The following is a 50,771-nucleotide window of genomic DNA, read 5'->3' on the forward strand; positions in this document are numbered from 1 at the left end:
TCACCCGCCGACTGCCCGAGGGGCGGCGCTACGGCGTGGTGGCGGGCGTCGGACGGGTCCTGGACGCCGTCGAGAACTTCCGCTTCGACGCGGACGTGCTCGGCTTCCTGCGCGAGCGGGGCATCGTCGACGAGCCGACCCTGGAATGGCTCGCGCGCTACCGCTTCTCCGGCGACATCTGGGGCTACCCCGAGGGCGAGGTGTACTTCCCCGGCTCGCCGATCCTGCGGGTCGAGGGCTCCTTCGCCGAGTGCGTGCTCCTGGAGACCGTCGTCCTGTCGATCCTCAACCACGACTCCGCCATCGCGGCCGCCGCCTCGCGCATGTCCTCGGCCGCCGGCGGCCGGCGGCTCATCGAGATGGGCGCACGGCGCACCCACGAGCTGGCCGCCGTCGCCTCCTCCCGCGCCGCCTACGTGGGCGGTTTCGACTCCACCTCCGACCTGGCGGCCGGTTTCCGCTACGGCATCCCGACCGTCGGCACCTCCGCCCACGCCTTCACCCTGCTGCACGACACCGAGCGCGACGCCTTCCGGGCCCAGGTCGACTCGCTGGGCGCCGGCACCACCCTGCTCGTCGACACCTACGACGTCGCCGAGGCCGTCCGTACCGCCGTCGAGGTGGCCGGGACCGGGCTCGGGGCCGTCCGCATCGACTCCGGCGACCTGCTGCTCGTCGCCCACCGGGTGCGCGCACAGCTCGACGAGCTGGGCGCCACCGACACCAAGATCGTGGTCACCTCCGACCTGGACGAGTACGCCATCGCCTCGCTCGCGGCCGCGCCCGTGGACGCGTACGGCGTGGGCACCCAGCTCGTCACCGGCAGCGGCCACCCGACCTGCTCCATGGTCTACAAGCTGGTCGCCCGGGCCGGCTCGGGCGACCGGAAGGCCCCGCTGACCCCGGTCGCGAAGAAGTCGGTGGCCGGCAAGGCCTCCGTCGGCGGCCGCAAGTGGGCCGCCCGCCGGACCGACGCCGCCGGTGTCGCCGAGGCAGAGGTCATCGGCACCGGCCCCGTCCCGCCGGAGCTCGTCGAGCGGCAGCTGCTCGTCGAGCTCGTCAAGGGCGGCGACGTGGTGGCCCGCGAGCCCCTGGAGGCCGCCCGGGCCCGGCACATCGCGGCCCGCGCCGGGCTGCCGCTGTCGGCGACCCAGCTCTCGCGGGGCGAGCCGGTCCTGCCGACCGAGTACGTGTGAGCGCGCGCGCCCGACGGAGTACGTGACGGAGTACGCCTCCGCCTTGAGCGCCCCCTCCCGAAGGGAGGGGGAAGTCTCTAGGCTCGAATCCGTCCGAGAACCGACGCCCGATCCGCCTCCCGATCCGACCGCTAAGGACCTGTCATGCACCGCGCATTGATCGTTGTGGACGTTCAGAACGACTTCTGCGAGGGCGGCAGCCTCGCGGTGGCCGGGGGCGCGGACGTCGCCGCCGCCATCACCGACCTCATCGGCGAGACGGCGGGCTCCGTCTACCGGCACGTGGTCGCCACCCGCGACCACCACGTCGACCCGGGCGAGCACTTCGCGCCGGAGGGCGAGGCCCCGAACTACGTGACGAACTGGCCGCGGCACTGCGTGGCGGGCACCGAGGGCGTCGGCTTCCACCCGAACTTCGCGCCCGCGGTCACCGCCGGCGCGATCGACGCCGTCTTCGACAAGGGTGCCTACGAGGCCGCGTACAGCGGTTTCGAGGGCCGCGACGAGAACGGCGAGGCGCTCACGGAGTGGCTGCGGGCCCGCGAGGTCACCGAGGTCGACGTGGTCGGCATCGCCACCGACCACTGCGTACGGGCGACCGCCCTGGACGCGGCCCGTGACGGCTTCCGCACCCACGTCCTGCTCGAGCTGACGGCGGGCGTGGCGAAGGAGACCACGGACCGGGCCCTGGAGGAGCTGCGCGAGGCGGGCGTGGAGCTGACCGGCAAGCCGGTCGTCGGCCCGTAGCGCGGCGCCGGCGGGACCCGGGGCGCCGGCTCAGGCGGCCGGGGCGCCGGCTAGGCGGCCGGGGCCTTCGGGAGGGACCGTATGGGGTGCCAGAGCTCCTGGGCGGTGGTCCGCCACAGGAGGCCCTCCGGGTGGTGCAGGACGGCCGTGATCTCGTCCGGGGTGGGCGGTTCGGTGTTGCCACGGAGGTAGACCGCCCGCAGGCCGAGGTTCCGCAGCCGGGTCAGGGCGCGGGCTCGGTTCGCGGCGTGCACCAGGAAGCGGACGGTGGCCCCGTCGCCGGCCGGACTGGGCAGTCCGATGGCGACGACGACACTGCCTCCCGGCAGTCTGCTGAACCCTCCGTTGGGCATGCGGAACCACTCCCCCGTGGAACGACTGTCAATAAGGTCGGGCGGCCGAGGCCGTAAGACGCACCTAAACACGATCGGCCGTCGCCCGCTAGGGGGCGACGGCCGATCATACTTTGACCTGCGACGACTCAGAAAATCTCGTCGTTACTTGGTCGAGGGACCCACCTGGACCGTGATCGTGGAGCCGTCCTTGGCCTCCTTGACGACCTGGATCTTGGTGTTGGTGTCAGTTACCTGGACACCGGAGCGCTCGGTCTCCTTGAACCAGTAGACGCCCTTGCGGTCGTCGAAGGTCGGGTTGCCGGCCTGGGACGGGACCCAGGTGCCGACGCCGGCCTTGTGCAGCTGGAAGCCGTCCGTGCGGGAGATGCTGAACGGGGAGTCGTAGGCCTGGATGCGGCCGCGCATCAGCGTGCCGTCGCCCCACTTCAGCGGGCTCGGGTGGGCGTCGATCGGGAGGATGCGGCCCACACCCGGGTGCTGAGAGGTGTTGTTGTCCTTCTGGGACAGGTCCCACTTCCAGATCATCAGGCCGTTCTGGTACGCGTAGTGCTCGACCCAGCTCGCCTGGTCACCGGTGAAGCCGAAGTTGTACGGGCCGACCTTGAGGGTCTTGTCGTACGAGACGTACTGGCGGTTCTCCGCGATGTAGTACTGCTCGTACTCCTTCGCGAAGCCCTTGCCGATGCGGGAGAAGCCCTTGGCGACCCAGCCGTTGTCACCGTTCTCGGCGTTGTCCGAGAAGACGGGGGCACCGTCGGCCGTCAGCGTGATGGCGTCGGCGGTGAAGCCCTTGCCGCCCGCGCCGCCGTCCGTCTGGTAGCGGAAGCGCAGGTCGACCTTCTTGCCCGCGTACGCGCCCAGGTTGTAGACGAGCTTCTGGTGCGTGTTCGAGGCGCCGGTCAGGGCCGGGGCGCCGGACGCGTCCTTCTGCAGCGGCTTGCCGTCGGCGGTGCCGTCGAGGGCGGTCCAGTTGGCGCCGCCGTCGGTGGAGACCTCGGCGTACAGGTAGTCGTAGTCCTGCTCGATGTCGTACCAGCCCTGGAGCTCCAGGGAGGCGGCCGACTTGCCGGTCAGGTCGACGGAGCGGGTCAGGGTGTTCTTGAGGTCGTCACCCATGTCGCTCCACCACTGCGTGGCGCCCTCGGCGGGAGCCACGACGTCGGTGGTGACCTTCTTCTTCGGCAGCTCGACGACGAGCGCCTGCGGGTTCTTGGTGTTGTACTCCGAGACGCCCAGCTTGTGGGTGGTCTTGGTGCCACGCTGCCAGTCGTTGACCTTGGCGTAGTTCAGCCAGCCGAGCTGGAGCTTGTCCCAGGCGTTCATGTCGCCGGGCAGGTCACCGATGGAGTCCTTGCCGGTGCCGAGCCACGAACCGGAGGACATGAGGGTCCAGAAGCCGGTCGAGTTCTCGCCGCCGGAGGTGTCGTAGTGGTCCGGCAGACCGAGGTCGTGGCCGTACTCGTGGGCGAAGACGCCGAGGCCGCCGTTCTCCGGCTGCATCGTGTAGTCGCCGACCCAGATGCCCGAGGTGCCGATCTGGGTACCGCCGGACTTGTTGTTCGCCGGACCGGTCTTGCCCGCGTCGGTGCCGTAGGCGTACCAGCGGTGGGCCCACAGGGCGTTGGTGCCCTCGGCGCCGCCGCCGGCCGACTCGTCCTCGCCCGCGTGGACGATCTGGAAGTGGTCGATGTAGCCGTCGGGCTCGTTGAAGTTGCCGTCGCCGTCGAAGTCGTAGCGGTCCCACTGGTCGTACTGCGCCAGCGTCGCCTTGATCTCGGCGTCGGTCTTGCCCTTGGCCTTCTGGTCGGCGTTCCAGGCCACGAGGCCGTCGCGCACGGTGTCCCACACGTTGGCGCAGTTGGTCTGGCCGCAGTAGTTGGAGCCGTAGCGGGCCTCGTTGTACGGGACCTTGACCCAGTCGGAGACGGCGCCGTCGACCGAGTAGCGGCCGGACGAGGTCTTCTCGTAGTAGGTCTTCAGGGACTCCTTCGGCTGGCCCTTCTTGTCCTTGCCGGTGCCGAAGTACAGGTCCTGGAAGTGCTGCTGGTTGTAGTCCGCCTGCCAGGCCGTGGAGTTGTCGTGCTTGCGGTCCGGCTTGGCTATCGCGTTGTGCAGCGGACCGGGCGTGCCGCCGAACTTCGGCTTCAGCTCGTCCGTGTCGTCGTCCTTGCGGTCGACCAGGGTGGTGTTGTCCACCTGGTCGCCGAACTCGACGAGGATGGTGAAGATCTTGTCGGTCTTCTCACGGCCGAGCTCGACGTACTTCTTGCTGTCGAGCTTGACGACCTTGGAGCCGTTGCGGCTCTCGACCTTGGTCTCGCCGGTGAGCACCTGCTCGATGGCGGCCTTGCGCTGCTGCTCCTGCTGCTTGCTGTACGGACCGTCGAGGTCGTGGTCGACCGCGAGCTTGTCGACGGCCTGCGCGGTGCCGGCCACCGGCGCGCTGCCGTGGTCGTCGGCCCATGCCGTGCTGAAGGTCGAAGCGGTGGCGGCCGTGGCCGCGAGGGCCACGACGATCGCGGACGCTCTGATGGCGCGTCGCTTGTTGGTCACTTGGATCTGTCCTCCCCGGCGCTCCTCGCCCGCGGACCGGGTGGTGGGGTGTCCGCCCGGGCGGGGTAGCGCGTCACAAGTGACGACATTGGACCGGAGTTGAAGCAGAAAAGACAGATCTTGACTTGGACAGGCCAACTGCACTATGCGGGATCTGATTTCCGATAGTCGAACTTCGAACGAACATCCGGCGAGTGCGTGCGCCCCTGCGCCCCCCGTGCACCAGCCGTGGGTAAGGCGACGCTTACCAACGGTTCGCTCCGGGCATCCACCGTCGTAGAGTCGACCCGTCGGAGAGCCACCCGTCGCCGGGTCACCCGATCGCCCAACCGCCACGTGCCCGAGGGACGGTATCCGTCATGCAGCGACCGAACGCCGCACACTACGCCTACGGTTCGGCCACCGTCGTCTTCTCCACCGTCGCCCTGCTGCTGCTCTCCGGCACGACCACGGCGCTCGGCATCGCGGCGATCTGCGTCGCGGGGCTGATGCTCGGAGTGCTGGTGGCGGTGACGATGCCGGTCCGGCCGGGGCACGTCAAGCCCCTGGGCACGAATCCCGGACCGGCGGGGAGCGCCGAGAACACCGGGCACGCGCGTGATGCCGCCCACACGGAGATCCGGGTGCCGGCCGCGCCCGTGGGCGCGGGGGCGGACACCCGGACCGTTTCGTAACACCGGGCCCCTTGGGCGCGGTTGTTCCCTTTTGTCACTGCGACACGGACACCACGACCGTCTTGGCGGCCTTGTCGTGAAGGCCCTGCTTGTACGGCTTGTCCACGAGGATCAGGATCAGCAGGAGCAGCGGCCACAGACAGGCGCAGCAGATCAGCGCGGGCAGCCAGAGCACGAGCGCGCGGACGAGGGAGGCGTTCATCGGCGGCGTGGAGCCGTCGTTGAGCATCGCGACCCGCAGCTTCAGCCACTTCTTGCCGAGGGTCTGCCCCTTCTTGGCGTGCATCACGGTGTCGTACGCGACGTACGCGACGATCGTGATGAGCTGGAAGACCAGCTGGCCGCCGCCGTTGAGGCTGTTGACCGTGTCGTCGAAGCTGTCGTTGTCGGTGGCCCGCTCGTAGACCTTGAACGGGATGCCGATGATCGCGAGCGGCACGGCGATGATCAGCCAGTCGATGATCCGCGCGGCGATGCGCTTCCCCGAATCGGCGAGCGGGGGCATCCCGGAGAGCGGATCGGCACCGCCGTACCCCCCGCCGTAGCCGCCGTAGGGCGGGGGCGGCGGAGGCGCGCTGTCGTAGGGGTTCCCGGGCGGCGGAGGTCCGCCGGGGGGTGGCCCACCGGGCGGCGGGCCGCCGGGAGGTGGACCGCCCGGAGGCGGACCGCCGGGAGGTGGACCGCCGGGAGGTGGACCGCCGGGAGGTGGACCGCCGGGTGGCTCACCCCAGGACGGCCCGCCGGGCGGCTGCCCACTCCGGGGCGGCTCCTGCGGGGGCCTCTTGCTGAACGGATCGTCCTCGGGCGGCTGGCCCGGGGACGGCGGCGGCTGATCGTTGCTCATGGGGGCAGTGCATCCCGGACACCCGGCCCCCGCAAGGAATCGCCCGCCGTTCGAGGGACGACCCGCGGCATCCGGTCGGGGGAGGATGCCGGGCGGGTGACGCCGGCGTGTGTCGTACGCGGGCGGGGCCGACGACCGCGGGTCCGTCACGTTCACCGGTGCGGCCGGCGGGCCGACGACCTCGGGTGAGGCCGGCGGCGGCGGGTCGGTCGTCCGACGGTGCGGGCGGGGTCGGCGGGGCGGCGTCGGGGGGGGCCGGGTCGGCGTCGGGGGGCCGGGCCGGGGTCGAGTCGGCGGGTCGGCGTCGGGGTGCCGGGTCGCGTCGGGTGCCGGGCCGGCGTCGGGTCGGCGAGCCGGCGGCCGATGTCGGGGTGCCGGCCCGGCGGGCCGGTTCAGCTGCCCGGCTCGGCGGGCCGGTTCAGCGGGCGACGAAGGTGCGGGCCGCCTTGTCGTGCCAGCACTGTCGCCAGGGCCGGTCGACGAGGCACCACAGCACGTTGAGCAGTCCGATCCCGAGCAGCCCGAGCACCCCGTAGACCAGCCAGCGGCGCAGCGCGGCACCGAAGGTCGGCGGCTCGTGCGCCTCGATGTCCCGCACCTCGATCCCGCACAGCTTCTTCCCGAGCGTCCGGCCCCACTTGGCGGTGGGCAGCGCCTCGTAGAGCGCGCCGAGCACGAGGAAGGCGGCGAGAACGATCCCGAACTGCACCGAGGTCGTCGAGTCGACCAGCCACACCTGGACCGTGACGCCGGACTGCTTGGCGGCCTCGATCTTCTCGTCGATGTGCGTGACGGCGGCGGTGAGGAAGGGGAACGACGCGGCGCCGACCAGCGCGCCGAGCACGACGCCGTCGACGAGCCGGGCCATCAGCCGCCGCCCGAGCCCGGCCGGCCGCGCGGCGGCCTGTGCCCGCGCCGCCGCCATGAACACGTCCTCGACGGGCGGCTTCCAGGGGATGACGGGCTGGGCCTCGGCCGCCTGGGGCTGCTGGGCAGAGGCGGTCGCTGGGGTGGAGCCCGGAAGGGGGGCGGGAGTCGGGGCGGGCTGGGGGCCGGGCTGGGGGCCGGGGGTCCCGGGAGTCCGGAGGCCGGGGTGCGGCGCAGCCTGCTGGGCAGGGGGCTGAGCGGCGGTCTGCGGGGTCGGGGCCTGGGCGGTCTGCGGGGTCCAGGAGGCTGCCGCGGGCGCGGGGGTGACGGGCATCCCGCCGAGCCGCGCGGAGCCGGTGGCCGCGCCGGGCCGCTGACCCGGCAGTCCGGCCGAGGCGTCACCCTGCGGGCGCGCGTCCCGCTCGTCGGCCTGTCCTGCGGCGGGCCACACGGGCGCCGCCGTACCGGCGTGTGCCTGAGCGGAGGCCGCGCCGGGCCCCTGGGCGGGCACCGCGCCCGGGCCGCCGGCCGTACCGGCGGGCGCGGGCGCCGCCGTGTCGGCCGCCGGGGCCGGAGCGGGCGCAGCGGTCCCCTGGACCGCCACCGCGCCCCTGCCGTCGGCCGCCTGGCGGGCGGGCCCGGCGGACGGCTCGGCGGAGGCCGGGGCGGTGCCGGACTGCCCGGCGGCCGCGGGCCAGGCGGGCGCCTCCGCGGCGGAGTTCGGCCGGTCGGATGCCGGGCCGCCGCCCGGAAGGGCCGCACGCGCGTCGTTCGGGCCGCTCGCGTCAGCCGTGTCCGCCGCGCCGCCGGGCTCGGCCGTCGGCCAGGCCGCGCGCGGGTCGCGGGGGTCGGGGGTACTGCCCCAGGAGACCCGCTGGTCGCGTTCGCCGCCGAAGCCGGTCTGGCGGTCGGTGCTCGCCTGCCAGGCGGAGGCCGGCTCCTGCCGGGCGGAGGCGGGCTCCTGCCGGGCGGCGGGTGCGGAGGCGGGGTCCTCGTCCAGGAAGACGGGACCGGTCTCCTCGACCGCCGGCACGGCGGGCACCGACGGCGCGGGAGCCGGGCTCGGGGCCAGTTGGGGAGCGACGGAGACCGGCGGGGCCGGGAGCGCCTCGCCCTCCTTGGGCGCGGGGCGGCTCGTTCCGGGAACCCACGCACCGCCGTTCCAGAACCGGATGTACCCGGGAATCGACGGATCCGGGTAGTAGCCCGCCTGCGGTACCTCTCCGCCACCTCCAGGTGGAGTAGCCACTGCCCCGACTCCGTTCAGTCACAACGTCTTTGATCCGCCCGGCCGCGCCCCGTTTCGCGCACCCTCCGCGCCACGTCCAGGGAGGACAGTAACGAAGAACTCACCCGCAGGGACATGGTGCCCGCCAGAAAGGCCGCCTTCGGGGGACTACTCCGCGATTTCGTCACTCAGGGTGATCCTCGGGCCCCTACCCCGGGCGCCGAAAAAAATTCTCCGGAAAGTTTCGCGAAGTCGCGTCATGGATCCGCCTGACCCCTCTCTCTCCCGGTGAAGGCCCACCGCGGGCCTCACCGAGAGAGAGGCAGCACGCCATGCAGAACACCGAGAACAACGTCGTCGAGCGCGAGCTCGAGCTGCAGCTCGTCCTCTCCCCCGAGCGCTCGATCCCGGTCCCGGCCCGCCTCGCCTACCGCGTGGACGACCCCTACGCCGTCCACGTCACCTTCCACGTCGGTACCGAGCACCCCGTCCACTGGACCTTCGCCCGCGAACTCCTCGTGGAGGGCGTCTTCCGCCCCTGCGGCCACGGCGACGTGCGCATCTGGCCGACGAAGGTGGACGCCCGCAGCGTGATCCTCATGGCCCTGTCCTCCCCCGACGGCGACGCCCTTCTGGAGGCCCCGTCGCCGCAGGTGTCCGCCTGGCTGGAGCGGACCCTGCGCGCGGTCCCGCCGGGCACGGAGACCGGTCAGCTCGGCATCGACGACGGGCTCGCCGAACTGCTCGCCACCACCGTCGTGGCCGACGACCTGTGGCTGAACGACCCGTGGCCGTCGGACGAGTCCGCGGACGGTGACGTGTGAGGGCACGGACGGCCCGGGGGTCAGAAGAGCTTGCCCGGGTTCAGCAGGCCCAGGGGGTCGAAGGTCTTCTTGATGCCGTGCTGCAGCTCCACCCCCACCGGCCCCAACTCCCTCGCCAGCCACTCCTTCTTCAGCACGCCCACCCCGTGCTCCCCGGTGATCGTGCCGCCGAGTTCCAGGCCGAGCGCCATGATCTCGTCGAAGGACTCCCGCGCCCGCCGCGACTCGTCCTCGTCGGCGTGGTCGAAGCAGACCACGGGATGCGTGTTGCCGTCGCCGGCGTGGGCGCAGACCCCGATGGTCAGCCCGTACTTCTCGGCGATCGCGGACGTGCCCGCGAGCATCGCGGCGAGCCGGGTGCGCGGCACGCACACGTCGTCGATCATCGTGGCCGTCTTGATCGTCTCCAGGGCGGTCAGCGACAGCCGGCGTGCCTGCAGGAGCAGTTCGGACTCGGCGGCGGAGTCCGCCGGGACGACCTCGGTCGCGCCCGCGGCCCGGCAGAGCTCCCCCACCGCGGCCAGGTCGGCGGCCGGATCCGGGGTGTCGAAGGCGCACAGCAGCAGGGCCTCGGTGGTGTCGGGCAGCCCCATGTGGGCGAGCTTGTTGACGGCCCGGACGGTGGTGCCGTCCATCAGCTCCAGCAAGGACGGCGTATGCCCGCGCTCCATGATCGTGCAGACGGCCGCACAGGCCGCCTCCGCGGAGGGGAACTCGGCGGCGAGCGCGAGCTGTACCGGCGGCTGCGGTTTGAGCGCGAGGACCGCACCGACAACGATGCCGAGGCTGCCCTCGGAGCCGACGAAGAGCCGGGTGAGGTCGTATCCGGCGACGCCCTTCGCGGTGCGCCGGCCGGTCCGCAGCAGCCGGCCGTCGGCGAGGACGACGTCCAGACCCAGCACGTACTCGGCGGTGACCCCGTACTTCACGCAGCACAGCCCGCCCGACGCGGTGCCGATGTTGCCGCCGATGGTGCACTGCTCCCAGCTGGAGGGATCCGGCGGGTAGCAGAGACCGTGTTCGGCGACGGCGCGGGACAGGACGGCGTTGACCACGCCCGGCTCGACGACTGCGATCCGGTCGACCGGGCTGATCTCCAGGATGCGGTCCATCTTGACCAGGGACAGCACGATGCAGCCGTCGGTGGCGTTCGCCGCCCCCGACAGTCCCGTGCGGGCGCCCTGCGGCACGACCGGGACGCGCAGTTCGGTCGCCGTGCGCATGACGTGCTGGACCTGCTCGACGGTGCGCGGCAGTACGACGACGGCGGGGGTGCCGGCCGTACAGAAGCTCGCCATGTCGCGGGCGTAGGAGACGGTGACGTCCGGATCGGTGAGCACCGCGTCGTCGGGGAGTCCGGCACGCAGCCGCTCCACGAGGTCGTTCCGCTGAAGATCGTCCATACGTCCAGCGTGGCACCCGGGGCCATCGGTGTGAACCCGCCGGAGCAGCCGCTCGTGTGCTCTTCGTACAGCGGCGGCCGGGCGCACAGTGAGCGCCATGAAGACCGAGAACGTGTCGAGGACGGTCCTCGCCGGCGGAGTGGCCGCGGTGCTCGCGGCGACGGCGCTGCTGTACGTGCCCGAGCTGGTCGGCCGGACGCCGGCGGCGGCGCCGGGGCCCGCCGAACGGGCGGCCGACGCCGCGAACGCGGGGGCGCAGGCGGCCCTGCCGGATCTGGTGGCGCTGATCGGGGACCGTGAGGAGTGGCTGAAGGACCATCCCGGTGACGAGGCGTCATGGGCTGTGCTCGGCGCGGCCTATACCGAGCGCGGGCTGCGGCGCGCGGACGCGGCCGACTTCCCGCGCGCGGAGAGCGCCCTGAAGCGCTCCCTCGCGGTGCTGCCCGCCGCGAAGGGCAATCCGGACGCCCAGCTGGGCCTGGCGGCCCTGGCGAACGCGCGCGGCGACTGGAAGTCGGCGAAGGAGTGGGCCGAGCGGGTACGCGCGGCGCAGCCGAAGCGCTGGTCGGCGTACCCCGTGCTCATCGACGCGTACAACGGCCTGGGCGACTACAAAGCGGCCGAGAAGGCGACCGAGACCCTGACCGAGCTGCACTCCGGGGCGGTGGTCGCCGCACGCTCGGCGCAGCTGAACCGCAACCGCGGCTACCGCGAGGACGCGGGCGCCGCGGCCCTGGACGCGGTGGCGCTCGCCGAGACGCGCGCGGACAAGGCGGCGGCCCTGGCGCGGCTCGGGGACCTCGCGTGGGAGCGGGGCGAGCCGGCGGAGGCGCTGGCGCAGTACGGCACGGCGCTGGAGCTCGTACGGGACCACGGACCGTCGCTCGCGGGCCGGGCGCGGGCGCTGGCGGCCCTCGGCCGGCCGCAGGAGGCGGTGCGGGACTGGCAGGCGGCCCTGCGGGTGCTGCCGCTGCCGGAGTACGTCCTGGAGGCGGCCGAGCTCGACGAGTCGCTCGGTCTGAGCGGGGACGCGCGGACCTTGTACGACCGCCTGCGGAACGGCTCGTGGGTGCGGGCGGAGGTGGTCCTCGGCCTGTTCGAGGCGGACCACGGCGAGCCGGCGGAGGCGGTGCGGCGGCTGCGGGCGGAATGGGCGCGGGGGCACCGGTCGGTGCAGGTCGCGGACGCGCTGGGCTGGGCGCTGTACCGGTCGGGCGAGCCGAAGGAGGCGCTGGAGTACGCCAGGAAGGCCACCGACGAGGGGCTGCGCAGCGCGCTCTTCGCCTACCACCGCGGGGAGATCGAGCGGGCCCTCGCCGACCTCGGACCGGCCCGGCGTCACCTGGCGGAGGCCCTGCGGCTCAACCCGGACTTCTCGCCGCTCCTCGCGGCCCGCGCGAAGGAGGCGGTCGCGGCCCTCGGCGAACCCCCGAACGACCTTCCCCCGGACGTCCGCCCGGACTTGTCGGGGCCCCCGGCCTCTACCTCGACCTCGGCCCCGGCCTCTACCTCGACCTCGGCCTCGGCCTCGGCCTCGACGCCAACGCCCACGCCGGCAGTCCGCCCGTCCGCCTGAGTGTGGGGCGATCGTCCCGCTGGGGTGAGGGTCCCCCCGGACGGGGGTCCGGGGGTGGTTGGCACGCGGGACGCAAGGCCTGCCGGGCCCGGGCTCCCTGTTCGGACGCTCGCCCTACGGGTGCTCGCGGATCGACGCCCGCCCCGTGGGGTGCTGCGCGAGACCCGTGGGCCTGCGGGGTCCGGTGCCTCCGCGGGGGTGGGGGTGTCCGGACTGCGAGCTTCCCTTCGCTTCGCTCGGGAAGGTCGCCGCCACGTCCGGACACCCCCACCCCCGCTCCGGCACCGGACCCCTTCCCGCCTTCGTCGGCATCCCGCTCCGGGCACTTCCCCGCCGTCGTCGACTGTCCGTCGTGTGCGGAGGCACCGGACCCTTCCCGCCGTCCTCGGCTGTCCGTCGGGTGCGGGGGCCCCGGACCCTTCCCGCCGTCGTCGGCCGTCCGTCGGGTGCGGAGGCGCACCGGACAGCTTCCCGCCGTTGCCGGCTGTCCGGCCAGTTCGGAGGCCCCGGGCGAGCCCCCCGTACTCGCCCGGGGCGTGGAAGGGGCCCGGCCCCGGGGTGTCCACCCGGGCCGGGCCCCTCCGTTCTCGGGAGTCGCGGCTAGAGGTTGCCGCGCTTCTCCTGCTCGCGCTCGATCGCCTCGAACAGCGCCTTGAAGTTGCCCTTGCCGAAGCCCATGGAGCCGTGCCGCTCGATCATCTCGAAGAAGACGGTCGGACGGTCCTGCACCGGCTTGGTGAAGATCTGCAGCAGGTAGCCGTCCTCGTCGCGGTCGACGAGGATCTTCAGCTCGCGCAGGGTCTCGACGGGCACGCGGGTCTCGCCGGCCCACTCGCCGAGGGTGTCGTAGTACGAGTCGGGGGTGTCGAGGAAGGAGACACCGGCGGCCCGCATCGCGCGCACGGTGGCGACGATGTCGTTGGTGGCGAGGGCGATGTGCTGGACGCCGGCGCCGCCGTAGAACTCCAGGTACTCGTCGATCTGCGACTTCTTCTTCGCGATCGCGGGCTCGTTGATCGGGAACTTCACCTTGAGGGTGCCGTCCGCGACGACCTTCGACATGAGGGCGGAGTACTCGGTGGCGATGTCGTCGCCCACGAACTCCTTCATGTTCGTGAAGCCCATGACCTTGTTGTAGAAGCCGACCCAGTCGTTCATCTTGCCGAGCTCGACGTTGCCGACGCAGTGGTCGATGGCCTGGAAGGTGCGCTTGGCCGGCGGCTCGACGATCGGGTTGGCGCTGACGAAGCCCGGCAGGTAGGGGCCGTCGTAGCCGGAACGCTCGACGAGGGTGTGGCGGGTCTTGCCGTACGTGGCGATGGCCGCGAGGACGACGGTGCCGTGCTCGTCCTTGAGCTCGTACGGCTCGGTGAGACCGGTGGCGCCGTGCTCGACGGCGTAGGCGTACGCGGCGCGGGCGTCCGGCACCTCGATGGCCAGGTCGACGACGCCGTCGCCGTGCTCGGCGACGTGGTCGGCGAGGAAGCGGCCGTGGTCGGTGGCGACCTTGATGACGGAGGTGAACACGAAACGGGCGGCGCCGTTCGTGAGCACGTAGCTGGCGGTCTCGCGGCTGCCGTTCTCCGGTCCGGAGTAGGCGACGAGCTTCATGCCGAAGGCCGTGGAGTAGTAGTGCGCGGCCTGCTTGGCGTTGCCGACGGCGAAGACGACCGCGTCCATTCCCTTCACCGGGAAGGGATCGGCCTCACGCGCGGTGCTCGGGGTGTGGTCAATGGTCTCAGTCATGGCAGCAGAGTCCCGCCGTCCGGCAAGCTGCGCAATAGTTTCTTGTTCGACTGGTCAATCTGCCCAGCGACCGACGAGTATGAGCGTGCGACTTGTACATGATGACCATTGGGAGGCCGCCATGGCGATCGATCATCTGGACGGACGGCTGATCGTGCTCCTCGCGGAGGAGCCGCGGATCGGGGTCCTGGAGGCCTCGCGCCGGCTCGGGGTGGCGCGCGGCACGGTGCAGGCCAGGCTCGACCGGCTGCAGTCGAACGGGGTCGTCCGCGGCTTCGGCCCCCAGGTCGATCCCGCCGCCCTCGGCTACCCGGTGACGGCCTTCGCGACCCTGGAGATCAAGCAGGGCCAGGGCGCCGACGTACGGGGGCACCTGGCGACCGTTCCGGAGGTCCTGGAACTGCACACGACCACCGGGCACGGGGACATGCTGTGCCGGCTCGTGGCCCGGTCCAACGCCGATCTCCAGCGGGTGATCGACCGGGTCGTCGGCTTCGAAGGGATCGTGCGGGCCTCCACGGCGATCGTCATGGAGAACCCGGTCCCGCTGCGGATCATCCCGCTGGTGGAGCAGGCCGCGACGGAGGGGTGACCGGACCCGGACGAGGAGCCCCGACGAGTTGCAAAGAAGTCTCTGCAAAAAACCCTTGCAGAGACTTCTTTGCAACTCTACTGTGGAGCCATGCCCGAGAAGCCCGCACCCGACGAGAAGCCTGAGCAGGCCGTCGAGAAGCCCGCACCCCGCGTGCTCGACCCGCGTTCCCTGCGCGGGCTCGCCCACCCCCTGCGCATCCAGATCCTGCGCGCCCTGCGCCACCACGGCCCCGCCACCGCCTCCCAGCTGGGCGAGCGGCTCGGCGAGTCCAGCGGCGCCACGAGCTACCACCTGCGCCAGCTCGCCGCCCACGGCTTCGTCCAGGACGACCCGACGCGGGGCAAGGGGCGGGAGCGGTGGTGGAAGGCGGCACAGGAGGGCACGGCCGTCGACGAGGCGCTGTTCAAGAACCCGGACCCGGAGGTCCAGGGCGCCGTCGAGGTCTTCCTCTACGAGATCGCCAACATCCACACCCAGGAGCTCAACACCTACCTGGGCACGCGGCACCAGTTCCCCGACGCGTGGAGCGGCGCCTCCGACATCAGCGACTTCACGCTCCATCTGACCGCCGAGCGGCAGCGCGAGCTCAACGAGAAGATCCACCGGCTGATCGACGAGTACACGGCCCTCGCCGAGCAGGACGCCGCCGACACCCAGCGCGTCCGGATGCACCTGCACGCCTTCCCCCAGCACGGCGCCAACTGACCGCTCCACCGACCGGAAAGGCCACGCCCATGCACGCCGACATCCACCTCACGCTGCACCGCCTGACCGCCGCCGAACTCCAGGAGGCGGCCGCCGTCGCCGCCCCCACCACCCCCGTACGGGTCCGACTCGGCTGGAGGCTCGTCGAGTGCGGCCTCCGGCTCGCCGTCCCGCGGCCCGCCGCCGCCCGCACCGCGATCCACGCCGCCGTCTGACCCAGCCGACCGAACCGCGAACGAATCCGGGGGGATATCCGCCGTGCGCTCCCGCACACCACTGGCCACCGTCCTGGCCGCCAACGCCATCTCCATCAGCGGCAATTCACTCACCCTCATCGGCGTCCCATGGTTCGCCCTGGAGACCACGGGAAGCCCCGGCAAGGCCGGCCTCGTCGCCTTCTTCGCCGCCGTCCCGGTCGTCGTGTCCGCCATCGTCGGCGGCCCGGTCATCGACCGGATCGGCCGCCGCCGCATCTCCGTCGCCTCCGACCTCGTCTGCGCCCTCGCGCTCGCCTCGATCCCCCTGCTCAACCAGGCCGGCGTCCTGCGCTTCTGGATGCTGTGCGCGCTGATGGCCGTGACCGGCCTCTTCCACGCGCCCGGCGAGACCGCACGGCACGTCCTCATCCCCGACCTCGCGAAGCGCGCCGACACCCCGCTCACCCGCGCCGCCAGCCTCTACGACGCCGTCTCACGCGGCGCCCGCATGACCGGAGCGGCCGTCGCCGGCATCCTGGTCGCGTTCATCGGCGCCGACACCGTGCTGTACGTCGACGCCGCCACGTTCGGCGTCTCCGCCCTGCTCGTACTCGCGGGCCTGCGGGGCGTACCGTCCGCCGAGCCGCTGCGCGGAGCGCCGCCGCTGTCGCTCGCCGCCTACCGGGCCGACCTGCGCGAGGGGTACTCCTTCATGCTGCGCTCCCGGCTGCTGCTCGGCGTCAACCTGATGGTGATGATCACCAACGGCCTGGGGCAGAGCTGGAACTCGGTGCTCCTGCCGGTCCACGCCCGCGAGGACCTGGGCGGCTCGGCCGCGCTCGGCCTGCTCGTGGCCGTGTTCGGCGGCTGCGCCCTGGCCGGAGCACTGCTCTACGGGGCCTTCGGCCACCGGTTCCCGCGCCGCCCGGTGTTCGCGGTCGGCTTCCTGCTCGTCGGCACCCCGCCGTACCTGGTCGCCGCCTTCACGGACACCACCATGCCGCTGCTCGTGGTGATGGCCCTGGGCGGCCTCGGGGCCGGGGTGCTCAACCCGATCCTCGCCACCGTCTTCTACGAGATCGTCCCGGACGAGCTGCGCACCCGCGTCGGCGGCGCCAGCACCGCCAGCGTGCTGCTGACCACCCCGCTCGGCGGGCTCGCGGCGGGCTATCTGGTCGAACGGGCGGGCCTCACCACGACGTTGGTCATCTGCGCCACGATCTTCTTCCTCGCCACGCTCGCGCCGCTGGTGTTCCCGTCCTGGAAGGGACTGGACGCCCCCGCCCGGGCGGCGGGGGACGGCGACGGATCCGTCAGCAGCTCGGCACCTTCGACTCCTGCCCCTGCTCCAGGGCCCGCAGCGACGACACCGCGTCGCTGAGCGCGGTCACCGGCACCAGGCGGAGCCCCTTCGGCTGCTCCGCCCGGGCCTGGGAGCACTCGTCCTTCGGCACCAGGAAGACGGTGGCCCCGTCACGGGCGGCGGCCTGCGTCTTCAGGGAGACCCCGCCGACGGCGCCGACCGTGCCGTCCGGCTCGATCGTGCCCGTACCGGCGACGGTCCGGCCGCCGGTGAGGTCGCCGCCGTCACCGTCCCCGTCGATCTTGTCGACGATGCCCAGGGAGAACAGCAGGCCGGCGCTGGGCCCGCCGATGTCGGCGAGGTGGAGCTGCACCTTGACCTTGGCCGGGTCCAGCTTCAGATAGCCGAGGGCGGCCAGGGTCGCCGCGTCCTGCGACTCCTTCATCTGGCCGAGGTTGTGCTGCTCGATCTCCTCGTCGGATTTGCCCGCAGGGTAGACCGAGGACTTCGGCAGAACCGCCCGGTCCGCGCGGAACCAGGCGTCGGCCACCTCACCGAGGTCGATCGACTCCGACGGACCGGTCGCCAGGATCGTCGTCATCCGCAGCTGCCCGTCGGTCGGGCGGACCGGGGCGCCGGAGATGGTGATCACCTCGCGCCCCTGGTCCTTGCCGAGCACGTCGGCGGTCGTGCCGGGCTGTGCGATCGAGAACGGCAGCGGCGCCAGCCCGGCGACCGCGAACAGCGCGGCGACGGGCAGGGCGCAGAGCGCGAGGGCACGGTTGCGCGGGAGACCAGCGAGACGGGAGAGCACGCACCCAATCTACTGGGCGGCTTCGGGGCATCTACTGGGCGGCTGTGGGGGCGCCCAGGTCGTGTCTTTCGCATCAGGCCGGATCGGGGGACGCCGGATCGGGGGACGCCGGATCGGGGGATGCCGGATCGGGGGATGCCGGATCGGGGGACGGATCGTCTCGGGACCCGGCCTGGCCCCCTCGGGCCCCGCACTGCCCCCTCGGGCCCGGCCCGACCCGCGGCCCCGGGCTGCCGCCGGGCTGCCCCTCGGCCCTGGCCTGCACCCTCGGGCCCGGCCTGCGCCCCTCGGGCCCTTGCCTGCCCGCTCGGCCCGGCCTGCCCCCCTCGCCCCGGCCTGCCCACCTCGGGCCCGGCCCGACCCGTGAGCCCAGGCTGACCCGTGAGCCCGGGCTGACCCGTGAGTCCGGGCCGGGGTGTCCGTGCGCCGAGCGGGCGGGCCGGGCCCGGCGGGGTGCTAGGCCGGTCGGCGGCTGAAGAAGGCACCCAGGCGCCGCCGCACCGCCGCCGTCGTCCGGGCCGGGTCGCCGGTGCCGACCAGGGCGGCCCGCGTCGCGCCCGTCACCAGCCCGGCGGCCTGGAGCCGTGGGACGAGCGCCGCGTAGTCGGTGAAGGCCCAGTGGGCGGCGTCCGCGAGCCGCGCGCGCCGGGCGGGCAGGCCGGACCAGGAGCGTTCGATCCGGGCGGCGTCCTCGAAGCCGTCGGTGCGGAAGAGCAGCAGGGGCCGGTCGAAGCCGTCGAGGGGATCGAGGTCGAGATAGCCCTCCAGGTTCGCCACGGCACGGATCCGGGCGTCGGCACGGGCCGCGTACACCGCCGCGGTGCCGCCGGCGGAGTGCCCGTAGGCGCCGATCCGGTCCGGGTCCATGACGGGGGCGAGGGAGAGGCCGCCCAGCCGGTCCAGGACGCACCGCAGGTCCGCGACCCGGGTGTCGATCATCGTCCGGAAGGTCGCCGGGTCCGGCGGGCCGTACAGGACGGTGGTCCGCATCCCGCCGGGGAGCTCCACCTGGCTCGCGTCGCCGGGATGGTCGACGAGGACGACCACCCGGCCATGACTGGCCAGGTCCTCGGCGAGGCTCGTGCCGAGGGTGCGCGAGTCCCCGCCGCCCGGGCTGTACAGCAGCACCGGGCGGCGCCCCGGCAGCGGCGGCGCGTCCACGTGCCCGTGGGTGAGGACGGCGCCCCAGTCCACCGCCCCCTCCTCGGGAAGCCCCGGGTGGACGTGCGGGGCGTACGCGGCGAAGACGCGCGCGGCGGCGGGCGTGAGCTGCGGGGCGCGCGGGCAGCCTCGGACGCTGCGGGCCGGGTACAGGACGGTGAGCATCAGCTCCCGTGCCCCGCCCACCCACGGGTCGGTACGGGACGGGTCGGTCAGATGGACGGTGCGCAGACCCACGGGGTGGGGCCCGGTCGGCGCGGGCAGCCGCAGCCGCGGCGGCGGGGCGAGGGCGGCGGCCCGGGCGTTGGAGGCGGTGGCGGCAGGCGCGGCGGCCGCGGAGAACAGCACGCCGGCGGCGGCCAGCAGCGCTCCCCTGGCCACGGTCCGGCGGCCGAGGACGGAGGCGGCGACGGAGGCGGTGTCGGGGACGGAGGCGGGGACGGAGGCGGTGTCGGGTGTCATACCGGCATCCTTGGGGCGGGGCGGGGGCCCGGGCCAAGGTTCAGGCCCTGCCCGAAAGGCAGGCGGAAGACGAGGAGTTGTGCGGGTGCTGCGCATCCATTTCACGGGGGACGACCTCGCCGGGGTCCGCTTCGCGCCGCGCCCCGCGCCGCTCCAGGAGCTGCACGCGGCGCTCACGACGGCCGTACGGCCCGGCCCCGCGCCCCTGCTCGGCCCCTGGCGCGGCCGGATCCTGCGTGCCCTGCCCACCGCCGCCGGCCCGCTCGCCGACCTGGTCCCGGCGGGCCGCCCGCCGGTCTTCCTCGACGTCCTCGGCGACACCCTGGCCGAGAGCCTCGACCACATCCGCGCCACGCGGCCGGAGCTCGTCCGCACCGAGCTGGAGCGCGTCTACGGGCCGATGCCGGCGCCCCGCTGGATCCGGGGCCTGCACGCGGGCGAGGGGCCGTCCTGGCGCACCGTGGGCCGGGCCCAGCGGGCCGCGTACGAGGCGGTCCTGGCGCCCGTCTGGTCCGCGGTGCAGGACCTGCACCGCGACGCCTTCGCCCGGTACGCGCTGACGGCCGCGGAACACGGCGTCGCCGCCGCGCTGACGGCCCTGGCCCCGGGCAGCACGCTCCGCGACGGTGTGTGGGAGTGGCCGGGCGCCGCGGCCCGCGACGTCCGCCTCGGCGGCAGGGGCATGGTCCTGCTCCCGACCTTCCACCACCCGGCGGGCCCGCTCCTGCAGGACCTCCCGGGCCGGCCGGTGGTCCTCACGTATCCGGCGGGCCCCGGCCTGCCGCCCGTGCCGGACGGCGCGGGCGACCCGGGTGACCCCGACGAGGCGCTCGCGGCGACGCTGGGCCGCACCCGCGCCGAAGCCCTCCGGCTGCTCGCCGAACCGCGGACGACGACGTCCCTGGCCCGCGCGCTCCGGGTCAGCAACGCGACGGCGTCGGCGCACGCGGCGGCACTGAGAGCGGCGGGTCTGGTGACCACACGGCGCACCGGAAGATCGGTGAGCCATGAACGGACGGCGCTGGGGACGCTGCTCGTCCTGCCGAACGGCGTGACGCCCTGACCGGACGGCTCCGGACAGCCGGGCGGGGTACCCCTGCCGGTACCGATGCCGGTGTCGGATCCGATGCCGGTGTCGGCTCAGGTGTCGGTGCCGGTCGATGCCGCAGGCGATGCCGGTACCGGTTCTGGTGTCGATGCCGCTACCGGTTCCGGTGCCGGGCGCCGGAAGGAACTCCTGTCCGGTGTCACGGCCCCGGGGAAGGGAAGCTCCGTAGGACCGCCGGACGCAGCCCTGGCGCCCCTTGCGCCTCCGGCGACCCCGGCGACCCCCTGCGGCCCCCGGCAGCCCCCTGAGGCCGCGCGTCCTAGCGCAGGGCGTCGGCGACCTCCCGGGCGGCGTCGACGACGCGGGGGCCGACGCGCTCCGGCACGGCGTCCGCGAGCATCACGACACCCACGCTGCCCTCTATGCCGGTCACGCCGACCAGCGGCGCGGCGGCTCCGCTGGCGCCCGCCTCCAGCTCCCCGTGGGTGAGCGTGAAGCCCGGTTCGGTGAGCTCGCCCAGCCGGGCGGCGAGGATGGCGCGGCCGGCCGCCCCGCGGTCCAGCGGGTGGCGGAAGCCGGCCCGGTAGGCCACGTGGTAGTCGGTCCAGGTCGGTTCGACGACGGCGACCGCGAGGGCCTCCGCGCCATCCACGAGGGTCAGGTGCGCGGTCGCGCCTATGTCCTCGGCGAGCGAGCGCAGCGCGGGCAGCGCGGCCTCGCGGACCAGGGGGTGGACCTGGCGGCCGAGGCGCAGCACGCCGAGCCCGACCCGGGCGCGGCCGCCGAGGTCACGGCGTACGAGGGCGTGCTGTTCGAGCGTGGCGAGCAGTCGGTAGACGACTGTCCGGTTCACACCGAGTCGGTTGGACAACTCGGTGACGGTCAGGCCGTGGTCGGTGTCGGCGAGCAGTTTGAGGACTCTGAGTCCCCGGTCGAGCGTCTGGGAGGTCTCCGCGGTCACGACGCCCTCTCCTTCGGAGTGAGTGACAGCGGACTCGTACGAAAGCTGCGACACCGGTCCCATCGGCGACGCACGTCAGAGGCCGCCGGCAGGACGGGGCACACCGGCTGCGCTCCGCGGCGGCGCTGCCACGGGGCGTTTGCTTGAGGCGGGACAGTAGCGACCGTCTCCGCTCAGCGGAAGACCTCGTCCAGAATCCGGGCGCGCACGACCGGATACGGGCGGTTCGGGACCTAAGTCGGCCGAACGCGGGACTTTGGCTGACAAGACGGGCCGGTGGGGACCCCTGACATGGAGGATGCGGGGTCCGACCGCGGGGGCCGGTCGGCGTCGCCGCGCCCGGCCTCCCGGGACGGCTGAGGTCCGACCTCACGGTCGCGGACGGCAGTCGCGTAAGGGGTCGCATAAGGCAGTCGCGTACGGGCCTCGACCCGCGGGAACTCGTTTGCGGCCCGTCACGGCGTTGCAGCCGCACCGAGGGGCGCCGGCCTCGCCGCCGACGGGGGCGGGGCCTGCGAGGGCGCGGCCCGCGACGGGCGCAAGGCCGGCGACGGGGGCCGGGCCGCCGGTGGGGGCGGGGCCGGCGCGGGCAGGGCCGGCGGGGGCGGGTCTCGGTGGCCGAATCACGGCCCTCGGATCGCCGCCGGCAGGACACCGTGGCCGGATCACCACCCCCGGGTCACGACCGGCGGTCACCGGGGCGGGACGCCCTGCCCGGGTCACGACCGGCGGTCACCGGGGCGGGACGCCCTGCCCGGGTCACGACCGGCGGTCGCCGGTGGCGGGGCGCCCTGCCTGGGGCGCAGGGGCGGGGCGGGTCACCGCATGCGGGTGGCCCACTCCTGCACCTTCTTGATCCGCTCGCGGATCTGTCCGGCGGTCGCCTCGGCGCTCGGCGGCCCGCCGCAGACGCGACGCAGCTCGGTGTGGATCACACCGTGCGGCTTGCCGCTCTGGTGGACGTACGCACCGACCATCGTGTTGAGCTGTTTCCTCAGCTCAAGCAGCTCCTTGTGGGAAACCACGGGCCGCCGTTCCGCCGGAAGCTCCAGCAGATCGGCCTCGGTGTCCGGCTTCTTGCGGCTGTGCGCGATCTGCCGGGCCTGCCGCTTCTGCAGGAGGAGCTGCACCTGGTCGGGTTCGAGGAGGCCGGGGATGCCGAGGTAGTCCTGCTCCTCCTCGCTGCCGGGGTGGGCCTGCATGCCGAACTCGGCCGCGTTGTAGAGCACCCGGTCGAAGACGGCGTCGGATTCCAGCGCCTCGAAGGGCAGCATGTCCTGCTCGCCGGTGTCCTCGTCCTGCTGCTTCTCGGCCTCCGCCAGTTCCTTCTCGGACTCCGCGTACGGGTCCTCCTCCCCCTCCTTCTTCGGCCGGTCGAGGACGTGGTCGCGCTCGACCTCCATCTCGCTGGCGAAGCCGAGGAGGCTGGGGATGGTGGGAAGGAACACGGACGCGGTCTCGCCGCGCCTGCGGGATCGCACGAAGCGCCCGACGGCCTGGGCGAAGAACAGCGGCGTCGAGATCGTCGTCGCGTACACGCCCACGGCGAGGCGGGGCACGTCGACGCCTTCGGACACCATCCGGACCGCGACCATCCATCGGGCGGTGTTCTCGCTGAACTCGTCGATACGGCCGGAGGCCCCGGCGTCGTCGGAGAGGACGACGGTGGCCTTCGTGCCGGTGATCTCGCGGATCAGCTTCGCGTACGCGCGCGCGGAGTCCTGGTCGGAGGCGATGACCAGCCCGCCGGCGTCCGGGATGGACTTGCGGACCTCGGTCAGGCGCTGGTCGGCCGCCCGCAGCACGTTCGGCATCCAGTCGCCGCGCGGGTCGAGGGCGGTGCGCCAGGCCTGCGAGACCGCGTCCTTGGTCATCGGCTCGCCGAGCCGCGCGGCGATCTCGTCGCCGGCCTTGGTGCGCCAGCGCATGTTGCCGCTGTAGGAGAGGAAGATGACCGGCCGGACGACGCCGTCGCCGAGCGCGTTCCCGTAGCCGTAGGTGTAGTCGGCCGAGGAACGCCGGATGCCGTCGTTCCCCTCCTCGTACGTGACGAAGGGGATGGGGTTGGTGTCGGACCGGAAGGGCGTACCGGTCAGGGCCAGCCGGCGGGTCGCGGGCTCGAAGGCCTCCAGACAGGCCTCGCCCCAGGACTTGGAGTCTCCGGCGTGGTGGATCTCGTCGAGGATGACGAGGGTCTTGCGCTGTTCGCTGCGGTTGCGGTGGAGCATGGGCCGCACGCCGACACCGGCGTACGTGATGGCGATCCCGTCGTACTCCTTGCTGAGCGGCCCGGCGCTGTAGTCCGGGTCCAGCTTGATCCCTATCCGCGCCGCGGCCGCCGCCCACTGCTTCTTGAGGTGCTCGGTGGGGGCGACGACCGTGATCTGCTGCACCACGTGGTGGTGCAGCAGCCAGGACGCGAGGGTCAGCGCGAAGGTGGTCTTGCCGGCGCCGGGCGTGGCGACCGCGAGGAAGTCACGAGGCTGCTCCTGGATGTACTTCTCCATCGCGCCCTGCTGCCAGGCTCGCAGCTTGTTGGCGGTACCCCAGGGGGCACGGCCGGGGAAGGCGGGAGAGAGGTGATGAGAGGAGGTGGCGGTAGTAGTCACGATCTCCGGTTCGACGCTCGTCCAGATATGACAACCGGGCCACCTTACCGGTGCGGCCGGCTCGAACCCGAAGGAACGAGCCCGCGCCGCCCCTCCTTGAGACGGTCCTCACAGCTCCCGCAGTCGCCCGGCGATGCCCGGAATGTCCGCGAGCTCCCCGGCCGCCACCGCGACGACCAGGTCGTATGCGCGATCGAGGTCGACGTCGGCGAGATCGACCCCGTTGACACCGAGGAAGACGGCGGCGGACAGCCAGGCGGCCCGCTTGTTGCCGTCGACGAAGGGATGGTTCGAGGCGATCGCGTGCAGCAGCACGGCGGCCTGCTCGTGCACGTCCCGGTACGCACTCTCACCGAACATGCGCGCCCGCGGCCGGTGCACGGCCGACTCCAGCAGCCCGGGCGCGCGCAGTTCGGGCAGACCGTCCCCGGTGAAGGCGATGCGCGCGATCTCCGTGACCTCGGCGACGGTCAGGAAGCGGCTCCCGCTCGTTGCCGCCATTCGCGCCGTTCCCGCCGTTCCCGTCGTTCCTGCCGTTCCTGTCATTCCCCGAGCCTCCTCAGCAGCGCCTGGTGCCGGACGGCGAGCCGCCGCGCCTCGCCCCGTACGGGGTCGGCCTCGCCTTCCACGTAGCGCCGCACGGCCTCGGCCACGAGCTCGTCGACGGGAACGCCGCGCGCATCGGCGAGATCGGCGACGGCATCGCCGAGGGAGGGCGTGAGGGTGGTGTGCTGGGACATGGGGGGACGGTAGCGGGGCGGGGCCGGTGAGGCGAGCGGATAAGGAGCGGACGGGTAAGGAGCGGACGGACCGGCCTGCGGGCGGGCCTGGGCCGGCCCCCCGCGTGCTGCCGGCCAATCCCGACCGCCTCGCCCTGGCCGTAGCCCTGCCCGTGCCCCTGCCCCTGCCCCTGCCCCTAACTCTTCCTAACCCTCACCTGCCCTGGTCCTGACCCTGGCCCTGGCTCCCGTGGCCGAGCCGGGTGGCCACCCACGCGCCGACCGCTGCGACGCCCGCCATGGGAAGGAAGACGGCGGCGAAGGCGGCGGGGTGGGAGCCGGTCGAGGGGTCGGCCGAGACCGCGTGGCCGACCGCTCCCCCGCCCAGGGTGGCGAAGGCGGCACCGCCGGCGGCGAGGAGCAGGACGTTGGACAGGCCGTCCGAGATCTGGAGGGCGGCGGAGTTCGCGCCGGCCTCCTCGGGGGCGGAGAGCTTGAGCAGCAGCACGCTGGTCGAGGTGATCACCATGCCCATGCCGAAACAGCCGAAGGCCCAGGCCACCGCCACGATCCACACGGGCACGGCGTTGATCAGGACGCTCGGGGCGGTCGCGATGGCGGCGGCGACGAGGACCATTCCGACCACGGCGAGCCGCTCCCGGTACGGCTCGGTACGCGGTCGGGACTGGAACCAGGAGCCGAGCGCCCAGGTGGCCCCGCCGACGGCGAGGGAGAGCCCGGCGAGGGTGGGGCTGAGGCCCCGCTGGGTGACCAGCATGAGCGGCACGAAGGACTCGGCGGCGATGAAGGAGCCGGCGGCTATGCCGCGCAGCAGGACGACGGACGGCAGCCCGCGGGCCGCGCGGTAGGTACCGCGCGGCAGCAGCCCCCGTACGGCAGGAACGAGCAGCGCGGCGCCGGCGAGGGCGGGCAGGACGGAGAGCCAGCGCAGCTCCTGTCCGGCGTACTGGAGCAGGCCGGCGCCGAGGGAGATGCCGAAGGCGAGTCGGATGCGCCGGCGGTCCCAGGGGGCGACCGGGGCGTCGGGGTCGGCGGGACCGGAGGCGGTGCGCCGGATCGCGGGCAGGGCGAGGGCGAGCGGGAGGACGACGAGGACGGGGATGGCGAGGAAGACCCACCGCCACCCGAGGTGCTCGGTGATCGTGCCGGCGGCGAGCGGGCCGACGACGGAGGGGACGACCCAGCCGGCGGCGAAGGCCGCCATCATCGCGGGCCGGAGGTGCTCCTCGTAGGCGCGGCTGATCACCACGTAGAGCGAGACGATCACCAGGCCTCCGCCGAGCCCCTGGACGGCCCGCCCGAGGATGAACAGCCACATGTCCCCGGCCGTGCCGGAGAGCACCAGTCCGGCGGCGAAGGCGCTCATGCCGCCGGCGAGCGGACCGAGCGGGCCGCTGCGGTCGGACCACTGCCCGGAGAGGACCATGCCGAGGAGGCTGGTGGTGAAGTAGGCGGAGAAGGCGAAGGCGTAGACCGAGACGCCGTTCAGCTCGCGGGCGGCCACCGGCATGGCGGTGCCGACGGCGGTCGCCTCGAAGGCGACGACGAGGACGACGGAGACGACGCCGATGCTGAGCGCCCGGTGGGCCCGGTCCAGCACGGATCCGCCGCCGACCGGGACGGGCGGTGCGGCGGCGGGCTTCGGCGCGACGTCGGCGTCGCGCGGTTCGAGGACGCTCATACGCCCCAGAGTAAGGGCCGTATCCGGTTTTGGCCCCTGTCGAGAGTCGTATCCTCCCGGCCCGAAGGTCGTACGACCGAAGGCCCACCGTGAACGCGGTGTGGCAGTCGTGTTGCAGCCCCACCGAAACCGTTGAACCCCCTCCGGGCCCCGCCTAACGTCTTCCTCATCACCACCACGACCGTGTGCCCGAGTGGTTGAGGGGCTCGCCTGCAAAGCGAGTTACGTGGGTTCAATTCCCGCCACGGTCTCCAGCGCCTCGACCAGGCGAAAGAAAAGGGCGGCACCCCACCGGGGGTGCCGCCCTTTCTCGCGCGCCCGTACCGACCCCTGCCTCAGCCGACCTTCAGGCCTCTCTGCCGCGTCCGAAGATCACGTCAGTCGCGCCGAACGATGCTGACGACACGGCGCGCTTGGAGCACACTGACTTACCGTCACTCGTGCGCCCTTCGGCTTTCACGGCTTGGGCTTGAAGACGGGCTCGTCGGAGAGGCCGGCGTTATCGACGCAGCCGAGCTTCTTGACGACGGCGAGGGTGACGGAGTGGAGGACGGTGAGGTTCGCTTCGCGGGTGGCGGGGGTGTCGGGGAGCGGGAATCCACGGGATTCGAGAACCCCCCGGATACGGGCGGCCCGCTCATGGGTCCCATCGAGCTGCGGGCTCACACACCGGACGAACAGGTACGCCTTCTGCCTTCCAGACTGCGCTTCTTGCCCCAGGTCGTACGCGTGAAGACCATCAGGGTGGATGTCCCCGAAGAGCTCACCATCCCCGTAGAGGCCGAAAGTGATGTCGATCCGGTCCGTATTGTCGCCATCTCCGATGCGGCACATCGGCGGATGAAGGGACGATCGCTTCCGCTTCGCGTAGTCCCCGGTCAACTGCTCCGCGCTCCGGCCCAAACCACCCAGCGGAGCAGCATCGAATTCCCTGGTCCCCAAGAGCCTCTCAAGAGCATGACTTGCCTCAGAGGATAGTGTCCCGTCGCACTGCTGCGCGGCGGTAGTGCGCTCCTCCGGCTCCTCGTTACCGCCGCAGGCGGTAACGAGGAGACCCACGATCACTCCCGAGGCGACCGATTTGAGCCGCAAGGTTACCTTCCATCGCATGATCAGTCCGTCTCCGGAGCATTGCCGATTTGCCCCGCAAACAGGTTGCCGTCCCTGTATCCGATGATCACCGAATCGATGAGATCCTGCTTGAGATTTCCGCTCACCTGGGAACGGTGCTCTTTAACGAAGTGCTCCATCGGCGATTCCGCGCTGTACCTACCCGCGAGGTACACAGCTCTTCTGTCGTCGTGGATCTTGGCTTCCGTGGAGTCCTTGTGATCCTCGACAGACTTTTCGGACCAGTCCCCGATGACCTGCCCTGCGAGCTGCTCCATAGCACCTGAGCCCGTGTCCACCGCGAGCGGTACCAAGACCGCCGCGGCACCCGCGGCGGCTGCGGTGGCCGGCAGGAAGGCGACACCGGCTGCGATGGCGGCAGTGGTGCCAAATTCCACCCAGGCGGCCTTCTTTTCCTGTGCTTTCTCATAGTCCTCGTGCAGCTTCATTCCCTCGGCCTCGACCTGTGTTGCACGAGATTGGTCCAACTGCCCCTGGAAAACACCTCCGACTCGCACGGCCTCGCGGGCGCCATCGCCATCGATCCGACCATCTGCGCCGACCTGAGCCTCCAACACGCTGGCGGTGTAAAGGCGCTCCGCCGTGGTCATCGTCGCGTATGCATCCGGGTGCTGCCCCAGTGTGGTGAGGAAGCTGATTGCCTTCTCTTGACCGAACGCCGGGTGCAGCGCCTTATCTTCGGCGCCCGGAGCGTATACGGAGTCCGGATCGCTCTTGGTGAGAGCCCAGTTGAGGTCGTCGACGTAGCCAGCGCCCATGTTGGCCAGGCTGTCCGCCATGGCTGACTGATGCTTCTTTACCAGCTCAGCGTCGCCGCCGTACTTCGTGACCACATCGGCCATGATCCCCGCTGTCGTCGCATCCCGCTTGAGCTCCGGCTTCGGGTCGTCCCACGCATGCCCCAGCGTCGCTGCCTCCAGCGCGTGCCCCAAGGCATCCGGCATGTAGTCCCCCGCCTTCTTCGCATCGTCGGGGTTGTGCCCCTCGACGTCGGGGAAGAACTCGTATTTCTCGTTGGCGAAGAAATCGAGGTAACCCTCGATCTTCGCGCCGTCCTTGTTCTTGCCCAGGTCCAGCGTCCCGCCCACGCTCCCGTCCATCTCGTACGCCGTCGGCTTCCCCGAGAAGAAGTCCTTCGCCGCCTCCGGGCTGTGTCCCAGCGCCTCCAGCATCGGGATCATCGGGTCGAAGCCGGCCCCGTTCACGCCCGACGGGTTGAACGGGTGCTCCAGCCAGCCACTGGTCACCGGCCGGCTGTAGCCGAAGAAGTGCGGGTCCTTGGCGTGGAGCTGGGTGACGTGTTCGGCGATCGGGACGAGGAACTTCGGGTCGTAGTCGCCGTAGCGCATGACGCCGCCGAGCAACTGGTAACCGAACGGCGGGTTGCTGTCGTACTTGGTGAGCGGGATGCGTTCGGTGCCGAGCCGGCGCATCTCCGTGGACCAGTGTTCCGTCCACGCGTCGCCACCCTGCGTGGCGGTGGCGAGGTTGAGGCCCAGGTTTCGCTGGAGGGCCTGGACGTCGGCCAGGCGCTGTTCGTTCACGTCCGGGTACGCGTACGTGTCGGTGGACAGCCGGCCGAAGAACTCCAGCGCGCCCTTGGCGCCCAGGCCGTCGTAGAAGGCGCGGGAGAAGGTCTTCGAGCCCTTGTTGTCGGCCAGGAGTTCGTTGAGCCGGACGAGCTCCTCGTGGGAGAGGTCCCGGCCCTTGCCGGCCAGGTCGATCGCGCGCTGCGCCTCCTCCGCGTCCAGGCTCGTGTACCTCGGCGCGCTGAAGTTGTGCTTGTCGCCGGTGATGTCGGCCCGGAGCGCGTTCGCGCAGGCCACGTCGGCGTCGTCGCAGGTCTCGACGATGGCGTCGATGCGCCGCTGCAGCGCGGCGATCGCCTCGCGTTCCTTGCGGTCGAAGGCGGGGGACTCGGGGTCGGCGGGGGCGACCGCGTCCTTCCGCAGCGAGAACGCGGCTTCGACGACGCCGTTGCTCTTCACCACGAGCCCCTGATGGGGCGCGTCCGTCTCGACGATCCTCGTCAGGTCGTCCTTCGCCTTCCGGAAGGTCCGGTAGCCGTCCTGGAGGACCTTGTGGATGCCGTCGGCCGCCTTCGCCGCGTCCTCGAATTCCTTGGCGGTCTTGTCGATGAAGGGCTTGGTGACCTCGGCGTTCACGCCGCGCCAGGCGTCGGCCTTCGCCTTCGCGGCCATCGTCCTGCGGGCGTCGTCGGCGAGGGTGTCCAGCTTGCGCCGTATCTCGGACCAGCGGTCCGCGGCGTCCTTCATCCTGTCCAGCGGTGCGTGACGCACGTTGTCGAAGGTCAACACGGCTGTTTTCCCGCCTACTTGAAGTACTCGCTGATCTTCGACACGGAGAGGGCCGTTCTGATCTCCTCGTCGTCCTTCGCGTGGGCGCGCGCGCTGTGGTCGAGGTGGTTGGAGATGTGTGCGCAGGCGGAGAGAAGGGTGCCGAGCTGGGAGGCCCAGGTCTCCTGGACGGTCGCCATGGCCGAGCCGGTGCGGAAGCCGTTCCCGGACAGGCCGGCGGCCGCCTCCGACGTGTCCGTACGCGCGTGGTTGCCGTCCTTCAGCAGCCGGCCGTGCAGCTGGAAGGCGGCGTGCCCGATGGCGCCGAGATGGCTCCGGTCCACCCACAGGTCGGCGCCCCCGTTGCCGCTGCCGGGGCCGGGAGACAGCTGGTTGAGCCTCATGCCCACCCGGTGCGCGGCCGCGCTCCGTTCCGCGGCCCATTCCTCTTCGAAGGACACGACTCCCCCAACGGTCACCCGCACGACGCGGCGGCGTCTTCGCCGCCGGAGCGCCAGAGGCTACTCAGGTGAACGGCCGCGCGGCGGGGTCCGCGTCAACACCGATCCGGCGGCAGAACGCACTCCCTGAAAGGCCACCGGCCGTCGCGCCGGGCGGAGCCACTCTTTCGGGGACGGCGAGTCCGTCATGTCTCCGGCGTCACCGGCATCGACGGTGGCCGACACGACCTCGACCAGCGTGGCGAGAACCCGTCGGCGCCCGCTCAGGAGGTGCCAGGCGAGGCGGGCACCGGGGCCGGCACTCCGGGTGCCAGACGGTCGTCGGCACAGCCGAGGTCCTTGGAGACCTGCCGGGCGGCGGCGTTGGCGAGCGTGATCAGCTGGCTCCGCCGGCGCAGATCGCCTTTCTCGGAACCGGGGAACGCGCGGGCGTCCGTGGCGATGACGGTCCCCTTCGCGGGAGGCTCGGGACGACAGAGGAAGAACACTTCGGCGTGGCCGGCGGTCGCGAAGGCCTGCTCCCCCGTCGTGAACCAGGTGGTCGTGTGCGCGAGCCTCTCGTCCCTCCCAGGTGCCTCGTCCACGCCGTTCACGACGACCTGGACGTCCTGCTCCTCCTGACCGGCGGGCCGGAGACGACAGTAGGTGTAGCCCTGGGGGCGGTTCGGATTCTCCTGGCCCGACCGGACGGCGTCGCGGAGCCCCGTCAGGGCCTTGTCGCGGTCGGAGAGACCTTCGCCGAAGCGGTCCGCCCCTGTCACCGCCTTCAGCGCCGCCGTCGTGGCGGCCTCTCTGGCGAACCCTCCGCACACCTCGGCGGCGGCCTTGCCCTTCGGCTCCTCGGGCTCCGCGCCGCCGTTCGAACAGCCGGCGAGCACGATCACCGCCGCCACGGCCGTGCCGGTCCTCGTGACGACCGTCCGCATGCCGGTCCTCGTGATGACCGTCCGCATGCCGGTCCTCGTGATGACCGTCCGCATGCCGGTCCTTCTCGTCCCGCGCACCTGGCGCCACTCTTCGTCGAACGACATCTTTCCCCCGGAAGGCTTCACTTCAGCAAGCGTGGTGGACTACGGGTGGGCACAACTTCCGGGCGGTCACGTACAGATGACACCTGGAGACAAGGCCGACCCCCCTCTTCCGCAATCTTCGCAGGAGCTCACCATCGGTTCCACTCGTAAACCGGCCGGTACCCTCGCAGTGCCCGGCGCGACCACCGCCGCCCGACCCGACCACCCGGGTCGGACCCCGCCGCCCCTTGAGTAGGCTCTCCCTCCTCAGGGGGAACGACAGGGGGATTCGCACATGGAACGGCCGTACCGTCTCGTCACGCGCCTCGACCCGCCCGAGTCGGCGTCGACCGCCGCGTCCCCCACGACTCCGTACCGCCGCTTCGTCGCCAGGTCCGCGGAGGGTGACCGTACGGTGCTGTTCAGCGCCCCGCACCCCGGCGCCGACCCGGACCTCTTCCGCGCCGAGGCCGAGGCGGCCCAGCGGGTGACGGCGCCCTGGACCCTGCCGGTCCAGGCGGTCGGCGGCGCCGACGGTGCCGGCGGCTCCTGGTTCACCCAGCCCTACTCCCCCGCCCTCCCGCTCCCCGTCGCCCTGGCCGTGCACGGCGGGCCGTTGCCCGAGGGAACGGTCCGGGTGATCGGGGCGGCGATCGCCGAGGCGATCGCGGCGCTGCACGCGCAGGGTGTGACGCATGCGGGGGTGGCGCCGGCCGCCGTGCTGCTGACGGCGGACGGGCCGCGACTGACGGGCTTCGGAACGGCACGGGCCACGGACCGGGTGGACCGGGAGGCGCAGGCCCCGGAGGAGGCGGCGGCCGGCGCGGTGCCGGGGACGCCGGGAGACGTGTACGGGCTGGGCGCGGTGCTCGCGTACGCGGCGACGGGGCACACCGTCCCGGAGCGCTCCGAACTGCCGGACTCCCTGCGGTCGGTGGTCTCCGCGTGTCTGACCCGCGACCCGGCGCAGCGCCCGGCCGCCGCCGCCCTGCTGACCGCTCTCGCCCCGCCGGCCCCGCACGGCACGGTGCTCGGCTCTGCGGCCTCGCTGCTGACGCCGGGCTGGCTGCCCGCCCGGGTGGTGGCGGCGCTGGCCCACCAGTCGGCGTCGCTCCTCGCGGCCGATCTGCCCGCCACCAGCGGCTCTTGACCACCCATGGAACCGGGAACCGACTGACCGATGCTCTCGCCCCTCACCCACGACGACCCGTCGGCCATCGCCGCGTACCGCCTGCTCGCCCGGCTCGGCTCGGGCGGCATGGGCACGGTCTACCTGGCGCGCTCGCCGGGCGGCCGCACGGTCGCCCTGAAGACGGTGCACGCCCGGCTGGCCGCCGACCCCGCGTTCCGTAGCCGCTTCCGCCTGGAGACGGACGCGGCCCGCATCATCGGCGACCGGCACGGCGCGGCCGTGTTCGACGCGGACCCGCTGGCCGAGACCCCGTGGCTGGCCACCGAGTACGTGCTCGGCCCGCCGCTCGACGAGGCGGTCGCCCTCGCGGGCCCGCTCCCCGAGCCGACGGTCCGAGCCGTGGGCGCCGCGCTCGCCGGGGCGCTGCGTCAGCTGCACTCCTCCGACGTGGTGCACCGGGACCTGAAGCCCTCCAACATCCTCGTCACCGCCCACGGCCCGAAGGTGATCGACTTCGGCATCGCCCGCGCCGCCGGCGACGAGCGGCTCACCTCCACGGGCGCGGCGGCCGGCACCCCGGCGTACATGTCCCCGGAGCAGGCCTCCGGCCAGGAACACACCGCGGCGGGCGACGTGTTCGCGCTCGCCGGAGTCCTGGTGTTCGCGGCGACCGGGCGTCCTCCCTTCGGCACGGGCGCCGCCGCGGACCTCCTCTACCGCGTCCGCTACGCCGATCCCGACCCGGAGGCCCTGTCCGCCCTCCCGCCGTCCCTTCTCCCCCTCCTGACCGCCTGCCTCGCCAAGGACCCCGCGGCGCGCCCGGCCACGGACACCCTGATCGCCGAACTCCACGACGGTCACGGCGAGTTCGCCGACCACCTGCCCCCGGCCGTACTGACGGCCGTCGCCCGCCGCGCCACCGACGTCTGGCACCCCCACCCGCCCCGGCTGGCGACCCCGGAGGGTGATCCATACGCCACCCTGCCACCCCGGCCCTCGGGGACCTCCAGGCGCCGTCTGCTCACGCTCGGCGGCGGCGCCGTGCTGGGCTCGGCGGCCGTCGCCGGGGGTGCCTGGAGCTTGCTGTCGTCCGACGACGAGGCGCCCGGCGGCGGTGCTTCCGGTCCCTCCTCTGGACCGTCGGCACCCGTGACGACGCCCACCGCCTCGGACGGCGCACCGGCACCGCTGTGGCGCACGGACGCCTCGGACCGCGACCAGATCGTCACGCCCTTCCTCGCCACGGGTCCGGGCGGAGACGTGGCCGGATTCGTGGAGACCGCGATGTTCCGGGTCCGGGACGTGAAGACCGGCAAGGAGCTGTGGCAGACCAACTCGGTGGCGCGCCCCCGGCAGGTGACCTCGGACGGCACGCGCTTCTACATCTCGCAGGGCGGCGTCGAGGGACCCAGCGTCCTGCAGATCGAGACCTACGCTGCCCGCGAGCCCAAGCAGGCGGTCCGGCGCATCGACGTCCCGGGCTTCGACGGATCGACCCTGTACACGCACCTGCTCACCGCCTCCGACGGCATGCTGTACGCCGCCTCGCAGCGGGGCGGCCGCGACGACTCCGTGGACGAGAAGGAGAAGGGCTGGCACCTGCTGGCCGTCGACCTGCGGACGGGCAAGGAGGCCTGGCGCGTCGCGGACGACGACGCCGACAGGATCCAGCTCGCGGTGGTCCGCTCCGGCCGGCTGATCACGATCACCAGCAAGGTCTTCCCCGACGCGTACGTCGTCGAGGCGCGCAACGCCCGCACCGGCGCCCGGCTGTGGCGGCGGAGCGTCCCGATGCCGGAGAACAGCGGGGAGCGGATGCCGTACCCCGGGGAGCTGGCCACCGACGCCACCCATGTCTACCTGGGCGGCAGCCGGCTGCGCGCTGTGCGGCTCAGCGACGGCGGCGTCGCCTGGGAGCACCGTGAGGGCCGCCTCTTCTACGGCCTGCCCGTGGTCGCCGGTGGTCTGGTGTACGCCACGGAGGGCGACCGCGGCCTGATCGCGGTCAGCGCCGACAAGGGCGCCCGCCGCTGGCAGGAGGCCCCGGCGGCCCGCGCGCTGACACCGCTCCTCGCGGTCGTGCCGGTGGTGGGCGAGAAGTACGTCTACGCTCCCGTGCGGGGTGGGCTGAGCGCGGTGGACCTCCAGACCCGCCGCTCGGCCTGGGTGTTCTCCACGGACGCCACCCGGTACGTGGTGGACCGGAGCGGCAAACGGATCATCGGCGCCGGGGAGACCACGGCGGTGGCGATCCCCTTGGCGTGACACCCGTGCCCGCCGCGCTGTTGCCGGTCTCCTCCCCGGCCGCTCCCGTCCGTTCCCGCTCCCGTCCGCTCCCGTCCGCTCCCCTCCGTTCCTGCCGCTCCCGTCCGTTCCTGCCCGGCGCCGCCGTCAGCTCCTGCCCACTCCCGCCTGCACCGGCGCCGCCATCCGCTCTCGTCGGCCCGTCCGCTCCCGCCGATCCCATCGCCTCTCGTCCGCCGGTCTGCTCCCGCCGATCCCGTCCGCTCTCGTCCGCCCGTCCGCCCGTCCGCCCGTCCGCACAGCCGATCCGTCCGCTCTCGTCCGCCCGCCCGCTCCGCCGATCCGTCCGGCGCCCCGTGCCCGTCCACCGACGAGACCACCGACCGTCCATCGCCCCGTCCATCGCCCCGTCCCCCGGCCCGCCCGCCGATCCCGGAAGGCATCGCAGTGACCATGCAGCCCCTCGCCACCGGCGATCCGCTCCGCCTCGGCCCGTACCGTCTCCTCGGCGTCCTCGGCGAGGGCGGCATGGGCAAGGTCTACCTCGGTCAGGACGACTCCGGTCGCCCCGCCGCCGTGAAGGTCCTCCGCCCCGAACTCGCCCACGACCAGGGGCTCGCCCAGCGCTTCGTCCGCGAGGCGGAGATGGCGCGCGCCGTCACCAGCAAGGGCGTGGCGCGGGTCCTGGGCGCCCGGACGGAGGGCGGTCGGCCCTGGATCGCGGCCGAGTTCCTCGCCGGACCGACGCTGGACGAGGCCGTTGAGGCGTACGGGCCGATGGACGAGCCCACCGTCCGCGCCCTGGGCCACTTCCTCGCCCGTACGCTCCACGACATCCACGCGGCCGGTCTGGTCCACCGCGACCTCAAGCCGGCGAACATCGTGCTGACCTCGTCCGGTCCGAGGGTCATCGACTTCGGCATCGCCCGCCCCGAGCACGGCCTGACGCTGACGACCACCGGCCAGATCCCGGTGACACCGGGCTACGGGGCGCCGGAGCAGGTCCTGGGCCGACGGGTCGGTCCGGCCTCGGACGTCTTCTCGCTCGGCGCGGTGCTCGTCTTCGCGGCGAGCGGCCGACGCGCCTTCGACGCGTCGAACATCGCGGCCGTCCAGTACGAAGTCGTCCACGGGAACCCGGACATGAGCCAGGTCCCGCCCGCCCTGCAACAACTCGTCGCCCCGTGCCTGGCCAAGGACCCGGCGCTGCGCCCCTCCACCGCCCAGATCACGGCGGCCGTCACGGCGCCCAAGGGCGCCGAGCGTGCGTGGCGCAAGGGGCCGCTCGCCGAGGACATCGGCCGGCGTGAGGCGGCGGTCAAGGACCTGGCCGCCGCGTCCACCGCCACCGTCCCCTCGGCCGCGGTGCCCCGGGCGACGTCCCGGCGGCGCTTCCTCGCCGTCGGTGCGGGCGTCCTCGTGGCCGGTGCCGGCACCGGAGCCTGGTGGCTGACCAGGGGCGGGGGCGAGCCCACGAACTACGACGCCGAGGTGCCCGCCGCAGCGGCAACCCCTGCGGCGCCGTTCATCTCGCTCATCGACACCAAGGCGGGCGAGGCGCCGAAGCCGCTGTGGGGCCCGCTCGACGTGACGGATCCCGAGGGCCGCGCGCCGCTGCCGGTCCGTGACGTGCTGGTCGTCCACGCCAAGGCGGGCGGGCTCGCGGCCCTCGCGGTCGCGGACGGCAAGCAGCGCTGGCAGGCCCCGGACATGGAGGCGCGGGCCGGCTTCGTGTCCGTCGCGGGCCGCCTCGTCGTCGGTGTCGACAAAGCCGGCGTCCTCCATGCCTTCGTCGCCTCGACGGGCCGGCCCGTGTGGCGGACGGAGGCGTCCGCCGCCCATCTGCTCGCCGCGGACGCCCGGCACGTCTACCTGGTGACCACGGAGAACGAACTCCGCGCCGTCGACGCCTGGACGCTCGCCACCACGTGGACGGTCCCCCTCGCGTCCCCCAGCACCGCCGGAAGCCCCGCCACGGCCGCCGTCGGCGCGAACCGGCTCGTGGTGAACGGGCTCGACGGACGCGTCGTCGCCGTCGACACCCGCACCGGCAAGACCGCCTGGAAGGACCAGGGGCAGGGCACCAACGGGGCGACGCCTGCCGTCGACGGCGCCGTCGTCTACCTCTCCGGCAGCCACCTGACGGCCCGCAGGCTCGACAACGGCACCGTCCTCTGGAGCGAGGAGGCCGCGAGCGCCAGTGTCCTGGGCTGGGGCAGCCCCACCGCCGAGGAAGGCGTCGTCTACGCCGTCAACGGCTACAACGCCTACCGCTACCGCACGATGCCCGACGTCGACTTCGCCGTCTCGGACTGGTACGAGGTGCTCGACGAGATCGGCGGCAGCCTCACCGCCCCGGCCGTCGAGGGCGCCACGGTCTGGCTCGTGGCGCCCGACGACAGCCATCTGCGGGTCATCGACAAGAAGACACACCGTTTCTACTTCGACGTCGAGATGAAACGCTCCGGCACCTACCGGCTCGCGAGCGACGCCCACCGCGTCTTCGCCACCCGTGGCGGGCGGGTGGTGGCGATGCCGGTGTTCGGGAGCTGAGCCGACCGCGCTCCCCGGACCGGATCAGCCGCGCCGCGAGCGCAGCACCGGCACCGCGACGGCCGCCCCGAGCAGCACGGCCGCCCCGATGCCGAGCCCGATCCACAGCCCGGTCCCGCTCCCGTCCGCGGCCTCGTCCGCCTGTGGGGCCGCGGGCGCGGGGCTCGTCGTGATCGGTGCGGTCGAGGGCGAGGCGCTTGTCGCCGCCGGCAGGTCCGGAAGGGGGCGCACCCCGGCGGGACCGGGATCGCCGGGGGTCTTCAGGGCGCGCAGGGGCCGGATGGCGCCGTAGCCGATGTAGTCGTTGCGGCCGCCCCCGTCATCGGGCGCGGCGACGGTGTTGAGCATGACCTTGAGGACCTGGTTGTTGGTCCAGTCGGGGTGCTCGGCCCAGACGAGCGCAGCAGCGGCGGAGGCCAGGGCGGTGGCGTCACTGGTGCCGGTCGACTTGCACAGACCGGTTCCGCCGCCACAGGCGTGCACGGTGTCCTTGCCGGGGGCCACGAGATCGACCTGGGGGCCGTACTGCGAGTTCTTGACCCGGGTCAGCTTCCGGTCGATGGCGCCGACGCCGACGACTCCGGGGGTCGCGGCGGGGTACTCCGGCTTGTTCAGTTTGTCGCCGCTGTTGCCCACCGCGGCGAAGACCAGCGCTCCCTTGTCGTGCGCGTACTTCACCGCTTCCGCGAGTTCCTGCGAACCCGTGCCGACGCCCAGGGAGATGTTGACGACCTTCGCCCCGGAGTCGGCGGCGAACCGGATCGCCGGCGGCACGTTGCGGTTGAACTGCTCGTCGCCGTCCTGCTGGCTGAGCTCGCCTGCGTCGAGCCCGGTGACCCGGATCGGCAGGATCCGGGCGCCCGGCGCCAGCCCGAAGGCTCCGTTCCCGCCCTCGCGCCTCCCGGTTCCTGCGATGAGGCCGGCCATGCCGGTCCCATGCCCCGTGTAGTCGGTGAACTCGTCACCCGGTCGATCCGTCGCGAAGTCCTTCCCTTCGAGGACTTGGCCCCTGAGGTCGGGATTGTCCCTGTCGACGCCGGAGTCGATCACGGCGACCGTGACGCCCTCCCCCTTGCTGATCTGCCAGATCTCTTCCGCATGCATGATGTCCAGCTGCCACTGCTGGGCACGGATCGACTCCGCGTGCGCGGGAACGGAAGCGATGCCCACCAGCAGCATGCCCAGGCCGGCCGAGGCGATGTTCCTGGCCCGGCTCCGTCGAATACCGCTGGTACGCATCTGCTTCCTCGCGCCGATCAGTCGATGACGGGCGGCGCCACGCGGCGGCCGCCCTGCTGCCAGGTCTCTTCGTCCTCGACAAGGTAGTCGGGGCGCTCGCCCCGCTCCTCCTCGCGTTCGGCGGCCGGTACGGAACCGCCTCGGCCCAGGGGAACGGCGCCCTGCCCGCCCTCGCGTACGAGCCCCGAACCGCCGGGCGTGAACGGCCTGGCGTTCGGCGTGCCGGGCCGCTGGGCCCGCCCGCCGACCACACCGCCCGGCTCGGAGGCGAGGCGACGCCCGCCGCTGATACCGCTCTGGCCACCGCCGGGACCGCCCATGCCGGGACCGCCCATGGGGCCGCGGCCGGGAGCGGTGCCGGTGCGCCCGGAGGCCGGCTCACTTCCGATCACCGTGCTGCGCGGAAGTCCGGTGGGGGTGCGGCCGGGGGTGTTCGGCACGGGCCGACCGCCGGTGATGCCCTCGCGGGGCATCCCCGGCAGCGGGGCGGTCGGACCGGGGCCGCCCCGCATGCCCGGGAGCGGAGGCGTCTTCGTGGTGCCGCTGACCGGCGGACCGGGGAGCGGGCCCGTCCTGCCCGTCGTGGGCGGCAGGTTCACCGGCCCCGGCGGGGCGATGAACGGCGGCGTCACCGTGGTGCTCGGCGGCTGACCGGTGGTGGGAGGCGTGCCGGTGGTCGGCGGCGTGCCGGTCGTGGGCGGAGGCAGCGTGTTCACGCTGTCGATGCCCAGATCGGCGGGCAGGTCGGGCCGGACGACCTGGGTGGGCCCGCCGGTGTCACGCGTCGGCGGCACAACGTTGGCGTCGGGCAGCGACCGGGTCTCCGACTGCGTGTGCCCCGTGGTCGTGCCGGTGTCCGTTCCCGTGGACCGGCTCTCGCTCCGGGTCGTGGATCCGATGAAGGAGGAGTCGTCCCGGGCATCGGCGCCCTTCGGCACGAACGCCTCCGGCGGCGGCTGGAACGACGGCATCTGAAAGCTCTTCATCTGCAGGCTCGACCACTGGTACGTGCCCGAGAGCCGCTCCATCTCCGCGGCGGCCGCCTGCCTGTTGGCCTCTTCCTTCGCCTTGATCGCGGCCGCGTCGGCGCCCTCCGGCGCCATCTGGGAGCGTGCGTTGCGCGCGATCGTCTGGGAGTCGGGGTCATTGTGGTACTTCCGCGCCGCCTCCAGGTTCTCCTTGGCCTGGGCGACCGAGGTGTAGCGCGGGATGGCGCTCTGGGCGGCGGCGATCGCGTCGGCGGCCTGGGTGAGCCAGGTCGCCGAGTGGGTGCTGTAGTCGGCGAGGCTGTGGGTGGTGCTGGCCAGGCTGGTCGTCCACTCCAGGAACGCCGTCTCGGCCGCTCCCTCCCACTGGACGCCGCCGGGCCGCTTCTTCAGTTCGTCCGCGATCTCCCGCATCTTCTTCGCGGCCCGCGTCAGGCGGTCGCTCGCGTCGCGCACGTAGAAGCTGCTGGCCTCGTCCAGCCAGTCGATCATCTGCTGGTGCGGCATGGAGCGGAAGTCTGTCCCGCTGCCGCCCCCGCTGTTGTCGTTCTGCTCCATCGAGAGTCACCCCTTCCCCGTGTCCCCGTGTCCCCGAGCCCCTGCGCCCGTCAGCCGAGGTCGGCGTCGCCGCCGGCCGTCTCGGTGGGCTTCGGCCCGCCGGCGGAAACCGGCGGCGGCTGCGGCACAGTGGTGTCCGTCCCCTCCGGCTTGCCGGAGGGCGTCGTGTCGTAGCCGGCCTTCTTGTCGGCCTCGGACTTGGCATCCGTCGTGCGCCGGCTGATGGCCAGCATCTTGCTCCGGATGTCCGCGTCGGTCTCCTCCATGCCGTTCTTGGAGATGCCGACGGCGATGCCCATGCCCTCCAGGCAGTCGGACAGGAGCCCGGAAAGCCTCGTCAGCTCCGCGAGCACGTCCTTGTACGACGAGAAGATCTCGTTCGCCTCGATCCAGGCGGCGCCGCCCCCGCCGAACTGGCTGCGGGCCACCTGGTCGGATCCCATGGTCTTGGGAGCCGCCGGGGAGGCCAGGAGGTCGACGATCATCTCGTCGACGCCCTTCTTGAACTCCATCATGGACTCGGAGTTGTAGAGCAGCGCCTCCCTGCTCATGCCACGCATGGCGTAGGCGCCCCCCGCACCGTCCACATAAGCTTCCACGCCTGGTGCTCCTCCCCCGTGAACCGACGAGCCGAGCCGAAGTCCGTACGTCACTGTAGTCAGGACGACGGACAACGCGCATCACCCGGTTGCACGCCCAACAGCCCTTTCGCTGTTACGACTTGGCCACACGCGCCGGGTTCTCCGCAAGGGTGCGGAACCGCCCCTCAGCCCGTCACCACCGCCGCCTGCGGCCGGATCGGGAGGCGGTTGACGGGGCGGCCGGTGGCGGCGCGGACCGCGGAGGCGACCGCGGCGGGGGAGGTGACGACGGGGACCGCGCTGGCCGGTTTGGCGCCGAACGGGGCGACGACGTCCCGTTCCTCGACGAGCTTCACGATGCGGATGTCGGGGGCGTCCAGGGAGGTCGGGAGGGCGTAGCCGGTCAGGTCGGGGTGGCGGACCAGGCCGCGGGCGGTGCGCAGGTTCTCGGTGAGGGCGGCGCCGACGCCCTGGGTGACGCCCGCCTCGATGCGGGTGGCGAGCTGGGCCGGGTTGAGGATGCGGCCGACGTCCTGGGCGACGGCCATCTCGACGACCCGGATCGCGCCCAGTTCGACGTCGACGTCCACCACCGCGCGGATCGCGCAGAAGGCGAGGCCGACGAAGGCGTCGCCCTGTCCGGATTCGTCGAGGGGCTCGGTGGGGTGCGGGCGGCACTGGGCGGTGGCCCAGAGTTCCTTGCCCTGCATGGCCTCCATGACCGTGGTGGACAGGACGCCGTCGTACGAGGTGATCTTGCCGTCGCTGATCTGGAGGAGCTCGGTCGACATGCCGAACTTGTGGGCCAGCGGCTGCAGCAGCTGGGTGCGGACCATCTTCGCCGCGCGCTCGACCGCGCCGCCGGAGACCCAGGTGTGCCGGCCGTGGGTGGCGGCGCCCGCCGGGGGCTGGTCGGTGTCGACGGGGGCCACGTGGACCTCGTCGACGCCCAGGGTCTCCTGGACGATCTGGCGGGCCAGGGTCGAGAAGCCGGAGCCGGTGTCGACGGCCGCGCAGATGACGGTCGCCACGCCGTCCAGCACCCGGACGGTCGCCGTGGAGACCTCGTCGGTGCCCTCGGCGCCCAGCATGTGCACCATGCCGAGCGCGTAGCCGACGCCGCGCCGGACGGCGCCGGGCTCGCCCGCGCCGTCCGGGCCGCCGGGCAGCAGCCAGTCCTCCTCCGGGGCGTCCATGGGCAGCTGCGGCAGCGGGAAGTCCCGTACGGCCGCGAGGAGTTCCGCCACCGGCGCCGGGCAGGTCACGGTCTGGCCGGTCGGCAGGATGTCGCCCGTGGCCAGCACGTTGCGCATGCGCAGTTCCGCCGCGTCCAGGCCCAGTTTGGCGGCGAGCTTGTCCATCTGCGCCTCGTACGCCGCGCACACCTGCATCGCGCCCTCGCCGCGGACGTGCCCCGACGGCGGGTTGTTCGTCCGGACGGCCCAGCCCTCGACGAAGGCGTGCGGGACGACGTACGGACCGCAGGCGAACGACACCGCGGCGGCGAGCGACTCGGCCGACGAGTCGGCGTACGCGCCCGCGTCCAGCAGGATCTGTGCCTCCACCTTCACCAGCCGGCCCTCGGCGTCCGCGTGGTGGCGGTAGCGCAGCAGGGTGGGGTGGCGGTGGGCGTGGCCGAGGAAGGACTCCTCGCGGGTGGCGGTGAGCTTGACCGGGCATCCGGTGCGCAGCGCGAGCAGGCCCAGCGGGATCTGGAAGCCCGGGTCCTCGCGGTCGCCGGTCGCGCCGGGGACACCGGTCACGACCACCTTGACCTGCTCGGGCGGCAGGCCGAAGCAGGCCGCGGCGAGGTCGCGGTCGGTGTGCGGGTCGGTCGACGCGGTGTAGAGCTCGACGCCGCCGTCGGGGCGCGGCACGGCCAGCGCGGCCTCCGCGCCCACCGGGGCGGTGTCCTGGCGGCCCACCCGGTACAGGCCTTCGACCACGATCTCGCCGGCGGCCTCCGGGTCGCCGAAGCTCAGCGGGATGTGCCTGATCAGGTTGCCGTCGGGGTGCAGCGGCTCCGCGGCGAAGGCCTTCTCGGGGTCGGTGACGGGGTCGAGGATCTCGTACTCGACCGCGATGGCGGCCGCCGCGAGGCGGGCCGTGTCCGGGTGGTCGGCGGCGACGGCGGCGATGGCCTCGCCGTGGTGGCGGACCAGGTCGGAGGCGAAGACCGGGCGGTCGGCGACCTGGCGGCCGTACGTGGCGGCGCCGGGCACGTCGGCGTGGGTCACCACGGCCCGTACCCCCGGCATCTCGGCCGCGGCCGTCGTGTCGATGGACACGATGCGGGCGTGCGGGTGCGGGGAGCGCAGGATCGCGGCCCACAGCAGGCCCTCGGCCCACAGGTCGGAGGCGTACGGGAAGGTGCCCTCGGTCTTCGCCCGCGCGTCGGCCTGCCGAAGCGAGACGCCGAGACCGAGGCCGGGACCGGCGCCGGGACCGAGGTCCGCCGGTTCCGTGGTCGTCGTGTCGCTGGTCACGCCGTGCCTCCGTCGTGCGGGTGGGGGATCTGGTGCGGGATGCGGGCCTCGTCGCCGGCCTCGGCCTCGCGCCCGGCGACGACCTCCTTGACGGCGTCGAGGACGCCCCGGTAGCCGGAGCAGCGGCACAGGTTGCCGCACAGCGCCTGGCGGGTCTCCAGCTCGGTCGGAGCGTGGTTGCCCTCCAGGAGGTCGTGCACGGTCATGGCCATGCCCGGGATGCAGAAGCCGCACTGCACCCCGCACTTGGCCAGCGCCCGCTGCACGTCGGACGGCTCGCCGTTCACGGCGAGGCCCTCGACGGTCCGTACCTCGCACCCGGCGGCGGTCGCCGCGGGCACCAGGCAGGAGGCCACGAGCCGGCCGTCGACCTGCACGTTGCACGCGCCGCACTCGCCCTGCGAGCAGCCGTCCTTGGCTCCGGCGAGGCCGAGCCGCTCCCGCAGGACGTAGAGCAGCGACTCGCCGATCCAGGAGTCGGTGACGGGCCGGTCGGCGCCGTTCACGCGGAGGGTGTACGAGGTGTGGGGGTGCTCGTCGCTGTCGATCGACATGTCGACGGGAACCGGGACGACCGCGTCGAGGGCGGCGTGGTCGATCGCCTCGAAGGGGTCGACGGGGGCGTGCTCGACCGGGTCCAGATGGTCGACGGGGGCGTGCTCGACCGGGTCCAGATGGTCGGCAGGAGCGTGGTCGGCCGGGTCGAGGTGGTCGACGGGGGCGTGGTCGGCCGGGGCGGACGGGACGGTCTCGGGCTCCCACCCCTCCGGCCCGGGCTCCGGGTCGGCCGCGTGGTCGGCCGGGGCGGGGTGATCGGGCACGGCCGTGTGGTCGGGCTCGCTCTCCCCCTCGGGCGCGGCCGCCTGCTCCGGCTCCGACAGGTGCTGCGGAGCGGAGTCCCCGGCGGCCTCCGGCGCCGGCACCGCCCACGGCGCCGGGGCGCCGCCCGGCAGCGTCGCGGGCGCGCTGCTCGCGTACTGCGCCAGCCGCGAGGTCGTGTACTCGCCCGAGTCCTCCAGGGCCTCGGCGTCGCCCTCGACGGTCGGGATGGTCCACTGCCCCGTCTGCTCCTGGACGGAGAGATCGTGGACTGAGTGATCCTGGACGGCGTGATCCTGGACGGCGTGATCGTGGGCCGGGAGGTCGTGGGCCGGGAGGCCGTGCGCCGTGTGATCGTGCGCCGAGTGGTCCTGGGTGAAGGCCCCGTGGCCGGACGTCTCCTGGGGGTAGGCCCCGTGACCGGACGTCTCCTGGGTGAAGGCCTCGTGGCCGGACGTCTCCTGGGTGAAGGCCTCGTGGCCGGACGTCTCCTGGGAGTAGGCCCCGTGACCGGAGGTCTCGTGGCCGGCGGCCTGCGGGGCGCTCCCGCCCGTCATCGGCTGCTGCACGGCCCAGGTGCCCGTCGCCGACGGGTCGGCGGCCGACGGGTCCGCCGACAGCGGCGTCAGCGGGACGATCATCGGCGGCACGTAGCCGTGGCCGGGGGCCTCCAGCGGTGTGCCCTCCAGCATGAACTCGGGCGGCAGCTGCACGAACGCCGTCGCGTCGCCGTCGTAGCCCTCGCTCTGCGGGATCGGCTCCCAGCCGCCCTGACCCTTGTGTGCGTCGCTCACGACAGCGCCCTCCCCAGTGCCCGTCGGGCCAGCGCGGCGACGGTGCGCCGCAGGTGCAGTACGGCCGGGGGCAACTGCTCGTCGCCCTGCGGGTCCGGAATGCACGCGGCGGCGACGTACTCGCCGAACGCCGCCAGCGCCTCCGGGGCCAGTCCCCGCTCCGCGTCCCAGTCCACCAGCGAGGCGATCCACTGCTCGGCCTCCAGCGGCCGCAGCGGCATCGGCGCGATCGCGCCGACCGCGCAGCGCACCCCGCGACGTGCCGGGTCGAGGACGACGGCGACCGAGGCGGAGGCGCGGGCCGGGCCGGTGCGGCCGGTGGCCTTGAGGAAGACCTGCGGGGCGTGCAGGAGGGGGACGCGTACGAAGGCGACCAGCTCGCCGGGGGCCAGCAGGTCGCGCCCGGCCAGCAGGTGGCTGACCGGCAGCTCGCGGGTGCCGAGCGGGCCGACGACGACGAGCTCGGCCTCCAGGGCGGCCAGCACCGGCAGCGAGTCCCCGGTGGGCGCGGCGGAGACGATGTTGCCGCCGAGGGTGCCGGCGTTGCGGATCTGCGGCGGTCCCGCGACGCGCGAGGCGGCGGCCAGGGCGGGGATGAGGGCCGCGAAGTCGGGGCGGCCCATCCGGGCGTGGGTGAGGCCGGCGCCGAGGAGGGCGTGGCCGTCCTGGTACTGCCAGCCGCGGATCTCGTTGATCCGGCTCAGGCCGACCAGGCCGGCGGGGCGCAGCTGACCTCGGTTGACGGCGGCCATCAGGTCGGTGCCGCCGGCCACGGGGACGGCGGCCGGCATGGCCGTGAGCGCCGCCACGGCCTCGTCCAGCGAGGTGGGCAGCGTCACGGACCGCGCCGCCTGTGATGCCGTCTGTGGTGCGTGCGTGGTCAACCCGCTGCCCCTTCCCGGTGTCCCGGTGATCCCCGACCGTCCCCGGCTGTCACGCCTGTGTGGGCGTACCGTACGTGCTCACAGCCTGGACGTGGCAACTCTGGCACATCTTCCGCGCCGTACGTCGCGAGGGTCCGCGAAGGACGGTGACGCCCAGGACGTGCCGGGCCGCCCCACGAGTGACAGTAACTTCCGTTTTGCCACTCTTGGGTGAGGCCGGAGGGATAGCTGCCTCACACCGGGGAGGCCGGTGGTCTCACACGTTCGGGGGTGCCCCCTCCAGGGGACGGCCCCGGACGCCGGGGCGGCGCTGCCAGGGGTGCGGGCCGCCGGGCGGCCGGTAGTCCACGCCGAGGGCGTCGAGGCGCTCGTAGTGGGTGGTCATGCGGCGCTCGAAGTCGGCGAGATCGCGTTCCTCCGGGGCGGGCAGCCGGGACCAGGCGACCTCGGCGAAGGCGGCCAGGCGGGGGTAGGTCTGGTAGTCGACGCGGGCCCGGTTCTCCATGACCTCCGTCCACACGTTGGCCTGCGTTCCCAGGATGTGGGCGGCGGCCTCGGGCGCGAGTCCCGGCGGCACGGGCTCGAAGCGGTACACGTCGGCCAGGGTCCGTACGTAGCCGATCGGCATCGGCTCGTCCTCGCCGGCGGCCTGACGGTGGTCCAGGTAGACCTGCTGCTCGGGGCACATCACCACGTCGTGGCCGGCCTCGGCGGCGGTGACCCCGCCCGCGTAGCCGCGCCAGGACGACACGGCGGCGCCCTCGGCGAGTCCGCCCTCCAGGATCTCGTCCCACCCGATGAGCCGCCGCCCGCGGTCGGCGAGCCAGCGGTCGAAGTGCCGGACGAACCAGGACTGCAGCCCGTCCTCGTCGCCGACGCCGAGCTCCGCGATCCGGGCCTGGGCGGTCGCCGAGGCCTTCCACTGGTCCTTGGGGCACTCGTCGCCGCCGATGTGCACGAAGGGCGAGGTCTCCGCCGGGAAGAGGTCGAGCACCTCCTCGAAGACGCCCTCGTAGAAGCGCAGCACGGCCTCCGTCGGGGCGAGGACGTTCGGGTTGACCCCCCAGGTGTCCCAGACGGAGAGGGCGGTGGTGTCGACGACGTCGGTGTTGCCGAGTTCGGGGTACGCGGCGATCGCGGCCTGCGAGTGGCCGGGGACGTCGATCTCGGGCACGACCGAGATGTGCCGGTCGGCGGCGTAGGCGACGATCTCGCGGATGTCGTCGTGCGTGTAGAAGCCGCCGTGCGGCGTCTCGTTCCACAGCGGCGACGCCCGGTGCCCCCACTTGGTGCGCGCCCGCCAGGCGCCGACCTCGGTGAGCCGCGGGTGGCGCTTGATCTCGATGCGCCAGCCCTGGTCGTCGGTGAGGTGCAGGTGGAGCACGTTGAGCTTGTGCGCGGCCATCAGGTCGAGCTGCCGCAGCACGTCGTCCTTGGGCATGAAGTGCCGGGCGACGTCGAGCATGAGGCCGCGCCAGGGGAAGCGGGGCTCGTCCTCGATGGTCCGCGCCACCAGGAGGGTCTGCGACCCCGCCCTGACCGGCGCCCTGCGGAAGGCGTCCGGGCCCAGCAGCTGCCGGAGGGTCTGCGCGCCCCAGAACACCCCGGCCGGGCTCCCGCCGACGATCTCGACGACGTGGTCGCTCAGGACGTGGAGCCGGTACGCCTCGGGGGCGAGGCCGGGGTCGATGCGCAGCCGGATGCTGTTCGTCGCGTCCTCGTCCGCCGCGTCGCGCAGCGGCAGCCCGTAGGCGGCGCCGAGTACGGCGCGCAGCCACCGCTCGGTCGTCTCGGTGCCGGGGGCGGCGCTCAGGGTGGTCCCCCGGTCCAGCGGGAAGCCGGAGCGGTACGGTCCGGCGACGCGTACGGGAGCGGGGACCAGGTCGTGTGCGGGGGTGTCACGGGTCATCGCGTCAGTCCTTCACCGCACCGCCCAGTCCGGAGACCAGGCGGCGCTGTACGAGTACGAAGAAGACGAGCACCGGGACCGTCATCACGGTCGACCCGGCCATGATTCCTCCCCAGTCGTTCTCGTCGGGCTTGAAGAAGACGAGCAGTGCCATCGGCAGGGTGGACTGCGAGGTGTCGCTGATGAGGAAGGACTTGGCGAAGAGGAAGTCGTTCCAGGTCGAGATGAAGGAGAAGACGCTCGTCGCGACGAGGCCGGGGAAGACGAGCGGGAAGAGGATCTGCCAGAGGAAGCGGGTGCGGCTCGCCCCGTCGATGGCGGCCTGTTCCGCGAGCGCCTCCGGCACGGCCTTGACGAAGCCGCGCAGCATCCAGATCGCGAAGGGCAGCGAGAAGGCGATGTGCGGCAGGATCAGCGAGCCGAGGGTGTTGAGCTGGCCGAAGTCCCGCATGAGGAAGAACAGCGGGATGGTCAGGGCCTCGACGGGGACCATCTGCGCGACGAGGAACATCACGAGCAGGGTGGTCCGGAAGCGGAAGCGGAAGCGGGTGACGGCGGTCGCCGCGAGGAAGGCGATGACGGCGGAGGCGAGCACGACCGAGCCCGCGACGATCAGGGAGTTGAGGAGGTAGCGGCCGAAATCCTGCTGTTCGAAGACGCGCCGGAAGGAGTCGAGGGACGGGGACAGGGTCCACGGCCGGGGTGTCGTCGACTGGATCTCGCCGGCCGGCTTCAGGGCGGAGAGGACCATCCAGTAGAGCGGGAACGCCACGGCGGCGGCGACGAGGAGGGCGGCGGCCTCGGCGGCGAGGCGGCCGGGACGGCGGATCCGGAATCCGGTGGGGGTCACAGCTCTTCTCCCTGGCGGCGCAGCAGCCGGAGGTAGACCAGGGTCACCGCCAGCAGGATCAGCAGCATCACGACGCCGATGGCGGAGCCGAGGCTGTACTGGGACGAGGCGAACGCCTTCTGGTAGGCGTACACGTTGAGGACCAGGTTCTGGCCGGCGATGCCGCCGCCTCCGGTCATCACGTAGATCTGGGTGAAGACCTTGAAGTCCCAGATGATCGACTGGATCGTGACGACGACGAGGATCGGCCGGAGCAGGGGGGCCGTGACGGAGCGCCAGATGCGCCACTGCGAGGCGCCGTCGAGGGCGGCGGCCTCCAGGACCTCGGCCGGGACGGCCTTGATGCCCGCGTAGACGGTGACCATCACGAAGGGGAAGGAACACCAGACGACTTCCGTCAGGACCAGGGCGAACGCGCTGTAGCGCCCGTAGGTCCAGGAGAAGTCGCCGAGCCCGAGGACCCGGTTGACCGGGCCGTGGTCGGGGTCGAAGAGGAAGACCCAGACGGTGGAGCCGGTGACGGCGGGCGTGGCCCAGGCGCCGAGCGCGGCCAGCATGAGGGCGAGCCGGGGCAGGGCGCGGACGCGGGTGAGGAGCACGGCGAGCGCGCAGCCGACGGCGAGGGTGACCAGCACGCAGGCGGCGGCGAAGAGGACGGTGGCGAGGAGGACCTGCCAGAACTGGGGGTCCGAGAAGAGCGCGCTGTAGTTGCCGAGCCCCTTGAAGGAGGTCGGCCTTCCGCCGCTGACCTGGGCCTGGGTGTACTCCAGGAAGGAGATCAGGCCGAGTTGGTAGATGGGGTAGACGAGGAGCGCGCCGAGGACGGCGAGCGCGGGGAGCAGGTAGAGCCAGGGGGTCCAGGCGGAGCCGGAGCGGCGGCGGGCGGCGGCCCGCCGGGCCTCGGGTCCGGCGGCTCCGGCGGGTCCCTCCGCGGGCACCGTGGGCGTGCGGGGGGATGCGGTGGTGGTCATCGTGGGCGTCCCGGGCTCAGCGTGCCGCCGCGAAGGCCGCGTCCATCTTCCCGGCGGCGGCGTCCGAGGCGGCGTTCACGTCCTTCCGGCCGCTGACGACCTCCTGGAACATCGTCGGGAGCACGAGCGAGGCGTCGATCTGGCCCCACCCGGGCGAGGCGGGGACGAACCTGGCACCGGCGCCGAGGGTGTCGATGAAGGGCTTCACGAAGGGCTGCTTGCGCGCCGCCTGCTGCCGGACGTCGGTGTACGTGGGCAGGAAGCCCATCGCGTCGAAGAGCCGGCCCTGGGTGTCCTTGCCCGCGAGCTGCTTCATCAGGTCGACGGCGAGGCTGCGGTGGGAGGTGCTCCTGAGGACGCCGAGGTTGTTGCCGCCGGCGAAGGCGGGGGCGATGGAGCCGGGGGTGGTGCCGGGCAGCGGGACGACGGCGTACTTGCCCTTGACGGCCCCGGCCTCGACGGCGGCGTGGCTGAAGTCGCCGCCGATGGCCATGGCGGCCTTGCCGGAGGCGAAGGCGGTGACGGTCGCGTTGCCGCCCATCTGGGCGCACTTGGCGGCGGGGCAGTTGTCGTCGCCGAAGAGGGAGGTGTAGGCGGCGATGCCCTTGCGGGCGGCCGCGCTGTTGACGGCCGCCTTGTACGACGTCCCCTCGACGGTGGCGAGTTCGCCGCCGTGGGCCCAGATGAAGGGCATGGCGCCGTAGGTGTAGGCGCCGCCCACGGCGAGCCCGTAGAGCTCCGGCTTCGCCTTGCGGACCTTCTTGGCGGTGGCGATGAGCTCGTCCTGGCTCTTGGGCGCGGTGAGCCCGAGCTCCTTGAAGACGTCGGTGCGGTAGTAGAGCGCGCGGACGCCGACGAAGAGCGGGGCGCCGTAGACCTTGCCGTCGACGGTGACGGAGGCGCGGGCGGTGGGGTCGGTGTCCTTGGCGTCGGCCCAGGCGCCGAACTCGGCGGTGACGTCGGCGAGTCCGCCGTCCTTGACGTAGCCGGCGGTGTCGGTGTTGCCGTACTCGATGAGGTCGGGCGCGGACTTCGGGTCGTTGAAGGCGGCCTTGACGCGTTGGGCGCGGGTGTCGACGGGGATGTACTCGACCTCGACCTTCGTCCCCGCGTGCCGCTGCTCGAAGGCGGCGACGGCCTGCTCGACGACCTTCTCCTTGGGCTTGTTGTCGACCTCCTGGAAGAGCCAGACGCGCAGGGTGCCGCTCTTGTCGTCGGTCGTGGCGGTGCCGCCGGAGGTCTGCGGGGCGCAGGCGGCGAGGGTCAGCAGGGCGATGGGTACGGCGATGCGGGCAGGAAGCTTCACGGCGGGTCCCCTCCGAGCGAGTGTTGCAACATACGCAACGGGCGTTTCGTGCTGCACAACACGCGTGAGGTTAGGGGCGGACCACCACCGCGACAAGTGGTCTCAACCACTCTGTGACCGCCGGAAGCACCCCGTGCAACGAGAACGGCCCCCGGCGTGGGGGGGGCGGCCGGGGGGGGGGCGCCGGGGGGGGGGGGGGGGCCCCGGCGCGCGCGGGGGGGGGGGGGGGGCGGGCACCGCGGAGAGAGGACGGGACACAGCGCACGCCAC

At 72.9% G+C, this 50,771-nt stretch carries 40 protein-coding genes and 1 tRNA gene (1 of these 41 running past the window's edge); 14 read left to right on the top strand and 27 right to left on the bottom strand.

The features are described from left to right. Both ACIRQF_RS34410 and ACIRQF_RS34415 read left to right on the top strand, forming a co-directional pair. A protein-coding gene (locus tag ACIRQF_RS34410; protein ID WP_404098473.1) for a nicotinate phosphoribosyltransferase crosses the window boundary here: on the top strand, positions 1–1,196 show its 3' portion. It extends 133 nt beyond the left edge of the window; only the last 1,196 of its 1,329 coding nucleotides appear in the window; its start codon lies beyond the left edge, outside the window; it ends in the stop codon at positions 1,194–1,196. 144 nt (positions 1,197–1,340) lie between these two features. Beyond that, positions 1,341–1,943, top strand: coding sequence for an isochorismatase family protein (locus tag ACIRQF_RS34415; protein WP_376637498.1), 603 nt, complete (start codon positions 1,341–1,343; stop codon positions 1,941–1,943). A gap of 50 nt (positions 1,944–1,993) precedes the next feature. Here the strand turns inward: ACIRQF_RS34415 and ACIRQF_RS34420 are convergent, their stop codons facing one another. Then, positions 1,994–2,296 carry a hypothetical protein gene (locus ACIRQF_RS34420; protein WP_376637499.1) on the bottom strand — a complete coding sequence of 101 codons (303 nt, stop codon included), beginning with the start codon at positions 2,294–2,296 and terminating at the stop codon, positions 1,994–1,996. A gap of 144 nt (positions 2,297–2,440) precedes the next feature. After that, a complete protein-coding gene (locus tag ACIRQF_RS34425) occupies positions 2,441–4,852 on the bottom strand; it encodes an immune inhibitor A domain-containing protein (protein WP_376637500.1) in 2,412 nt (803 codons plus the stop codon). Between the two features lie 359 nt (positions 4,853–5,211). Here ACIRQF_RS34425 and ACIRQF_RS34430 point away from each other — a divergent pair, with 359 nt between their 5' ends. Next, positions 5,212–5,526: a hypothetical protein gene (locus ACIRQF_RS34430; RefSeq protein WP_382483677.1), complete on the top strand. Its 315-nt coding sequence runs from the start codon at positions 5,212–5,214 to the stop codon at positions 5,524–5,526. A gap of 34 nt (positions 5,527–5,560) precedes the next feature. On the opposite strand, the gene ACIRQF_RS34435 is transcribed toward ACIRQF_RS34430, so the two are convergent. Then, positions 5,561–6,370, bottom strand: a complete 810-nt coding sequence (locus ACIRQF_RS34435; RefSeq protein WP_389757799.1) for an RDD family protein — start codon at positions 6,368–6,370, stop codon at positions 5,561–5,563. Between the two features lie 418 nt (positions 6,371–6,788). Further along, the gene (locus ACIRQF_RS34440) at positions 6,789–8,486 is read right to left on the bottom strand and encodes an RDD family protein (RefSeq protein ID WP_404098479.1); all 1,698 of its coding nucleotides are present in this window, start codon (positions 8,484–8,486) and stop codon (positions 6,789–6,791) included. Positions 8,487–8,797: 311 nt separating this feature from the next. Between ACIRQF_RS34440 and ACIRQF_RS34445 the strand changes: the two genes are divergently transcribed. Then, positions 8,798–9,289 (top strand): SsgA family sporulation/cell division regulator, encoded by a 492-nt coding sequence (locus ACIRQF_RS34445; protein WP_376637504.1) that lies wholly within the window; start codon positions 8,798–8,800, stop codon positions 9,287–9,289. Positions 9,290–9,309: 20 nt separating this feature from the next. Here the strand turns inward: ACIRQF_RS34445 and ACIRQF_RS34450 are convergent, their stop codons facing one another. Then, positions 9,310–10,692: an FAD-binding oxidoreductase gene (locus ACIRQF_RS34450; RefSeq protein ID WP_376637505.1), complete on the bottom strand. Its 1,383-nt coding sequence runs from the start codon at positions 10,690–10,692 to the stop codon at positions 9,310–9,312. A 97-nt stretch (positions 10,693–10,789) separates the two neighbouring features. Here ACIRQF_RS34450 and ACIRQF_RS34455 point away from each other — a divergent pair, with 97 nt between their 5' ends. Next, on the top strand, positions 10,790–12,268 hold the full coding sequence (locus ACIRQF_RS34455) for a tetratricopeptide repeat protein (RefSeq protein WP_404098482.1): 1,479 nt from the start codon (positions 10,790–10,792) through the stop codon (positions 12,266–12,268). A 600-nt stretch (positions 12,269–12,868) separates the two neighbouring features. On the opposite strand, the gene hppD is transcribed toward ACIRQF_RS34455, so the two are convergent. Further along, a complete protein-coding gene (hppD, locus tag ACIRQF_RS34460; RefSeq protein WP_376638262.1) occupies positions 12,869–14,014 on the bottom strand; it encodes a 4-hydroxyphenylpyruvate dioxygenase in 1,146 nt (381 codons plus the stop codon). Positions 14,015–14,135: 121 nt separating this feature from the next. Here hppD and ACIRQF_RS34465 point away from each other — a divergent pair, with 121 nt between their 5' ends. The 4 genes from ACIRQF_RS34465 (at position 14,136) to ACIRQF_RS34480 (ending at position 16,892) form a co-directional block, all read left to right on the top strand. Then, positions 14,136–14,606 (top strand): Lrp/AsnC family transcriptional regulator, encoded by a 471-nt coding sequence (locus ACIRQF_RS34465; protein WP_376638263.1) that lies wholly within the window; start codon positions 14,136–14,138, stop codon positions 14,604–14,606. A gap of 90 nt (positions 14,607–14,696) precedes the next feature. After that, positions 14,697–15,314: an ArsR/SmtB family transcription factor gene (locus ACIRQF_RS34470; RefSeq protein ID WP_404098485.1), complete on the top strand. Its 618-nt coding sequence runs from the start codon at positions 14,697–14,699 to the stop codon at positions 15,312–15,314. A 29-nt stretch (positions 15,315–15,343) separates the two neighbouring features. After that, complete coding sequence (locus ACIRQF_RS34475; RefSeq protein ID WP_404098488.1) at positions 15,344–15,529, top strand: hypothetical protein; 186 nt, start codon at positions 15,344–15,346, stop codon at positions 15,527–15,529. A gap of 43 nt (positions 15,530–15,572) precedes the next feature. Beyond that, positions 15,573–16,892: an MFS transporter gene (locus tag ACIRQF_RS34480; protein WP_404098491.1), complete on the top strand. Its 1,320-nt coding sequence runs from the start codon at positions 15,573–15,575 to the stop codon at positions 16,890–16,892. Here the strand turns inward: ACIRQF_RS34480 and ACIRQF_RS34485 are convergent. Continuing rightward, positions 16,825–17,628, bottom strand: a complete 804-nt coding sequence (locus tag ACIRQF_RS34485; RefSeq protein ID WP_404098494.1) for a hypothetical protein — start codon at positions 17,626–17,628, stop codon at positions 16,825–16,827. The two genes, ACIRQF_RS34480 and ACIRQF_RS34485, sit on opposite strands and share 68 nt — an antisense overlap. Before the next feature lie 456 nt (positions 17,629–18,084). After that, the gene (locus ACIRQF_RS34490) at positions 18,085–19,251 is read right to left on the bottom strand and encodes an alpha/beta hydrolase family protein (protein WP_404098497.1); all 1,167 of its coding nucleotides are present in this window, start codon (positions 19,249–19,251) and stop codon (positions 18,085–18,087) included. An 85-nt stretch (positions 19,252–19,336) separates the two neighbouring features. On the opposite strand from ACIRQF_RS34490, the gene ACIRQF_RS34495 reads away from it, so the two are divergent. Further along, positions 19,337–20,314, top strand: coding sequence for an ArsR family transcriptional regulator (locus tag ACIRQF_RS34495; RefSeq protein WP_404098500.1), 978 nt, complete (start codon positions 19,337–19,339; stop codon positions 20,312–20,314). A gap of 304 nt (positions 20,315–20,618) precedes the next feature. Here ACIRQF_RS34495 and ACIRQF_RS34500 read toward each other — a convergent pair whose 3' ends face one another. The 5 genes from ACIRQF_RS34500 to ACIRQF_RS34520 all read right to left on the bottom strand — a co-directional run bounded on the left by ACIRQF_RS34500 (position 20,619) and on the right by ACIRQF_RS34520 (position 26,290). Then, positions 20,619–21,260, bottom strand: coding sequence for a helix-turn-helix domain-containing protein (locus ACIRQF_RS34500; protein ID WP_365339541.1), 642 nt, complete (start codon positions 21,258–21,260; stop codon positions 20,619–20,621). An 818-nt stretch (positions 21,261–22,078) separates the two neighbouring features. Next, the gene (locus ACIRQF_RS34505; protein WP_376638289.1) at positions 22,079–23,872 is read right to left on the bottom strand and encodes a DEAD/DEAH box helicase; all 1,794 of its coding nucleotides are present in this window, start codon (positions 23,870–23,872) and stop codon (positions 22,079–22,081) included. 105 nt (positions 23,873–23,977) lie between these two features. Beyond that, a complete protein-coding gene (locus tag ACIRQF_RS34510) occupies positions 23,978–24,370 on the bottom strand; it encodes a type II toxin-antitoxin system death-on-curing family toxin (RefSeq protein WP_404098503.1) in 393 nt (130 codons plus the stop codon). 41 nt (positions 24,371–24,411) lie between these two features. Continuing rightward, on the bottom strand, positions 24,412–24,609 hold the full coding sequence (locus ACIRQF_RS34515) for a hypothetical protein (RefSeq protein ID WP_404098506.1): 198 nt from the start codon (positions 24,607–24,609) through the stop codon (positions 24,412–24,414). Positions 24,610–24,802: 193 nt separating this feature from the next. Beyond that, positions 24,803–26,290, bottom strand: a complete 1,488-nt coding sequence (locus ACIRQF_RS34520) for an MFS transporter (RefSeq protein ID WP_404098508.1) — start codon at positions 26,288–26,290, stop codon at positions 24,803–24,805. Positions 26,291–26,469: 179 nt separating this feature from the next. On the opposite strand from ACIRQF_RS34520, the gene ACIRQF_RS34525 reads away from it, so the two are divergent. Continuing rightward, a tRNA-Cys gene (locus ACIRQF_RS34525) sits at positions 26,470–26,544 on the top strand. 202 nt (positions 26,545–26,746) lie between these two features. Here ACIRQF_RS34525 and ACIRQF_RS34530 read toward each other — a convergent pair. The 4 genes from ACIRQF_RS34530 to ACIRQF_RS34545 all read right to left on the bottom strand — a co-directional run bounded on the left by ACIRQF_RS34530 (position 26,747) and on the right by ACIRQF_RS34545 (position 31,210). Next, on the bottom strand, positions 26,747–27,400 hold the full coding sequence (locus ACIRQF_RS34530) for a hypothetical protein (RefSeq protein ID WP_404098511.1): 654 nt from the start codon (positions 27,398–27,400) through the stop codon (positions 26,747–26,749). A gap of 2 nt (positions 27,401–27,402) precedes the next feature. Next, positions 27,403–29,739: a hypothetical protein gene (locus tag ACIRQF_RS34535; protein WP_404098514.1), complete on the bottom strand. Its 2,337-nt coding sequence runs from the start codon at positions 29,737–29,739 to the stop codon at positions 27,403–27,405. 14 nt (positions 29,740–29,753) lie between these two features. Then, the gene (locus tag ACIRQF_RS34540; protein ID WP_382485989.1) at positions 29,754–30,179 is read right to left on the bottom strand and encodes a hypothetical protein; all 426 of its coding nucleotides are present in this window, start codon (positions 30,177–30,179) and stop codon (positions 29,754–29,756) included. A gap of 263 nt (positions 30,180–30,442) precedes the next feature. Continuing rightward, complete coding sequence (locus ACIRQF_RS34545; RefSeq protein ID WP_404098517.1) at positions 30,443–31,210, bottom strand: hypothetical protein; 768 nt, start codon at positions 31,208–31,210, stop codon at positions 30,443–30,445. A 274-nt stretch (positions 31,211–31,484) separates the two neighbouring features. On the opposite strand from ACIRQF_RS34545, the gene ACIRQF_RS34550 reads away from it, so the two are divergent. From ACIRQF_RS34550 to ACIRQF_RS34560, 3 genes are all read left to right on the top strand, one after another. Further along, complete coding sequence (locus tag ACIRQF_RS34550; RefSeq protein ID WP_404098520.1) at positions 31,485–32,339, top strand: serine/threonine protein kinase; 855 nt, start codon at positions 31,485–31,487, stop codon at positions 32,337–32,339. A gap of 30 nt (positions 32,340–32,369) precedes the next feature. Continuing rightward, a complete protein-coding gene (locus ACIRQF_RS34555; RefSeq protein ID WP_404098523.1) occupies positions 32,370–34,586 on the top strand; it encodes a protein kinase in 2,217 nt (738 codons plus the stop codon). Between the two features lie 432 nt (positions 34,587–35,018). After that, positions 35,019–37,118, top strand: coding sequence for a serine/threonine-protein kinase (locus tag ACIRQF_RS34560; RefSeq protein ID WP_404098625.1), 2,100 nt, complete (start codon positions 35,019–35,021; stop codon positions 37,116–37,118). A 24-nt stretch (positions 37,119–37,142) separates the two neighbouring features. Here the strand turns inward: ACIRQF_RS34560 and mycP are convergent, their stop codons facing one another. The 10 genes from mycP to ACIRQF_RS34610 form a co-directional block, all read right to left on the bottom strand. Further along, positions 37,143–38,357, bottom strand: a complete 1,215-nt coding sequence (mycP, locus tag ACIRQF_RS34565; RefSeq protein ID WP_404098526.1) for a type VII secretion-associated serine protease mycosin — start codon at positions 38,355–38,357, stop codon at positions 37,143–37,145. A gap of 17 nt (positions 38,358–38,374) precedes the next feature. Further along, complete coding sequence (locus tag ACIRQF_RS34570; protein ID WP_404098528.1) at positions 38,375–39,901, bottom strand: WXG100 family type VII secretion target; 1,527 nt, start codon at positions 39,899–39,901, stop codon at positions 38,375–38,377. A gap of 50 nt (positions 39,902–39,951) precedes the next feature. After that, positions 39,952–40,500 carry a hypothetical protein gene (locus tag ACIRQF_RS34575; protein WP_376638281.1) on the bottom strand — a complete coding sequence of 183 codons (549 nt, stop codon included), beginning with the start codon at positions 40,498–40,500 and terminating at the stop codon, positions 39,952–39,954. Between the two features lie 167 nt (positions 40,501–40,667). Next, on the bottom strand, positions 40,668–42,968 hold the full coding sequence (locus ACIRQF_RS34580) for a molybdopterin cofactor-binding domain-containing protein (protein WP_404098531.1): 2,301 nt from the start codon (positions 42,966–42,968) through the stop codon (positions 40,668–40,670). Further along, positions 42,965–44,581, bottom strand: coding sequence for a 2Fe-2S iron-sulfur cluster-binding protein (locus ACIRQF_RS34585; protein ID WP_404098534.1), 1,617 nt, complete (start codon positions 44,579–44,581; stop codon positions 42,965–42,967). Before ACIRQF_RS34585 ends, ACIRQF_RS34580 begins: the two co-directional genes overlap by 4 nt. Next, positions 44,578–45,420 carry an FAD binding domain-containing protein gene (locus tag ACIRQF_RS34590; RefSeq protein WP_376638284.1) on the bottom strand — a complete coding sequence of 281 codons (843 nt, stop codon included), beginning with the start codon at positions 45,418–45,420 and terminating at the stop codon, positions 44,578–44,580. The genes ACIRQF_RS34585 and ACIRQF_RS34590 overlap by 4 nt, the downstream gene beginning before the upstream one ends. A gap of 301 nt (positions 45,421–45,721) precedes the next feature. After that, the gene (locus ACIRQF_RS34595; RefSeq protein WP_404098537.1) at positions 45,722–47,374 is read right to left on the bottom strand and encodes a beta-N-acetylhexosaminidase; all 1,653 of its coding nucleotides are present in this window, start codon (positions 47,372–47,374) and stop codon (positions 45,722–45,724) included. Between the two features lie 4 nt (positions 47,375–47,378). Continuing rightward, the gene (locus tag ACIRQF_RS34600; RefSeq protein ID WP_382486008.1) at positions 47,379–48,224 is read right to left on the bottom strand and encodes a carbohydrate ABC transporter permease; all 846 of its coding nucleotides are present in this window, start codon (positions 48,222–48,224) and stop codon (positions 47,379–47,381) included. Next, the gene (locus tag ACIRQF_RS34605) at positions 48,221–49,195 is read right to left on the bottom strand and encodes a carbohydrate ABC transporter permease (RefSeq protein WP_404098540.1); all 975 of its coding nucleotides are present in this window, start codon (positions 49,193–49,195) and stop codon (positions 48,221–48,223) included. Before ACIRQF_RS34605 ends, ACIRQF_RS34600 begins: the two co-directional genes overlap by 4 nt. Positions 49,196–49,211: 16 nt before the next feature. After that, positions 49,212–50,501, bottom strand: a complete 1,290-nt coding sequence (locus ACIRQF_RS34610) for an extracellular solute-binding protein (protein ID WP_404098543.1) — start codon at positions 50,499–50,501, stop codon at positions 49,212–49,214. Positions 50,502–50,771 lie beyond the last annotated feature (270 nt).

Origin of the sequence: Streptomyces sp. NPDC101191 (genome assembly GCF_044767915.1) — a bacterium.
Taxonomy (GTDB): Bacteria; Actinomycetota; Actinomycetes; order Streptomycetales; family Streptomycetaceae; genus Streptomyces.

Excerpts from the sequence above, each read along its gene's own strand:
- ACIRQF_RS34415 (WP_376637498.1), top strand. The coding sequence starts at position 1,341 with ATGCACCGCGCATTGATCGTTGTGGACGTTCAGAACGACTTCTGCGAG.
- ACIRQF_RS34420 (WP_376637499.1), bottom strand. The coding sequence starts at position 2,296 with ATGCCCAACGGAGGGTTCAGCAGACTGCCGGGAGGCAGTGTCGTCGTC.
- ACIRQF_RS34430 (WP_382483677.1), top strand. The coding sequence starts at position 5,212 with ATGCAGCGACCGAACGCCGCACACTACGCCTACGGTTCGGCCACCGTC.
- ACIRQF_RS34435 (WP_389757799.1), bottom strand. The coding sequence starts at position 6,370 with ATGAGCAACGATCAGCCGCCGCCGTCCCCGGGCCAGCCGCCCGAGGAC.
- ACIRQF_RS34445 (WP_376637504.1), top strand. The coding sequence starts at position 8,798 with ATGCAGAACACCGAGAACAACGTCGTCGAGCGCGAGCTCGAGCTGCAG.
- ACIRQF_RS34450 (WP_376637505.1), bottom strand. The coding sequence starts at position 10,692 with ATGGACGATCTTCAGCGGAACGACCTCGTGGAGCGGCTGCGTGCCGGA.
- ACIRQF_RS34455 (WP_404098482.1), top strand. The coding sequence starts at position 10,790 with ATGAAGACCGAGAACGTGTCGAGGACGGTCCTCGCCGGCGGAGTGGCC.
- hppD (WP_376638262.1), bottom strand. The coding sequence starts at position 14,014 with ATGACTGAGACCATTGACCACACCCCGAGCACCGCGCGTGAGGCCGAT.
- ACIRQF_RS34465 (WP_376638263.1), top strand. The coding sequence starts at position 14,136 with ATGGCGATCGATCATCTGGACGGACGGCTGATCGTGCTCCTCGCGGAG.
- ACIRQF_RS34470 (WP_404098485.1), top strand. The coding sequence starts at position 14,697 with ATGCCCGAGAAGCCCGCACCCGACGAGAAGCCTGAGCAGGCCGTCGAG.
- ACIRQF_RS34475 (WP_404098488.1), top strand. The coding sequence starts at position 15,344 with ATGCACGCCGACATCCACCTCACGCTGCACCGCCTGACCGCCGCCGAA.
- ACIRQF_RS34490 (WP_404098497.1), bottom strand. The coding sequence starts at position 19,251 with ATGACACCCGACACCGCCTCCGTCCCCGCCTCCGTCCCCGACACCGCC.
- ACIRQF_RS34510 (WP_404098503.1), bottom strand. The coding sequence starts at position 24,370 with ATGGCGGCAACGAGCGGGAGCCGCTTCCTGACCGTCGCCGAGGTCACG.
- ACIRQF_RS34515 (WP_404098506.1), bottom strand. The coding sequence starts at position 24,609 with ATGTCCCAGCACACCACCCTCACGCCCTCCCTCGGCGATGCCGTCGCC.
- ACIRQF_RS34520 (WP_404098508.1), bottom strand. The coding sequence starts at position 26,290 with ATGAGCGTCCTCGAACCGCGCGACGCCGACGTCGCGCCGAAGCCCGCC.
- ACIRQF_RS34530 (WP_404098511.1), bottom strand. The coding sequence starts at position 27,400 with ATGCGATGGAAGGTAACCTTGCGGCTCAAATCGGTCGCCTCGGGAGTG.
- ACIRQF_RS34545 (WP_404098517.1), bottom strand. The coding sequence starts at position 31,210 with ATGTCGTTCGACGAAGAGTGGCGCCAGGTGCGCGGGACGAGAAGGACC.
- ACIRQF_RS34550 (WP_404098520.1), top strand. The coding sequence starts at position 31,485 with ATGGAACGGCCGTACCGTCTCGTCACGCGCCTCGACCCGCCCGAGTCG.
- ACIRQF_RS34555 (WP_404098523.1), top strand. The coding sequence starts at position 32,370 with ATGCTCTCGCCCCTCACCCACGACGACCCGTCGGCCATCGCCGCGTAC.
- ACIRQF_RS34560 (WP_404098625.1), top strand. The coding sequence starts at position 35,019 with ATGCAGCCCCTCGCCACCGGCGATCCGCTCCGCCTCGGCCCGTACCGT.
- mycP (WP_404098526.1), bottom strand. The coding sequence starts at position 38,357 with ATGCGTACCAGCGGTATTCGACGGAGCCGGGCCAGGAACATCGCCTCG.
- ACIRQF_RS34570 (WP_404098528.1), bottom strand. The coding sequence starts at position 39,901 with ATGGAGCAGAACGACAACAGCGGGGGCGGCAGCGGGACAGACTTCCGC.
- ACIRQF_RS34595 (WP_404098537.1), bottom strand. The coding sequence starts at position 47,374 with ATGACCCGTGACACCCCCGCACACGACCTGGTCCCCGCTCCCGTACGC.
- ACIRQF_RS34605 (WP_404098540.1), bottom strand. The coding sequence starts at position 49,195 with ATGACCACCACCGCATCCCCCCGCACGCCCACGGTGCCCGCGGAGGGA.